Below are 42,272 nucleotides of genomic sequence, written 5' to 3'. Positions count from 1 at the left end.
AGCTCACCACATTGGTGACATTGGAGTTGCCGTCCTTGGAGGATTGGGCACAGCCGTAGAAGCCACCGCCAGCAAAGTCGTTGATAAAGCGGGAGGCGACGTAGCGCATGCTCTCCTGGATGCGTGAGACATTCTCCTCCAACTTAAAGGTCTGTTTACTCGACATGAAGATAGAGATGGCGCCGCTCATCAGCAGCAGGCTGAGCACCAGGGCGATCATCAACTCCACCAGGGTCAGACCCTGACAGAGGCGTCGCATCGGATATTTTTTCAGATAGCTATTCATGCAACACCTCAGGGGATCAGGCTCAACACATATCGGCGCAGCGGGGTGGCATCGTTAGCCAAAGAGGCATCCTTATCATGGTCCCACCAGAGCTTGATCGCATAGACACCATTGGGATTTAGGCCATCACACGCATGCTCAGCGGCCGAGGCGCCATCATCCGGGGTGCTGTCGAGGCAGATTACACCCTGGCCCTGTGGCAGCTGTGAGAGCCGCTCGGTACGCCACTGCCAGATGTCGTACTGCGCCACCTGTGCGGCCGTGCAGGTGCTGGTGATACAATTCGGATCACTACCATCGGCAACCGCCAGATCGTAACTCCCTGCGCTCACACCGGCCGGATTGGCCCGCAGCCGGTCGGCCGCATCCAGCGCCATCAGGGTCGCCAGAGTGCCCTCCATCCCCCCCACATTGCCCTGCAGGGAGCGAAACTGCAGCCCGGCCACCCCGAGCAGACCGATGGAGAGGATCACCATCGTCACCAGCACCTCCATCAGGGTAAACCCCCGCTGCCGCCTGTATGCTTTGCCGTTTCGCTTGAACATACCTCAACTCCCGCTTGTGCAACTCGTCTTCGTTACCGTCATCTGACCGGTAGTGGAGATCGCGAACTGCCGCACTTGGTTGCCCTCACAGTGCGGAAACTCGAAGCTGAAGGTCATCCCACCCGCTGCATTGGTAGTATCCAACTCACCGCTGGCAAGAAACCGGATATAAGCCGGCATATTGGTGAAGGTCGGTGTGACATCGCCAGCTGCGACCTGCCAGACTCGCACCGGATCCTCTGCCCGGTCATTCATATCCCGGACGCCGGCGCCATCGCGATCGGGGAAGACCATCCAGCCATTAGCCCAGGCGCCGCTGCAGCTGCCATTCGCCGCCTGCGGACAGATGGTGACCGCCCCGCCCCGCTTCACTGCCTCACTGCGCGCCAGCTGTATTGCACCGGCAAAGTCGTTGACGTGTGCCGTCACCTGGTTGCTTGCCATCAACGCGTTGTAGGCAGGGATCCCCACCAGCAGCATGATCAGCCCGACCACCAGCGCCGTCATCACCTCGATCAGGGTAAAACCTTGTGTACTTTTCATCTTGTGCATCTGTATAGCAAACCTCACGAACGCCGGGGTAGCTGTTCCGATGAGCTGCCCCATCTGCCCGACAAACGGCACCACGGTGCGCCTGAATGTGATAAAACCCACAATATCATCCACCCCAAACACGCCACTGGGCAGCTGGACGCACACCCGCCGTGGATGGAGAATGAAAAGAGTATCGGTTTTTTCCTCTGACGAAAAACCGCAGCACCATTTTTTTGAAGGCAGTAACCATGAGCGATTGTCTCATCATCGGCGGCGGCATTATCGGCATGCTCACCGCCCACGAGCTCTCCCAGGCCGGCATGCGTATCACCCTAATCGAACGCCGTGAGACCGGCCGGGAATCATCCTGGGCCGGCGGCGGCATCGTCTCCCCTCTCTACCCTTGGCGCTATGCCGATGCGGTCACCGCACTGGCGACCTGGAGCCAGCAACGCTATCCGGCGTTGGCCGCAGCCCTCCACCAGGAGAGCGGCATCGACCCCGAGTACCAACGCAGCGGCCTACTGGTGCTTGAGGTGGAGGACAAGACCCAGGCACTCAGCTGGGGCAAACGCCACGCCATAGCGCTCCACTCCTGTACCGCCGACGAGGCAGTCAGCTACGACACCGGGCTAAAGACCGGCGGCAGGGGCGGCATCTGGATGCCCGAGGTCGCCCAAGTCCGCAATCCGCGGCTGGTCAAGGCCGCCCGACTCGCCATTGATCACAACATCAACATCCTTGAAGAACACGAAATCACCGAGCTGATCAGCCATAATGGCAAGATTCAGGGGGTGCGCGTAGGCACCACCAAGATCGAGAGTGAACGGGTCATCATCTGCGCCGGCGCCTGGAGCCAGAAGCTGCTCGCCGAAACCGCCATCCCACCGGCCATCGAGCCGGTAAAGGGGCAGATGATCCTGCTCAAAACCAACCCCGGCAGGGTCAACCGCATCCTGCTGCACAACCAGCGCTACCTGATCCCACGCCTGGACGGCCGGGTGCTGGTCGGCAGCACCCTGGAACACAAAGGCTTCGACAAGACCACCACAACCGAGACTCAAAAGGAGTTGCGGCAGTTCGCCTGCGATCACTACCCGGCGCTGGCCGATGCCCCGGTCGAACACCATTGGGCTGGACTGCGCCCCGGCTCACCCCAGGGCATCCCCTTCATCGGCCCAGTGCCAGGCATGGAGGGGCTCTACCTCAACGCCGGCCACTACCGCAATGGCGTGGTGCTCGGCCCCGCCTCGGCGCGCCTGATGGCCGACCTGGTGTTGCAACGGGAGCCGATCCTCGACCCCGCCCCCTATGCGCTGGACGCAGCGAGAGAGTAACAGCCGACCTGGACCCTTCAGACCATCCAAGTCTATAATTGCGTCCCTTTTTGGCCGATGTAGCTCAGTCGGTAGAGCAACTGATTCGTAATCAGTAGGTCAGCGGTTCAATTCCGCTCATCGGCTCCATACTTCCCAGCAGGGCCCGGATTCTGGCTGGCCAAAGGCCTCATCCCGGCAACCGCAGCCGCTCCGACAAGCCGGAGGCGCGGCTGAGTCTGCGCCCCACCGCTGCCGCCAGGATCTCCCAGCGCCCCCACAGCTCCACCGTCCCGGAGGCCCGGGTCACCCCGGTGTAAAGCAGCTCGCGGCTCAACACCAGGCTGTCGCTGTCGGGCAGCAGCAGCAGCACCCGCGCAAACTCCGAGCCCTGGGACTTATGCACCGTCAGCGCGAAGGCGGTTTCATGGGGCGGCAGGCGCGCCGGCAACACCCGCCGCAGACTGTTGTCCGGCAGGCGAAACCAGGCGCGCAGCACCCCGCCTGCGGCGGCATCGGGCCAGAGCAGACCGACATCACCATTGAACAGCCCCAGATGGTAGTCGTTTCGGCTAATCATTATCGGCCGTCCCGCATAGTGCTCCTCCTCCCTGCGGATCAGCCCGGCCACCTGCAGCGCCTGCGCCACCTGACGGTTGACCTGCTCCACCCCAGCCGCGCCCTGACGCAGCGCACACAAGATGCGCACCCGATCCAGTGCATCGAGGGCGGCTTCAGGCCCCGCCGCCTGCATCACCGGCGCAAACGCCTGCAGCGCAAACTCGGCCAACGGCCGGTTGCGCTCAGACTCCGCCAGCTCACGCCAGCGCAGCTCTGCCGAGGCGGATGCCAACACTGCCCGCAGCCGCGCAGTGTCGCCGCCATTGATGGCACCGGCCAGCTCACCGATGCCACTCTGCCGATCGAAGCGGTAGCTCTTGCGCAACAGGGCGATGCTGTCGGCCATCGGCTCAGTGCTGCCGGCACCGGGCAGCTGACCGACACCGACCTGTGCCAACGCCTCACGCATTGCCTCAGACAACAACAGCTCGCCGCCGCGGCCGCAGAGATCGGCAAACACACTACCCGCCTCCACTGAGGCAAGCTGATCCTTATCGCCCAGCAGGATTAGCCGCGCCTGGCCTGGCAGCGCGGCCACCACCCGGTTCATCAGCGGCAGATCAATCATCGAGGCCTCATCCACCACCAGCAGATCCAGGTGCAGCGGATTCTCCGCAGTGTAGCGGGGCTGCGCCCGCCCCGGTCGCACTCCGATCAAGCGGTGCAGAGTCAGCGCCTCAGCGGGGATCGCCTCGCGCACCGCCTCGCTCAGATTCAGCCCGGCACGCAGCTTGCGGATCGACTCGGTGAGGCGCGCCGCAGCCTTGCCAGTGGGGGCCGCCAGAGCGATCCGCAGGCCTTTGTCCCTGCGCCTGAGCCTGCTCGATCAGCAGCGCGAGGATCGCGGCAACGGTGTGGGTCTTGCCAGTACCCGGCCCACCGGAGATCACCAACAGCCGCCGCAGCAACGCCATCGCCGCCGCCACCCGCTGCCAGTCGATCTCATCATCGCAGTCGGGAAAAAGGCGCTGCAGCCCGCCACGCAGCAACACCCGATCCACAGCCTCAAGCGGCACTGTCGCCAGCTGCCGCAGCCGGTCGGCCAGATCCGCTTCAAACCGCCAGTAGCGCCCCAGGTAGAGGCGCTGCTCATCCAGGATCAGCGCCTGCGACTGCCCCGGTCCACCCACCAGCGGGCTGTCGGCCAGTTGCTGCAGCCAGTCCGCCAGGGGCGGTGCCGCCACTCCGGAAAAGCCTTCGGTCACGAACAGGCGCTGTTCCGCATGCTTGGCCAGATCAACACAGACATCACCCTCCCCCACCGCATGACTGACCAGCGCGGCGGCGATCGCCACCAGCTCCCGCCCCTGTTGCAGATTCGCCGTGAGGCGCTCGGCAAAGTAGAGATCCAGCTCGCGCAGGCTGCCTGCCGCCAGCGCCTCACGCATGCCTGTGCCACTCATGCCTGCCCCTCCGCACAGAGACGGTCCAACGCCTCGATCAGCGCCAAGGGCGGGCGGTCGTAAAATATGCCGTGGCGGCTGCCGGGGCGGATGCCGCGCACAAACAGGTAGTAGACCCCACCGAAGTGACGCTGGTAGTCGTAGTCAGGCAAACGCTGCCGCAGATAGCGGTGCAGCGCCAGAGTGTAGATCAGATACTGCAGCCGGTAGCGGTGTGCCTGCATCGCCTGCTCCAGCGCCTCGCAGTGGTACTCCTCGGGGCGGTTGCCCAGATGATTCGATTTGTAGTCGGCCAGATAGAAGCGCCCCTGATGCTGAAAAACCAGGTCGATAAAGCCGCGCATCAGCCCTTCGGTCGAGTCGAAGCTCAAACCCTCGCCGCTGCTGCGATAGTCGGCAAACTTGGCCAGCACTTCCTGCAAACCCGGCTGGCTCAAGCTCGCCAGCGGATAGAAAAATTCCATCTCATCCAGGCGATCAGCACGACTAATTTGGCACAGCTGCAAGCCGTTCTGATCCAACTCGGTGGTGAGCAGGTCGCGCAACATACCGCTCAGGGCCTCGCCCCAGTGGCTTTCAAAACCGTGGCTCTGCAGCTGCCGCTGCACAAAAGCCTGCAGCCCCTCCTGGTCGATGGCACCGAAGTCACAGTGTTCGAGCAGGCTGTGGATGAAGGTGCCAGCCCGCGGGCCGCGGGGAAAACGGAAGATATCCTCCAACGGCGCCGTTTGCCGGGCTGTGTCGATGCCGCCATCTGCGGCATCGTGATCGGGCCACTCACTCTCCACCCCGGCGACCAGCGAGGAGAAGCTGGCCAGGCGCCAGCGATGTGGCACCAGCCCCGCGAGTTCGGCGACCCGCAGCCCGACACACTCCTTCCCGGACGACCGGTAGCTAGCTGTCGCCTCATTCGGCAGCGCCTCGATCAGCAACTCCGCGCCCGTCTCCTCCGCCAGGCGTTGGATATCTGCGGCGATCCCCTGCAGCGTCTCCGGCATCGCGACCCGCGGCTCACCGCCATCACTCGTCTGGTGCAGCAGCCAGGCGGGGGCCGACTGCTCGGCACCTTTGATCCGCCCCCAGCTCATCACGCAGAGGTGTTTGGCGCGGGTCAGCGCCACATAGAAGAGCCGCAACCGTTCGGCCAGACGCTCCCGCTCCGCCAAGGCCAGATGAGCCGCCGCATCATCGCTGCCCAAATCAAGACAGAGTCGGCCCGACGCTGGATTGTGGAACAACAGCAGATCGCTCTTTTTTCCGATACCCCAGGGAAAGGGCAGGAACACCACCGGATACTCCAGCCCCTTACTCTTGTGGATGGTGACGATCTGCACCAGCGCCGCATCACTCTCCAGCCGCAGCTCACTCTCATCCGACGGTGAGGTATCGGCACGCTGTTCGGCAAACCAGCGCAACACGCCGTCGATGCCGGGCCGCTCGCGGGAGGCCAGTTGCAGCAGCTCGGCCAGCTGCAGTAGGTTGGTGATGCGCCGTTCACCGCCCGGCTGCGACAGCAGCTGTTGCGGGATCGCTTCGCGATGCAGCAGTGCCTGAAAGCCAACCATAAACCCCTGCTGCACCCAGGCCTGCCGGTAGCGGCGAAAACGCTGCAGCAGCTCCCCCCAGGCCAGTTCGTCCACCGCCAACGCAGCCAGATCGCTCAGGCTGCAACCAAATAATGAAGTCACCAGGGCCGCGCGCAGCTGAGCCTCATCCTCCGGCGCGGCAATGGCGTTCAGCAGCAGTGCCAGTTCCGCCGCCTCCTGCGAGGCGAAGACGCTCTCCCGCCCGATCGCTACGCTGCTCACCCCACAGGCACTCAGCGCCTGTTGCATCTGCAGGCCTTCGGCATGGGTGCGCACCAGCACCGCAATATCCCGGGCCCGCAGTGGTCGTTCTCCGATCAGCGCTACGCCCTGCTGCGCCTGGTTGAGCAATTCAGCAATGCGCCCGGCACTGGCGGCCGCGGCCCGCTCCCGCGCCGGCCCCAGATCAAGCGGCCGCTCCGCCTCCCCTGACATCAGCCAGAACTGTAGTGGCGGCACCGCCTCGCCCGCGAGGCGCAGCGGCGCCTGGTCGGCAGTCGTGCTAGCGTTGACCGGCTGGAACTGAATATCCGGCTCGTAGATGAAAGGAGACTCCAGCCGTTTGTGACCAAACAAGGCATTGACACAGCTCACCAGTGCGCTGGCGGATCGCCAGTTGGTATCCAAAGTGTATTGCGTCCCGGCTGATGCAGTTTCGCGCCGGGCCTGCATATAGGTGAAGATATCGGCGCCACGGAAGCTGTAGATCGCCTGCTTCGGATCGCCGATCATGAACAGGGCGTTGTCCGCCTCGCCTGGGTAGATGCCGGAAAAGATCTGATACTGCAGCGGATCGGTGTCCTGGAACTCATCGATCATCGCCACCGGGAAGCGCCGGCGCACCGCCGCGGCGAAGCGCCCTCCCGACTCGCCCTGCAACGCCTGCTGCATGCGCCGCAGCAGGTCGTCGAAATAGAGCTGACGACGCTCCTCCTTGCGGCGCGCCAGTTCACTCAGCAGATAGGCATGGGCCTCGCGCAGCCAGGCGGCACGGCGCATCCCCAAGGCGGAGCTGTGCGCCGCGATAAAGCCGGCGACAAGATCAAAGAGCGGATGCGCGGGTGGCGTCTCGCCCGCTTTAGTCTTCTCTTCGAGCATGCTTGGGGTGAATCGCTCCAGCTGCTTCTCCGCCAAGCAGGACGGACAACTCCCCGCCTCGATCAGCTCTCCCATCGCCGCCAAGGCCTTCGTCACCACCGATTTGTTGTAAGAGCGCCGATTGAGCGCCTTGCTGGTGGTGAGCAGTTCGCTTATTTCTGCCCCCTGCGCGGCCCATACCGTGCACAGCTCCTGGTAGCGGACCTCAACCTCACGCCAGGCCAGCTTGGCATCCGCCAGCCCCAGCGCCGGGATCAGGCTCAGGCCGGTGTGGGGCAGTGTCCCCTGCAGCGCACTGAGCAAGGCCTCGGGGGTTTTCCATTGCTCACGCAGCCAGACAGTTTGCGGCAGATCCAGCACTGCCAGGCGACTGCGCCAGAAATCACAGATGATCTCATGGCGCAGCGCCCGCTCATCGCTGATCAGCTCCACCTCAAACGGCATACCGCTCTCGAAGGCGTTCTCCTGCAGCACCCGACCACAGAAGCCGTGGATGGTGAAGACCGACGCCTCGTCCATGCGCACCAGGGCATCCTCGAGCCGTTGCTGCGCCTCCTGACGCCCATCGATGCCATCGAGCAGCTCCCGCAGCAGGGGATCGGGGGGCTGCTGCGCCAGACCGCGCAGCTGCTGCAGCGCCTCGCGAAGCCGCGCCCGGATGCGCATGCGCAGCTCTGCGGTGGCCGCCTCGGTAAAGGTCACCACCAGGATCTGCTCCACTTCGAGGCGCGCCTGCAGCAGCAGCCGCAGGAACAGGATGGCGATGGTATAGGTCTTGCCGGTACCGGCACTGGCTTCGATCAGCAGACGCCCTGTGAGGGGGCAGGAGAGGGGATTGAGTGGTTGCATCTTATCGATCCCTGGCTGCCTTGATACTCTCGCTGGCCGCCAGCAGCGGCCCACCCAGACGCGTCGCCAAACCACTGAACGCCTCCTCTGCCAGCGGCTGCATACCACGAAAGGCGGTGGAAACGGCCCAATTGGGGGCGCCACTGTCGTGATCTTTCTCCCAGACCTTGATCGCTCTCTGTAGATCCCCACTCTCCGCGAAGCTGAGAGAGGCGGCGGCAAAGAAGGGCAGAGGCGCGCACTGCCCCTGCCACCACGCCTGCAGCAGATCGGCGAGCAACTGGCCCGGCGCCTCGACCGAGTGCAGGATCAGCGTCTGATCCTCCGCCACATGCAAGCTGAGCGGCGCCTCTGCTGCCGTCTGCTGACGCAGCGCACAAAGGGCCAAATGGTTGACCCAGAGACGCAAGCGGTCCTTTGCCTTGAGTTTGCCGGGCCGGTAGCTGAGCAGACCGGCAGGCGTCACCCCCTCCAACCAGCCGGTCAGATGGAAGCCGTCGAGCTGCAGATCCACTTCCTGCGGCTCCAGCACCTCCTCAGCTCGCCGCCTGACCCGCTCTGCGATCTGCCGGATCTCCTCGCTCAGGCGGCTAAACACTGCCGTTCCCGCCTCCCCATGGGGCAACTCGCCGCGGGCCGCCGCCAGCGGCAGCAGCTCACCGGGCTCTTCTCCCTGCAGTGCCTGCTGCAACATCTCCGCACGCAGCAGATAGGCAGGCAGCCCGTTGAGGTCGAAGGGTTCTGTATCCTCCAGGATCGCCTCCTCCTCCGCCAGCGCCACGCCGAGGCGATGCTGCAGAAACCAGGCCGACGGGTTGATCAGAAACCGGACCAGGTCCTGCAGCTCCAGCTGCCGTGCCGCCGTCTCCGGCTCGGGCAGTTGCGTATCGATAAACGGCTTCTCCACCGCCTGCGCCCGGCTATCGGCAGCCGCCAGCCAGCCAGCATCGTAGCTAAACAGGCGGCTGTCACTGGCATCGAAATAACCACGATTGAAGGGCTGCAACGGGTGTTCGATCAGCAGCTGGGAAAGCAGCTCAGCATCCGTCTCAAGACGGAACGACTGTTCAAGGTAGTCCATCAGTTCGCTCACCACCACCGAGGGGGGGCTGGCGCTGTTGTCGCGCACACTGCGCCCCACATAGCTCAGATAGAGGCAGTCACGGGCGGAGAGCAGCGCCTCGAGGAACAGATAGCGGTCATCCAGACGGCGCGAGCGGTCGCCGGGCCGGGGTGCAGCCGCCATCAGATCAAAACCTGGGGCCACCTCGCGACGCGGGTAGTCGCTGTCGTTCATGCCCAGCAGACAGACCACGCGAAACGGGATGCTGCGCATCGGCACCATGTTGCAGAAGGTCACGCCGCCAACCAGGAAACGCCGCCCCGGCAGCGACTCCGCCAGCGCCTGCTCCAGTTCACAGCGCAACACACCGATCGGGATCGCCTCATCAAAACCGCTCGCCAGACAACGCTCAGTCAGGCTATCCATGGCATGGCGCACCCCCTGCAGCAGCGCCTCCTCCTCACTGTCGGGCAGAAAGAAGTCGGCCAACAGGGCGTTGATGCGCAGCGCCCAGGCCGGCGCATCACAGGGTTGGGAGAGACGCGCCTGCCACTGCCGCAGTCGCTCCAGCAGCGCCGCCAGCCGGCCAAGATCCAACGCATCGCTGCCCTCGATGTCGGGATAGGGGAGCACCCCCTGCGCCAAGCCCGCATCGGGCGGTAGGGCATAGCCATGGAACAGCCGTTCCAGCCCCGCATCCCAGCTGTTGGCAGACTCCGCCGGCAGTCCCAGCTCACCCCGCATCTGCGCGTCGGCACCCCAACGAATACCGCTCTCCCGAACCCAACGGCGAATCCGCTCCACCCCCTCGTCATCGATCGCAAAGCGGCGCGCCAACGCCGGCACCTCCAGCAGCGAGACCACCTGCGAAGCGGCAAAGCGGAAGCTGCTCAGATCCAGCAGGCTCGACAGCGTTTGCAGCAGCGGCGAGCTCTCCTCGGCACTCAGGTCGGCCACCGACCAGGGGATATGCCGCGCCCCCTCCGCCGCGCCAAACACCGCCTGCACATAGGGGGCGTAAGTAGCGATATTCGGCGCCATCACCACCACCTGACGCGGCTCCAGCCCGCTCAGCCGGTCGAACATCTGGCGCAGCCGATCGTGTAGTACCTGCACCTCACGCAACGGGCTGTGACAGGCGTGCAGCTGGATCGATTCATCCATCTGTTCAAGCGGGGTACGCTCGACCAGGTCGGCGCTACGCCGGTCCGCCAACTCCAGGATGTCCTGCTGCAACCGGCCCAGCAGACTCGTTTCAGCGGGCATCTCGAACAGCTCCGTCTCGATCACCTCCAGCTCCAGCAGCTGGTCGATAAAACCCTGCCCCACCTGCCCCATCGAGGCGAGCAAGGGATTGCCCACATCCAGCAAGGCGCTAATATCAGTCTTGCCCGACTGCCGCCAACGCGCACGCCGCCGTGCCAAACCCTTTTCATCGGTGATATCGGCCCAGTATTCACGGCAGGGGTTGAACAGGTAGAGATGCACCTCGGTCTGCTGCGAGAGCGCCTGCAGGGCATGCAGATGCAGTGGCGCCAAGGTGCTGAGGCCAAACAGGCTGACCCGTTCAGGCAGTGGGCCGCGCGGCGCATCCCCCCGCGCCACCATCCTCTGGAAGCGATCAAAGAGTGCCGCGCGATGCTCTCCCTGGGTCTGCGCGACGATGGCGCGCCACAATGCCGCCTGCCAGGGTTCATCCTGCGTGCCTGTTTCTATCGCACTGTTTTCCCAGGCGAGCACCATCTGCGGGCGGTAGACAAGGTACTGGTCGAACAGGTCGGCGATGCGTCCACTCAACTGATAGCGCCGCAGCTCACCACTGTCACCTTCCAAGTAGCGCTGCAACGCCGCAAACGCAGGCTGTTCCAGCAGCCCCGGCAGCAGCCCCATGATGCACCAGTGCAGGCTTTCGCGGTCAAAACCGCTCTCGGCCGGCATCTCGCCGAGCCAGGCCTGATAGATGTTCCAGGTAAAGCTGGCTGGCAGCGGGAACTCAAGATTGGCTGCCACGCCGCTGCGCAGTGCGAGCTGCTGTGACAGCCAGCGCGCCATGCCGGGATTCTGCACCACGATGGTCTCACGGCCGAGAGGGCTGCCGAGCGGCGTGGAGAGCTGCTCAAGGAGATGGTCGAGCAACCGCTCCATGCGGTTGCTGTGATAGCTGAGGATCATTCCGCTGGATCCAGTTCCCGGCCTGCAGCTTGATTAGTGGAAGAGTCCAACCGGATAATAAGAGTCTGCTTGGTAGTTGCAATAGACGAACCGGACATGCGTATATTCAAAGTCATCTTCCTCAATCAGGGCAAGCTCTACGAGATCTATGCGCGCAGCATACACCAGGGCGAGCTGTATGGATTTGTTGAGCTGGAAGACCTGATCTTCGAACGCGGCAACTCGCTGCTGATCGATCCGTCGACAGAGCGCCTGCAGGAGGAGTTCGCAGGCGTCAGCCGCACCCTGGTGCCGATCCATGCGGTGATCCGCATCGACGAGGTGGAGAAGGAGGGGCCGGGCAAGATCACCGAGCTCGACAACACCACCAACATCACTCCCTTCCCCACGCCTTTTATCTCTCCGAGCAAAAACGAGGACGATTGACCGACCGCGTTCTGGGGTTGCGAATCCGCATTGCGGCGCATCGGGCAGTGCCGCGACAATCTTGGCTCCGCAGCCAATCGCGAGTCCCGACATGCGTCCAAGCCCTGTTCTGCCAATCCTGCTCTCACTCCTGATCAGCGCCTGCAACGACGAACCGCTGCAACACAGCGATACCGATGAGCCTGCACCACTGCTGCTAGCCGCTGAGCAAGGCGATCTCGGCACGCTCGACGCGCTGCTGGCGCAATCATCCAGCCTGGACATCCGTGACGCCTGCCGCTGGACCCCGTTGATGAAGGCGGCACTCAATGGCCACACCGAGGCGGTGCGCCGACTGCTACAGAGCGGCGCGGCGGCCGACCTCACCGACAAGGGAGGCTATTCGGCGCTGCTGCTGGCCGCCTCGAACAACCACACCGAGGTAGTCGCACTGCTGCTCGAGGCCGGCGCCTGGATCGACCGTCAGGAGCAAACCAGCGGCTGGAGCGCACTGATCTGGGCCGCCAAGCGGGGTCACGAGGCGACAGTCGAGCTGCTGCTGCAGCACGCTGCCAGAGAGGATCTCAAGGATTTCCAGGGGCGTACGGCGCTCAGCTGGGCCCGCACAGAAGGTCATGAGCGGATCGTCGCGCTGCTCAGTAGTGGCTGACCCAAACAGATGGCAGAGAGACGCAAGGATTGATTTGAATCAGCATCGGGTCGACTGGTGACGCCTATTATGAAGATGTTGATCACGTCAACCGAGGAGAGCAGCATGGCGAAAATCAACAACGACGAGGCCCTGAAACGAGCCCTGGACGCACTGCCGGTGGCATCACAACGGATACTCGCCGCCCGCTTTGTCGGCAATCTACTCCACCTTTCGAAGGACGGCAGGGTCAAACGTGCGGTTGAGGCCGCCGCTACGCCGGAATGTTCCCCCGAAGAGATGGAGGAGGCCTACCGGGCGGTGAAGGCCTACTCAGTGCAGACCTTCACCGCCTGCGGCCGGGATGCGGACTGGGCCAGCCAGGCTGAGCACTTCGTCGCTGCCGCAGCGCTTGCCGCGCTGCTGCCGGAGAAGCAACTCGGCGACAAACACAGTCTGGCATGGAAGGCGGCGATGCAGGCGCGCATGGCGAAAAACTGCGAGATGATCCTCAACGACCAGGGCGAACTGGACAATGAGGCGCAGCGCCAGTATGTCTTGACTGAAGCCTTTCTAGCGGAGTAAAGCGACTTCCTCCCGCCTAGTGATGCTCGCTCAGGGCCATGGCGTCATCCAAGTCGCCGCCAAGAATTGGATCACTGGTGCGGGTCTGCGCCATTCTGATTGCCAGACGCACATCGTTCTCCGAATCAGCGTAAGCCAGCGCATCTTCATGCGTGATCTCACCCTGCTGATAGAGAGCAACCAGATTCTGATCGAAGGTCATCATGCCCTGCTCGGTGGAACGCTTCATTAGCTCTTTCAGCTTGGGAATCTCGCCCTTACGGATCAGCTCCGAGGCATAGGGGGAGTTGAGCAACACCTCTATACAGGCACGCCGTCCCTTACCATCGGCACGCCGAATCAACTGCTGCGCAACAACAGCGCGCAAGTTGAGTGAGAGGTCCATGAAGACCTGCTCACGCTGATCTTCAGGAAAGAAGTGGATGATCCGGTCGAGAGCCTGATTGGCGTTATTGGCGTGCAGGGTACTGAGACAGAGATGGCCGGTCTCAGCAAAGGTCAACGCATGCTGCATAGTCTCGCGACTACGAATCTCACCGATCAGGATCACATCCGGCGCCTGGCGCAAGGTGTTCTTCAGCGCCACATCGTAGGAGTCGGTATCGATACCGACCTCACGCTGGGTGATGATGCAGCCCTCATGGCTGTGGATAAATTCCACCGGATCTTCGATGCTGATGATGTGGCCCGAGGTCTTGCGGTTGCGAAAGCCGATCATCGCCGCCAGTGAGGTCGATTTACCGGTACCAGTGGCACCGACAAAGATCACCAGACCACGTTTGGAGAGAGCTAGATCCTGCAGCACAGTGGGCAGCCTGAGCTCTTCCATGGTCGGGATGCGGGTCTCGATGCGACGCATCACCATACCCACCGCATCCCGCTGCACAAAGGCACTGACGCGGAAGCGACCAATGCCCTTGGCGTTGATCGCAAAGTTGCACTCCCGGGTCGACTCAAACTCTTTCTGCTGGACATCGCTCATGACGCTCATCACGTACTGGCGCGACTGCTGCATCGTCAGTGGTGCCTTGCTCACTTGCAGAATGCGCCCATCCACCTTGATCGAGGGCGCGCGACCCGCGGTGATGAAGAGGTCCGACGCCTTCTTCTGAACCATCATGGTCAACAATATATTAAGATCCACTTTTCCCCTCCGGTTATCTACCGTAGCCTCCTGTTGGCGATGTCGGCTGGATTGAGCGACATCCCTTTGCTGCAGAGTGGTTCCCCACCCGTTATCAAATTCAGAACAGATCCTTGTTCTGCGCCTTGGCCTTGGCATCGAGGCGACTGATCACGCCCTTCTCAACCAGCTCCTTGAGGGCCTGGTCCATGGTCTGCATACCAGCCGCCTGGCCAGTCTGGATCGCCGAGTACATCTGCGCCACCTTATCTTCGCGGATCAGGTTACGAATCGCCGAGGTGCCGACCATGATCTCCCAGGCGGCGGTACGGCCGCCACCGATCTTCTTCAGCAGGGTCTGGGCGATAACTGCGCGCAGCGACTCCGACAGCATCGAGCGCACCATCGCCTTCTCACCGGCGGGAAACACATCGATCACGCGGTCAATAGTCTTGGCGGCAGAACTGGTGTGCAGGGTGCCAAATACCAGATGACCGGTCTCGGCAGCGGTCAACGCTAGGCGGATGGTCTCCAGGTCACGCAGCTCACCGACCAGGATGATATCCGGATCTTCACGCAGCGCCGAGCGCAGCGCCTCGCTGAAGCCGAGGGTGTCACGGTGCACCTCGCGCTGGTTAATCAGGCACTTCTTGCTGGCGTGGACAAACTCAATTGGATCCTCGATGGTGAGGATATGCGCATAGTCGTTGTCGTTTTTGTAGTCGATCATGCCCGCCAGGGTGGTCGACTTACCTGAACCAGTGGGGCCGGTCACCAACACCAGGCCGCGCGGTACATCGACGATATCCTTGAAGATCCCCGGACAGCCCAGATCCTCCAACGTCAGCACCTTCGACGGGATGGTACGAAACACCGCGGAGGCGCCACGCGCCTGGTTGAAGGCGTTGACACGAAAACGCGCCAGACCGGGAATCTCGAACGAGAAATCGGTCTCGAGAAACTCTTCAAAGTCCTTGCGCTGCTTGTCGTTCATAATGTCGTAGACAAGCCCGTGAACCATCTTGTGTTCCAACGCTGGGACGTTGATGCGGCGAATATCGCCGTCGACCCGGATCATTGGCGGCAATCCGGCTGACAGATGCAGATCCGACGCGCTATGTTTGACACTGAAAGCCAGCAATTCAGCTATATCCATTCTCTCTCCTCAAAGCGGCTGCGCAGCAGCGCCGCAAGTCCGTATCACCCGGCAGGAATCCAGGCCCTCTCTCCATCCGTTCTGGCACTACCTACTGGAATGTTTCCAACGCTATCACGAACTATTCCTCTGTTGCACCGCCTAAATTCTGTAAAATCCCCCTATGAACGAAATCGCACAGCGCCTCGATAGGGTAAATCGACGCATCAAGGCAGCAGAAGAGCTGTACAATAGACCACCGGGCAGCACCCGGCTATTGGCAGTGAGCAAGACACGAACCGCTGACGAAATCAGAGAGGCAGTGGCGGCCGGCCAGCGCGCCTTCGGTGAGAGCTATCTGCAGGAAGCGCTGGACAAGCACAGGCAGTTGCAGGATCTCCCCCTCGAATGGCATTTCATCGGCCGGATCCAGGGTAATAAAACAAAACCCATCGCAGAGTGGTTTGATTGGGTTCACAGTCTGGGCAGTCTGAAGCACGCCCGTCGCCTCAACCAGCAGCGCCCGCCGGGGCTTGCGCCGCTGAAGGCATGCATCCAGATCAACACCAGCGGAGAGGCCAGCAAGGGAGGGCACAGCCCGGATGAACTGCTCGAGCTACTGCCGGCTTATATGGAACTGCCACGCATTCAGATAGCCGGACTGATGACCCTGCCGGCCCCAGCCGATAGCCTGGAGGCACAGCGGAAGCCGTTTCGTCAGCTGAGAGAACTGCGTGACCGGCTGCGCTGCAACGACCTACCGCTGGAGACCCTCTCCATCGGGATGTCGGCCGACCTGGAAGCGGCGATTGCCGAAGGCTCAACCATCGTGCGCATCGGCACCGCCATTTTTGGACCCAGACAAACTGTATAGATAGCGCGAGATATGCGAACCTCGCGAACAACCAAAGCCGAAACCACCGCCGCAAGCGGCGGTGTGATTGAGAATATAATGGACAGCAATACAGCACGTTTAACAGACCGCAGCATGAGACCCAACAGCATCACCTTCATTGGCGGCGGCAACATGGCCGCTAGCCTGATCGGCGGCCTGATCGCCGACGGTTTTGACCCCACCCGGATCTTTGTCAGCGACCCCGACAAAGAACAACTCTCACAACTGGCCGCCCGCTACCGGATCCATGCCGCTGCCGACAACCAATCCGCGGTAGAGGCCGCTGAGGTGGTGGTACTGGCGGTCAAGCCCCAGGTGCTGGAGGCGGTTGCACGGGATCTGGCCGAGGCGCTGCAGGCCAGCCGGCCACTGGTTATCTCGATCGCCGCCGGGGTGCGTGAGGCGGCCCTGCTCGACTGGATCGGCGAGGGCATCGCGCTGGTGCGCAGCATGCCCAACACTCCGGCGATGATCCAGGCTGGCGCCACTGGCCTGCATGCCAGCGCCGGCGTCAACGACGCGCAGCGCAATCAGGCGGAGAGCATCCTGCGTGCGGTCGGGCTGACCCGCTGGGTCGAGGATGAGGCACAGATAGATGCGGTTACCGCCCTCTCCGGCAGCGGTCCAGCCTACTTCTTCCTGGTGATGGAGGCGATGGAGGCGGCGGCAGTGGAGCTTGGACTCGACTCCGAGAGCGCCCGCCTGCTGACCCTGCAGACCGCTCTGGGGGCCGCCCGCATGGCAATCGAGAGCCGAGACGCCCCCGCCACCCTGCGGCAAAAAGTCACCTCCCCTGGCGGCACCACCGAGAAGGCACTGGGCATCCTCGAAGAGGGTGGTCTGCGCGACCTGTTCAAAGATGCACTACTCGGTGCCAAGACCCGTTCTGAAGAACTCTCCAAGATCCTAGCCAAGACATGATGGATAGCAACTACCTGACAAGCCCAGTGATCTTCCTGATCCAGACCCTGTTCGGCCTCTACATCCTGGCACTGCTGCTGCGTTTTCTGCTGCAATTGCTGCGCGCCGACTTCTACAACCCGGTGTCACAGTTTCTGGTCAAAATCACCGCTCCACCGTTGCGCATCCTGCGTCGTTTCATCCCCGGCCTGGGCGGCATCGACCTCTCCTCACTGCTGCTGGCGTGGGCCCTGAAATATGCCGAATTGATGCTGGTGGTGGCCTTCAGCGGGCTCAGCACCAACCCCATCGGCCCGCTGCTGTGGGCGATCCCGGAATTGATCGAACTCTTCATCAATATCTTCCTGTTCGCGATACTGATCCAGGTGATCCTCAGCTGGGTCAGTCCGGGCAGCTACAACCCGGCCTCCGCCCTGCTCTACAGTCTCACCGAACCGGTGATGCGCCCGGCACGCAAGCTGCTGCCACCGATCTCCGGCCTCGACCTCTCGCCGATGCTGGTGATGATCGGCCTGGTGCTGCTTAAGATGTTGCTGCTGCCGCCACTGCGCATGATCACCGCCAGCCCCTTCTGATGAGCTGGTACCGCTGGCTGGGTGATGAGTTGGAACTGCAACTGCGGATTCAACCCAAGGCGAGCCGAAACGAGTTTATCGGCCCCCACGGGGACGAATTCAAGCTACGCATCACCGCACCGCCAGTGGATGGCAAGGCAAATGCGCATCTGCTTAAGATGTTGGCAAAGGCCTTTGGCGTATCGAAAAAACAGGTTCTGCTAATCGCCGGCGAGAGCTCCCGCAGCAAGCGGGTCAGGATCAAAAATCCCCAGACCCTACCCATCCCCGTGAAGCGTCCCACAAGTTGAACAACTTTTTCTCCTCAGGAGAAAGAGATTCATAATCTTCTTGTTTATAATGAGACAAACACGGTTTATTGACTGATTTTCAGTCAGGGCGCAAAGGCAATACGATGGACAAGATGCGATTTCAGCAGCAACTTCAGGCCTTCGAGCAGTGGAAGAGCAACATCATCCATACCATCGAAGAGTATGGTCCTTGGCTTGAAGCGAACAACATGTCGACCCCGGAGGTCCAGGCACGCATCCAGAACACCCTGGAGACCCTGAAAAACGACCGTCTCACCATCGCCTTCGTCGCCGAATTCTCCCGCGGCAAGACCGAGCTGATCAACGCCATCTTCTTTGCCGACTATGGCCGCCGCCTGCTGCCCTCCGAGGCCGGGCGCACCACCATGTGCCCCACCGAGATCTTCTATGATTCGGAGCGCAACGAGCCCTATGTACGCCTGTTGCCGATCGAGACCCGACTGCAGGACACTACCCTCTCGCAGCTGCGCAAAGACACCAAGCAGTGGGTCCACTATCCGTTGGAGGTAGGCTCCGCCGAACAGATGGAGGCGGCTCTCAAAGAGGTGATGCAGACCAAACAGGTCACCACTGAAGAGGCAATGCACCTGGGGCTCTACAGCGCCGACCTGCACCCGCATCAGAAGCGCGCCCCCAAGACCATTGAGATCCCCAAGTGGCGTCACGCTCTGATCAGCTTTCCCCATGAGCTACTCAATAAAGGACTAACGATCCTTGACACCCCCGGACTCAACGCACTCGGCACCGAGCCGGAGCTAACCCTTAACATGCTCCCCTCCGCCCAGGGTGTGCTATTCGTACTGGGTGCCGACACTGGCGTCACCCGCAGCGACATGGAGATCTGGCAGCACCACATCAAGGGCTTTCAGAGTGGCCGCCAGCACGGCCTGATGGTGGTACTCAACAAGATCGACACCCTTTGGGACGATCTGCGCGACCAACACGAGGTAGAGGAGGCAATCCATCTGCAGCGTGCTGAGGCGGCAAAACTGCTTGGCCTGAAGGAGCGCGCGGTATTCCCGGTCTCAGCACAGAAGGGGCTGCTGGCAAAGATCAAAAACGATACCGAACTGCTGGAACGCAGCTCACTGCTCGACCTTGAGAGCTACTTAGCCGATGACGTACTCGGTATCAAACAGCAGATCATCCTCGACACCATCGGCTCCGATGTGGGGCAGATGCTCGACAACAGCCGCAGCGTGCTCTCCAGCAAGCTGAACAACGCCAAGCGCCAGCTTGAGGAGTTGGAAGAGCTGAGCGGCAAGAGCGACGACATCATCAATAACCTGATGGAGAAGACCCGTCAGGAACAGTCCCAGTACATGGCCGATGTGGAGAGCTTCCAGCAGAGCCGCCTGCAGCTGAAAGAGCAGATTGAGAAGCTGCGTGCCGCCCTCGATCTGGATACCCTCAACGAAATCATCGCCCGCAGCCGCAAGGAGATGTCCTCCAGCTGGACCACCCACGGCATGAAGTCGGTGATGAAGCAGCTGTTCGAGGAGATCCGCCGCAACATGCACTCAGTGGTGGTGCAGAGCGATCAGACCCGCAAGCTGATCCGCGGCATCTATCGCAAATTCCAGAACGAACACGGCTTTGCGGTGGTGCAGCCGCGCATGTTCTCCATCGTCAAATTCCGCGTCGAACTCGAGCTGCTGCATCAGGAGGTGGAGGTATTCCGCAACAGCCCGATCACTACGATGATGGAGCAGAGCTTTGTGGTCAAACGCTTCTTCAGCGCACTGGTCTACCGTGCTGGAGAGATCTTCTCCCGCGCCAGCAAAGAGATCGATGTCTGGCTCGGCTCCGCCCTCGAGCCCCTGGTGCTGCAGATCCGCGATCACAAGGAGATGATGGAGAAACGTCTCACCAACCTGCAGAAAATCGGCCGCTCCCGTACCACCCTGGAATTCCGAATCGCCGAACTGCAGGAACAGTACACCGATGTAGCCAAGCAGCTCACTGCGTTGCGCAACATGTCCAACCGTATCAACAGCCGTCAGCCACTCAGACCGGGCGAACGCCCCTACCCGAAGCTGGTGAGGAAACGCAAAGCCTCCTGAATTACTGCACAGGGCCCTCTCCCGGCTGCGACAGTTGCGCTATCCTTACCCTGCGGTCGTCGGCCAGAGTCTGGCCCCGGCGACCCTGCAGCGCACAACGGCACCAGGAGAGGAGGAGTATCATCATGAAAACCAAGATCGCGCAGATCGCACTAGCCCTGCTCTATCTCTTTTCCGCCAATCTGCTGGCGGAGAACAGCACCACCATCCCCGGCTACAAGATCCACCACAATGCCCTACCGACCGCGGCACTCGACAGCGAGGTTGCCAAAGCGTACCAGATTCAGCGCAGCAAATACCGGGGCCTGCTAAATGTGAGTGTGATTAAAACCCAGGCCGGAACCACCGGTTCCCCGGCCCACGCCATAGTCCAGGCCTACGCCACCAATATCCTTGGTCAGCGCATCGACATCCCGATGCGGGAGGTCAAGGAGACAGGCGCCATCTACTACCTGGGTGAGTTCCGCATCACTGACCGGGAGACACTCAACTTTTCCATCAAGGTCAAGCCCCAGGGAGAGCCCCGCTTCTACAAGGCCCAGCTGAAACAGCAGTTTTTTATCGACTGAGGGACTCTGCACAGTGCGGCGGGCTCACAACGCCCGCCATACTGTCACCAACCCAAAGCCGATCACCATCAGCCCCGCCGCGCGGCGCACCCGGATATCCTTGGCCCAGCGGGCGATCCCGCTGCCTAGCAGCCCCATCGCAAACAGATTTGGCAGAGTGCCCAGGCCAAACGCAAGCATCAACCCCGCCCCCTCCAGCACACTGCCGGCCGAAACACTCCAGGCCAGGGTGCTATAGACGAGACCACAGGGGATCCAGCCCCAGATTAGCCCCAGCACCCAGGCCTGCCCCGGCGTGTGCACCGGCAGCAGATGGCGAGCGATGGGCTCTATGCGCCGCCACAGCGCGCCACCCAGTGCCTCGATGCGAGCCAGCCCAAGCCACCAGCCTCCCAGATAGAGGCCAAGAAAGAGCATGAAGAGACCGGCCACCCCGAGCAATACCCGCTGCGCCAGATAGACCGGCACCAGCTCCGCCAGCAACATACCCAGCCCGCCCATGATGCCGCCGGCGATCACATAACTGCTGATCCGCCCCAGGTTGTAACCCAGCTGATAGGGTAGGGTATCAACCAGGCTGCCGCGCAGCTTCTCAGGTAGCCCGAAGGTCAGCGCACCGATGATCCCGCCGCACATGCCAATACAGTGCACCCCGCCCGAAAGTCCGACGACAAACGCCGTCAGATAGCTCATCGGCTCAACCATGCTGATTCTCCTCTGCCGGCACATAGCGCATCGCCAACAGGATCAGCAACAACACTGGCACCCCCATCAGGGTGGTAGTAATAAAAAAACTGGCGTAGCCGATCGAATCAACCATCACCCCGGAAAAACCGCCGACAAGCTTAGGCAGTAGCAGCATCACCGAGCTGAACAGCGCATACTGGGTTGCCGAATAGGAGACATTGGTCAAGCTCGACAGGTAGGCGATAAAGGCGGCCGAAGCCAGCCCCCCCGAAAGGTTATCAACCGAGATCACCAGCGTCAGCATCCCCAAATCGTGTCCCAGCCCGGCCAGCCAGACAAACAGCAGATTGGTCGCGGCAGCCAGCAGACCGCCGATCAACAATACCCGCATCACCCCAATACGCACCATCAATAGGCCACCCAAGCCTGCCCCGACCAGGGTCATAATCACCCCGTAGACCTTGGTGATGGTCGCCACTTCCGCCTTGCTGTATCCCATATCCACATAAAAGACGTTGGAGATCACCCCCAGCACCACATCGGAGATCCGGTAGCTGGCGATCAGTGTCAGGATCAACAGGGCATGCCAACGGTAGCGGACGATAAAGTCGACAAATGGGCTGATCGCCGCCGCATAAAACCATTCGCTAAACCGTCGCAGCGGGCGTGGCAGCCAGCCCTGCTGCTCCAGCAGCTCGATCCCCTCCGACTCGCGGCGGCGCGTCTCACCATTCGCATCCACCTCGGGTTCACTGATCAGCAGGGTGGTCACCATCCCCACCAGCATCAACCCCGCCATCGACAGATAGGCGGCACTCCAGGCCGACTGCTGGTAGATCGACGAATCCGCTTCGAACAGCGCTGCAATCGCCAGCGCGCCAGCCCCGGCAACAATCATCGCCAGCCGGTAGCCGAGCATGTAGGTCGCCGCCATGGCACCCTGCAGATCGCGACTGACACTTTCGATGCGGTAGGCATCAATAGCAATATCCTGAGTGGCGGAAGCAAAGGCCACCAGCAACGCCAGGGCGACAAACAGCGTCAGCTCCTCACGCGGGTCGAACAACGCCATGCCGACCAGCCCGGCCAGGATCGTCAGCTGCGCCAACAACATCCAACTGCGCCGTCGCCCCAAGCGAGCGGTCAAACCAGGCAGCGGCAGACGATCCACCAGCGGTGCCCACAGCCACTTCAGGCTGTAGGCGAGCGCCACCCAGCTGATGAAACCGATGGTACTGCGTTCAATACCTGCCTCACGCAACCAGAACGAGAGGGTGCCGAACACCAGCAGCAGCGGCAGGCCGGCAGAGAAACCCAGAAACAGCATCCCCCGAACCCGAGGCTGGGTATAGACCTCCAGCGCCTCCAGCCAGCCGATAAAGAAACTATGGATTGGATTGGGCAAGCGAACCCTCCAGAAACAGATAGAAGACGCAGCCCCAGCCTGGACAACGGCAAAACCCGGCTATTATAAGCAGCTGGCAAAATCATTTCCCCCAGAAACGCAACAGCAGGTTAAAATGCCCCGTCTTTTTAACCAGGATGCCGAAAAATGCAGGATTATCAACGCGAATTTCTCGACTTCGCCCTCGATGTAGGCGTGCTCCGCTTTGGCGAATTCACCCTCAAGTCAGGACGCATCAGCCCCTACTTCTTCAATGCTGGCCTGTTCAACACTGGCGCAGCTCTGGCGCGATTGGGGCGCTACTACGCCCAAACTATCGTCGACTCCGGCATCGAGTTCGATCTACTCTATGGCCCCGCCTACAAAGGCATCCCGCTGGCGGCGGTGACTGCCGCCTCGCTCTATGACCAGCACCAGATCGACATCCCCTACGCCTTCAACCGCAAGGAGGCAAAGGATCACGGCGAGGGCGGCATAGTCGTCGGTCACGCCCTGGAGGGGCGCATCCTGATCATCGACGATGTGATCTCAGCCGGCACCTCGGTACGCGAATCGGTGGAGATCATCCGCGACCTGGGGGCCACCCCGGCCGGAGTGGTAATCGCCCTCGACCGCCAGGAGCGCGGCCAGGGTGAGCGTTCGGCAATTCAGGAGGTGCAGAACGACTACGGCATGCCGGTCAGCTCCATCGTGCAGCTGGAGCAGCTGATCGAGTATCTGCAGGCGAGCCCCGATTCCGCTGAATCACTGCAGCAGATCCGCGACTACCGGGAGCGCTACGGCATCTGAGTGGAGCAGGAGCGGCTCAGCCAATCACCAGCTTCGTCCCCACCGCCAGGGTGACCACCTCAAAGCCTCGCTTGATCCAACGGTTGCCCTTGGTGATGGAGAGATGCGCCCCCAGATAGCCGCCCAGCAGTGACCCTGCCAGCAGCACCGGCAGCCACTCCCACTGGATCTCTCCGAGCAGGCTCAGGGTCAGTGCGCCAGAGCCATTCCAGAACATGCCGACCAGCACCAGGGTATGCGCCACCGCCGTGCGGTAATCCATGCCAAACCAGCGCACCAGCCAGAGGGTCACGAACAGCCCTGTCCCTGAGGTCAAAGAACCGTTGAGAAAGCCAATACAGAATAGTCCCAATCCGCCAAGCAGATATCCCGGCAGGTCACGATGAGCCGGGCAGTACTCCTGGCCCAATGAGCGCTTCAACAGCGAGTAGACTCCCAGCCCAAGGGTCAAGATGCCCAGCGCCACCTCGGCAACCCGGTCCGGGACCCGCAAGATCAGGCTGGCACCAAGGATTACGCCGGGGATACCCGACAACAGCAGAAACAGCGAGAACCACCACTCCAGTCCACCTTCATGCAGGTGGCGTATCGTCGCCCCCACCCCCAAAGCGACCGAAGCGACCTTGTGAGTCGCCAACGCCACACCGAACGGCAACCCCAGAAAAATCAATGCCGGCAACTGCACCAAGCCAGCGCCGCCACCGGAAAACGCCGAAAAGAGATTGGCCAGTAGCGAGATCAGAAAAAGAGTGAACTGTTCCACGGATGGGTGATCTCAGCGAAAATAGGCAATCGATACCATTTGAGGAATGGTGGGAGAAACATTCTAATAGAGTGGGGGAGAAGGGAATTCCAGCCAAAGACAACGATAATAAGGAATTCAAACAGCCAGCCGCTAGGTTCTGTAGACGAAGCGGAGCGAAGTAAAGATTATGGCCAAACTGAACATCTTTTTCAAAACTGGATCTCTGCTAATGGTAGCGCTGGCACTGGCGCTGCCAGCGCAAAGCAGTGCAGGCCGGCTCTACAAGTGGACCGACGAAGAGGGCCGGATCCACTACGCTGACAGCATCCCTCCGGAATACGTCAAACAGGAACATAGCAAGCTGGATGAACGGGGCATCGTCGTCGACCGGATCGATGCCGCCAAGACCAAACAGCAGTTGCAGCTGGAGGCGATCCAACGGCGTCTTCAGCAGGAACAACAGGCGCTGATCGATCAGCAAAAAGCCGCGGATCGGGTGTTGCTGCGCACCTTTCGCAGTGAAGACGACATCATCATGGCCCGCGATGGCCAGCTCAGGGCGGTGGATTTAACGATCCTGATGACCCAGACCAACATCAAACGGATCAAGAACAGCCTGCTGGAGATGCAGCAAAACGCTGCCGCTCTGGAACTGAGCGGTGAAACCCCCTCACCCGATTATCTCGCGCAGATCGATCGCAAACGCCAGGCGCTGAAGGCGGCCTACCAGTCGATTGTCAAACGGGAACAGGACAAAAACCGTATTCGCACCGCGTTTGCCCGCGACCAAGCCCGCTTCCGCGAACTCAAGCACCTAAGTGCAAGTCAGAGCAAAGATGGGGAAGCCGGAACCGACAAGACAGGCGGCACGCAAGAGCGCCCATTGAACAATGTCTTCGAGTGCTCTGGCAACGACAGCTGCAATAGCGCCTGGTCCAGAGCCAAACGCTTTCTGCGCAACCATGCCACCACCCCCGTCAAAATGCTCGCCACCAATATCGTGATGACCGGACCACCGGTGGATGATCACGATATCAGCATCACCATCTCCCGCATCCGCAATCCAGATAAAAGGGGCACTGTGATCTTCATGGATCTGCAGTGCAAAGACTCCCCGGCGGGTAACGCATTCTGTAACAGCAAAAAGATAACTGGGGTCAAGCGAGGCTTTATCGAGGCCCTCTCGGAACACCCTACTTCACCTGACAAACAGTGAGGCAAGCAGCGGGGCCAGGGCCTGTACGATAACGCCTAGCTCTGCATCTGCCGCAAAGCCCCCTCAAGGATGCGCCACTGCGCATCCCACTCCGCCAGCGGGGAGTCGGCAAACCCACTCCGCAGATGCTGGTGCATGCGCCCCTCCACCACCGCCAACAGCAGATTGGCTCCGACCCGCGCATCGATCCCAGCATAGCCCTGATCACGCATCGTCCCTTCGCGCAGGATCTGCCGCAACTGGGTCTCCAGGCGCGCAAAAAACTGCCCAACTCGCATCAGCAGACGTTCCGTTTCCCCCACCAACGCATCGCCCAGCAGCACCCGCGAGATACCGGGATTACGGTCAGCAAAGGCCAGCAGTAGATAGAGTAGCCGCCCGCAACGCACCCGCGCATCCTGTTCCTCTTCCAGGATCTGATTGACCCGCACAAAGATGCTCTCCTCGGCAAAGTCGATCAACCCTTCGAACATCTTCGCCTTGCTGGCAAAGTGGCGATAGAGCGCCGCCTCCGACACCCCCACCGCCCTTGCCAACGAAGCCGTGGTAATCCGCCCGCGGGGGTTACGCTCCAGTTCTGTTGCCAAGGCTTCGAGGATCAGCTGTTTGCGGGAGACCTTGCCACTCATCAGCGCCGCCGGATCAGGGTGCCGACACCCTCGTCGGTAAACAACTCCAGCAACACCGCATGCTGCAGACGACCATCGATGATATGGACTGAGTTGACTCCGCCGGTCACCGCATCCAGCGCGCAGCCGATCTTTGGCAGCATGCCGCCATGGATGGTGCCGTCTGCGATCAGCTCGTTGACCCGCTCGCTGGTGAGGCCGGTCAACAGGCCACCCTCTTGATCAAGCAACCCCTTGGTATTGGTCAGCAGAATCAGCTTCTCCGCCTGCAGCACCTCTGCCACCTTGCCCGCCACCAGATCGGCGTTGATATTGTAGGAGCGACCATCCTCGCCGACACCAATCGGCGCGATCACTGGGATAAAATTGCCATGCAGCAACATCTCCACCACGCTGGTGTCGATGCTCTCCACCTCCCCCACATGGCCGATATCGATGATCTCCGGGGCCTCCAGCTCCGGTCCCTTCCACTCCACCAGCAGCTTGCGAGCACGGATCAGGTCACCATCCTTGCCGGTCAAACCGACCGCCCTGGCACCGGCGCGGTTCAGCAGGTTGACGATATCTTTGTTGACCAGCCCACCCAGCACCATCTCCACCACATCCATGGTCTCGGTGTCGGTAACACGCATGCCCTGGATGAATTCTGAATCCTTGCCGAGGCGCTCCAGCAGGGAGCCGATCTGTGGCCCACCGCCATGCACCACCACCGGGTTGATGCCAACCAGCTTCATCAACACGATATCGCGGGCAAAGCTGCTCTTGAGATCTTCGTCAACCATCGCGTTGCCACCATACTTGATGACGATGGTCTTGCCGCTGAAACGCTGGATGTAGGGCAGCGCGGCGGTCAATACATGGGCAATGTTATGGGCCTGTTCCGGAGTCAAAGACATAGTGTTATTACAAAGGTTCTAAATAGAATTGAAAGGTCGGATGACCGGTTAAAACGGCATCTCCAGCTCGGGTGCGACTTTCTGCATCAGCGTGCGGAAGACATCCTGTACCACCTTCAGCGCCTGGGCATCATCCGCCTCAAAGCGGAACACCAACGACGGGGTAGTGTTGGAGGCCCGTACCAGACCCCAGCCCCGCTCGAACTCGGCACGCAGTCCGTCGATCCAGACCATGCGAGCACCAGGGATCTCCGGCTGCTGCTCCAGGGCATCCATGATCTTGTCTCCCTGCCCCTCTTCAAGCTGCACCTGATACTCCGGTGTCGACTCACCCTCGGGCAGACCGGTGAAGACTTCGGCACTAGACAGCTGCTCAAGCGCCAGGATCTCCAGCAGGCGTGCACCAGCATAGAGCGCATCGTCGAAGCCATACCAGCGTTCCGCAAACATGATGTGTCCGCTGAACTCACCAGCGAGCAGGGCACCAGTCTCCTGCAGCTTCGCCTTCAACAGCGAGTGGCCACTCTTCCACATCAGCGGTCGACCGCCGTTGGAGAGCACCACATTGGCCAGATGCCGGGAGCACTTGACGTCATAGACAATGTCACCGCCTGGCAGGCGGGCCAGCACATCGATGGCGAGATACATCAACACCCGATCGGGCCAGATCAACTTGCCGGAGGAGTCGATCACTCCTAGGCGATCCCCATCCCCATCGAAGGCGAGCCCCACATCGGCCTGGTTTTCGACCACCGCCTGCTTCAGGGCCTCCAGATTCTCGGGCCGACTCGGGTCGGGATGGTGGTTGGGAAAGCTGCCATCCACCTCACAGAACAGCTCCACCACATCACAACCAAGGCGTCTAAACAGCTCTGGCGCCACCATACCCGCCACGCCGTTACCGCAGTCAACCACCACCTTCAGGGAGCGCGCCAGGCGCACATCGTTGATCACCCGTTCGATATAGTCTTCGGTAATCTCGCGTATATTCCGCTGCCCCTGCCCCTTCATCAGGCGGCCATCCGCGATCCGGCGGTAGAGTCCCTGGATCTGCTCGGGGGAGAGACTCTTTTCACCCAGCACCACCTTGATGCCGTTATATTCGATCGGATTGTGGCTGCCGGTGACGATACAGCCACACCCCACATTGAGTTCATGCACCGCATAGTAGAGCAGTGGTGTCGGTAGCATGCCGATGTCAATAACATCGCGCCCGCTCGACAATAGCCCATTGATCAGGGCCTCCTGCAGCGCCTCACTGGAGTTGCGTCCATCCCTGGCCACCACGATCGACTGGAAGCCCTGCTCATAGCCCTCGCTGCCGATCGCCTGGCCGATGGTGTAGGCCACATTCTCGGTCAGGGTTTCGCCGACCAGACCGCGGATGTCGTAAGCACGAAAGATGCTGGCCGGCACCGCTGCGAGTGCATCGGCGTTCTCCAGCGCCTCGGCCTGCCTCGCACGCCTGTCAGCACCCGGCTGATCGGTTTTCGGCACTGCGAAGATATCCTCCTCCACCATAATCCCTTCAGTGGCTGAGGCGCTGCCACGCTTGCGCCGCTCACGGCGCTGCTTGCGCGCATTGGCGAACTCGCGAGCCTGATGTTCAATGATCTCCAAGGTTGACTGCATATCGAGCAGCTTTGCCTGTTGGCGCTTCGGCGACTTGCCCGCCATCAACACCTCGGCCAACTCCAGCAGGCTGTACTGATCCCCCTTCAGCGCCCGCTGCATCTGCAGCGCCAGCAGCCCCATCAGCGCCACTGCCAGTAGTGCCGCTATCCCACCCGGCGCCAGCAGATAGATCTGCTCCAGCAGAGGTGTGCTCACCTGCCCCGACCAATAGGCCACCTCCCAGATGGTTCCGTCGACCTCAAAACGTCCATCCGGCTCGCCAGCCGCCCTGCCGCTCCCACCTGCGGCCAGCACCAGCGGCGCAGCTCTCTGCACCAGTTGGCGCACCTCGACACGACCATTCAGGCGGCTGCGCTCAACCACATCCTGCAACAGGGCCACAGGGAAGGCCGCATGTATCACCCCCAGCGCGGGGCCTTGTTTGCTGTTTCGCACCGCCACCGCTATTGCGATATGCTGCTGCGCCCCGCCAAACTTGTGCACCTGGGCCGGAGGTACTCCTGGCTGCTCCTCCGCAAGTCGGATCAGCTCCAGGGAGGCGTAGCCAAGATGAGGCATCGCGCTGTTTTCTGGTTCGCGCTGACCGGCAGCCAGCAGACGCAATCGCAGCACCCCTGGCAGCAGCCGGTTCAGCTGCTCTGCGTAGCCATCAAGCTCCGCTCGATTATCAGTGCTGAAATAGTCGGCCAGCTGCGGATCCTGCGCTATCCCGAGCAACATCTGCATGCGTGCCTGGGTAGTAACGGCGACGCGCTCCGCCACACCGGAGGCAACCAGCCGCGCCTCGCGCTCAACTGCCGCCGCATCCTTCAGGCTGGCCTGCAGGTAGAGGATCGCGCTCACCAGAAGAAACAGCACCACCACTACCGCAGCCGCTATCGACCAATACCAGCGGATCCCTCTGCCGGTCGGGCTCTGCCTGGTGCCCGTTTTTTCTTTCCGCTTACTTCTCTTACTCATAAGCTCGCTATCTCAAAGCTCCTTCCGATCCTGCAAATGCCTGGGGGCAGGCATTCCAAACCACCACTGCCTAAGGCATTCGCCACACACCCGCAACCTGGAGCGATCTGCTGCATCAACTGTTTTCCTGCTGGGTCCGCGCATGATATCGCTCCGCGATGCGAGCGGCGAGCCGTGCTGCCAATTCACTCTTTAGCATCATCGGCAGCGATTCGCCCCCCCCTTCCCACAGCAGGGTCAGGGCATTCTCATCCCGTTCAAAGCCACCCTCTGCGGCAGCGACACGATTGGCGGCAATCAGATCGATTCTCTTAGCCCTGCGCTTCTCCTCCGCATAGGCCTTCACGTTCTGGGTCTCGGCGGCAAAGCCAACAGTAAAGGGCGGATCTTCAGCAGCCGCGACATCTGCCAGGATATCGGGATTGCGCTCCAGCTCCAGCGTCATGACCGTCTGCTGCTTTTTGATCTTCTGCTGCGCCATCTCGCGGGGGCGATAGTCCGCCACCGCAGCCACTCCGACAAAAATATCGCACCCCGCCAACTGCTCCGACACCGCCAGCTGCATCTCCTGGGCTGTCTCCACATCGATGCGCTGCACCCCCGCAGGGGTTGCCAGTGCGACCGGTCCAGCCACCAGCACCACCTCGGCGCCAAGCCGACGCAACGCCGCCGCCAGGGCAAAACCCATCTTGCCGGAACTGCGGTTACTGATGAAACGCACCGGATCGATCGGCTCACGGGTCGAACCAGCGGTCAGCACCACTTTGACTCCAGCCAGCGTCCCACCTACAAAATGGGCACTGACTTGATCCAGCAGTGCCTCCGGCTCCAGTATGCGTCCCGGCCCGCTCTCACCACACGCCTGCACGCCCTCCGCCGGCCCCCAGATCAGCAGGCCACGAGCAGTGAGCCGCTGTACATTCTCCTGGGTCGCCGGATTGAGCCACATCTGCCGATTCATCGCCGGCGCCAGCGCGATAGGGGCTGTGGTGGCCAGACAGATGGCGCTCAGCAGATCATTCGCCATGCCGACGCTCAGTCGGGCCATGAAATCGGCAGAGACGGGAGCAATCAGGATCAGATCCGCCCAGCGGGCCAGCTCGATATGCCCCATCGCCGCCTCTGCTGCGGGATCAAGCAGTTCAGTATGGACCGGCCGACCGGAGAGTGCCTGGAAGGTAAGTGGGGTGACAAAGGTCTGGGCAGCGGCAGTCATCGCTACCCGCACCTCAGCGCCGGCCTCGATAAGTGCACGCAGCAGCATCGCACTTTTATATGCGGCGATGCCCCCGGTTACGCCCAACAGGATCTTTTGGTTGGCTAGAGCCGACATGAGTCGTTAGACCATCCTGAACAAAAATCGGTTATAGAGGGTACCTTAAGGTGCCAAAACCTCAAAGTGACAGTGTTAACACTCTGAGTGAGTACTAACATCGGCAGAACCCGCCGAAACAGGCTAGATTTAGCTCCAGACAACCAACATAGCAGCATGACAGGGAGGTCATATGCCGATTACCGACTGGCCGTTAGACGAGCGCCCGCGGGAGAAACTGCTCAAACAGGGGGCGTCTAGCCTCACCGACGCCGAACTGCTGGCGATCTTTCTGCGTACCGGGGTGGCCGGCCGCACCGCAGTGGATCTGGCCCGCGACCTGCTCACCGAGTTCCAGGGGCTGCGGCCGCTGCTCACCGCCGACCGCCAGGTCTTCTGTCACGGCAAAGGCCTGGGCAACGCCAAGTACGCCCAGTTGCAGGCAGTGCTCGAGATGGGGCGGCGTTATCTTGGCGAGGATCTGAACCGCGGCAGCCCGCTCACCCGCCCGGAGCAGACCCGCCACTACCTAAGCGCACAACTGCGCCACCATCCGCACGAGGTCTTCGCCTGCCTGTTTCTCGACAACCGCCACCGCGTCATCATCTTCGAGGAGTTGTTTCGCGGCACCATCGATGGCGCCAGTGTCCACCCCCGGGAAGTCGTGAAACGGGCCCTGCATCATAATGCGGCAGCGGTAATCCTGGCTCACAACCATCCCTCCGGGATCGCCGAACCCAGCGATGCGGACCGGCGCATCACCCTGCGTCTGCAACAAGCCCTAGAGCTGGTGGAGATCCGCGTGCTCGACCATTTCGTGATTGGCGATGGTCGACCCTACTCGTTCGCCGAGCAGGGCCTGATCTAAAATCAGCCGCCACGGACCCAGACAGCTTGCGCTCCCTCCCGCTCTCTGCTATAAATACGCGCCTTTCGCCCCAGGGTTAACAGTTTTTAGAGGTTTGGACCATGTCAAAAGTCTGCCAGGTCACCGGCAAGCGCCCGGTCAGCGGGAACAACGTCTCCCACGCTCATAACAAAACCAAACGCCGTTTTCTGCCCAACCTGCACTACCATCGCTTCTGGGTTGAGAGCGAGAACCGCTGGGTTCGTCTGCGCGTCACCTCCAACGGTATGCGCATCATCGACAAAAAAGGCATCGACACAGTGCTGGGCGAGATCCGCGCCCGTGGTGAAAAGGTCTAACAGAGGAAACCATCATGCGTGACAAGATTCGACTGGTATCCAGCGCCGGCACCGGCCACTTCTACACCACCACCAAGAACAAGCGCAACATGCCCGGCAAGATGGAGATCAAAAAGTTTGACCCCACCATCCGCAAGTATGTCATGTACAAGGAAGCGAAGATCAAATAAGCCGCTTCCCTGCGACCCTGCGGCATCCTGAAAGCCCGTCCCTGAGACGGGCTTTCTTTTTCTCGGAGCCCCAACAGAACCCTATAAATGGCGCCAGAAGCGGTAAACATTTTCCCTCACCTGCCGACTTAGCAGGAGACCACCGCACCCCGGGATAATAGGGAAACCAGTACTAATGAAGGATATCTACGTCGGCAGGCAGGCGATCTATGACCGTTCCCTGGAAGTCTATGCCTATGAGCTGCTATTCCGCCAGGGCAATCAGGATGGCAGCAACGTCAACCAGTTGACAAACGGCGACTTTGCCTCCTCAGAAGTACTCCTCAACTGCTTTGTCGAGATCGGCCTGGAACGCATCGTCGGCCCCCACCGCGCCTTCATTAACCTGACCCGCAACCTGCTGCTCGACCACCCGCAACTGGCATTCGACAAAGAACGGGTGGTTATGGAGATACTCGAAGATATCCCGGTGGACGAGCCCCTGGTGACGCGGGTGCGTGAGCTGGCCGAACAGGGCTACACCATCGCCCTCGACGACTACGCCTTCGAGGAAANGTGGGACCCACTGCTGCCCCACGCCCACATTATCAAGGTAGAGATCCCCGCCCTCACCCCCGAGCAGCTGCAGGCCGGCCTGCCAAAGCTGCGCCAACATAAGCTCTTGCTGCTGGCGGAGAAGATCGAGACCGAAGAGGAGTTCCAGCAGTGCCTCGAGTTGGGCTTCGATCTCTTTCAGGGCTACCACTTCTCCCGCCCCAAGGTGGTGGAGGATAAGCGGCTAGAGGAGAACCAGATGGTGATCATGCAGCTGGTCTCCCGGCTCAACGATCCGCAGGTGGAGATCAGAGACCTGGAGCATCTGATCGCCCAGGACGCCAGCCTCAGCTACAAGATCCTACGCTTCATCAACTCCGCCGCCGTCGGCATGCCGCGCCGCGTCGAGTCGATCCACCAGGCTGTGGTCTTCATGGGGCTAACACGGATCCGCGCCTGGGCCAGTCTGCTGGTGCTGTCGCGGGTGGCAAACAAACCCCAAGACTACTTCACCACCGCCCTGGTACGCGCCCACATGTGCCAGCGCCTGCTCAGCAAAAGCGGCTCCAACTGCTCCGCCGAGATGGGATTCAGCGTCGGCCTACTCTCCATCCTCGACCTGCTGATGGANGTCCGCTGGCGGAGATCATTGGCGAACTGGGCCTCTCCGACGAACTGAACACCGCCCTGCTCGATCACGCTGGCCCCGCCGGCCGCGCCCTGGTCTGCACCCTCAATTACGAATCTGGCAATATCCAACCTGACGACCGTTTTGAGCTCGATCTGGGTGAATTGACCGAGATCTTTCTCAACGCCTCCAAGACCGCCTTCGCCGAGGCCCAGGCGCTGGGCGAAGCCTAAACACCCGACTACGTCTGCGACAACAGCAGGTTCCCCACCCCATCGACTCGACAGCGCCAACCGGGGGCGATCCAGCTGGTTGAGACCTGCTCAGTCACCAGCGCCGGACCAACAACCTCACGCCCCGCCAGTAGCTCAGCACGCTCGTAACAGGGCACCTCAGCCTCGACTCCGGCAACCCGTATCGACTCCCACTCAGCCAGCGCAGCAGCCGCAGGCACAGCCTTCAGCGCCACCTGCGGGCTTGGCCCCTGCAACCCAACTCGCAGATTGACCAGCTCCACCGGGGCCTCCATGCGGTGGCCGAAGCGGACCTGATGCCGTGCATGAAACTGCTCCGCCATTTGATCAAGCCCCTCCCAAGGCAAATTGAGCGTATAGGACTGCCCACGGTAACGCAGATCGAGCGAATCGCACCGCTCAACCTGCGCTCTCGCAACTCCCTCCGCCAGCAATGCTTGCAGACCGGACTCAGCCAGCGCATCCAGCTCCCGTCGAATCAAATCCTCGCTCAACTCCTTCAGCAGACCGAGCCGGGTGCGCGCCAGCTGCCGCCCCGGCCGGCTCGCCAACATGCCCAGCGCCGACAGCACTCCAGCCTGCACCGGCACCATCGCCTGAGTCATCCCCAAAGCCTCGGCCAGGGCACAAACATGCAGCCCGCCTGCNCCACCAAACGAGACGAGGGTAAAGCCACGCGGGTCGACCCCGCGCTGCACCGAGATCACCCGCAGCGCCCGCGCCATGTGCTCGTTGGCGATGCGGACAATCCCCTCGGCGGCCTGCTCCGGCGACAAACCCATCGCCTCGGCAAGCCCGCCCACGGCACGCCGCGCCGCAGCCAGATCGAGCCGCATCCGGCCGCCGAGAAAGGCGTCGGCACGCAGCCGCCCCAACACCAGATTGGCGTCGGTGACCGTTGGCCGCTCCCCCCCGGCGCCGTAGCAGGCGGGACCAGGTGCGGCCCCCGCTGACTCCGGCCCCACCTGCAGCATGCCGCCGTCGTCGAGGTAGGCGATGGAACCACCGCCTGCGCCGATGGTATGCATGTCGACCATCGGCACCGCCACCGGCCAAGGACCAATGCGCCCTTCGCGGGTCAGTCGCGGCGCACCGTCGAGCAGCGCCACATCGGTGGAGGTACCGCCCATATCAAACGAAAGCAGCCGCTCATGTCCGGAGGCCGCCGCCACGAAGCGCGCCCCCACCAGACCGCCCGCCGGCCCCGAGAGCAGCATCCGCACCGCCTGATGCGCCGCCTGCTGCGCCGCAATCGCCTCGCCGGAGCTCTGCATCACCGACACCCGAGCCCCCGGCAACCCCGCCTGCAGCCGACCAATGTAGCCCTCCACCAGCGGCCCCACCCAACCATTTAGCCAGGTGGCGATACCGCGCTCATATTCACCTGCCTCCGGCAGCACCGCCGAGGAACGGGAGACAAACACCGCCTCCGGCAACACTGCCTCGATCTCCCGCTCGAAACAGTCATCCAGGTAGGCGTAGAGCAGGTTGATCGCCACCGCGCGGGGTTTGAGTTCAGACACCGCCTCGACCAGAATCTGCAGATCGGCCTCAGTCAGATCTTCGATCAGTGAGCCGTCCGCCGCCAGCCGCCCGCCGGTCTCCAGGCAAAGCCCCTCAGGCACCGGCGGCGCGATCGGCTCCGGCTGCAGGTTGTAGAGTTCGCGCCTCGCCTGACGGCCGATGGTGAGCAGATCCTTCAGCCCCCGATTGCCGATATAGAGGGTGCGCACGCCCTTCCCCTCTAGCGCCGCATTGGTGGCCACGGTGGAGCCGTGCACCACCCGCAGCTGCGCCGGGTCGAGCCCCATCTCGGCGATGCCCTGCAGGATCGCCCGCTCCGGCGCGTCCGGTGTCGACAGCACCTTGTGGATGCGCAACCCGGCAGCATCGAATAGCACGAAGTCGGTAAAAGTACCGCCGGTATCAACACCCAGATATTTCAAGATCATCCCCATCGAAACAGTGAGAGGCAAAGATACCCTCCACCTCCGCAAAGACAAAGCCGCCCCATGCAAAAAGCCGCTTGTGGGTCGGCAGCAAATTCCTTATCTTGCGCCAGATGGAAACCCTGCTGACCACCCACAAGCTGAGCCGCGAGTTTGGCCAAAAACGCGCCCTGCAGAGACTCAACTTGCAGCTGCAACGCGGTGAGGTAGTCGGCCTGCTGGGGCCCAACGGGGCTGGCAAATCCACCGCGATGCGGCTGATCAGCGGCGCTCTGGCGCCCAGCCACGGTCGTGTCACGGTGGCCGGCTTTGACATGCAGCAGCAGCCGATCGAGGCGAAACGCCGGCTCGGCTATCTGCCGGAACGCCCACCGCTGCATCCCGAGCAGCGGGTCGATGAGTATCTCTACGACTGCGCCCGGCTCAGGGGGCTGACGCCTCAGGCAGCCCGCGAGGCTCTCGGCAACAGCAAACGCCGCTGCGGCCTGGAGAGCGTTGGCAGACGCCTGATCCGCAACCTCTCGAAGGGCTACCAGCAGCGGGCCGGCATCGCCCAAGCGATCATCCACGCCCCCGACCTAATCATCTTCGACGAGCCCACCGAGGGGCTCGACCCGGCACAGATCCGCGAGGTGCGCGAGCTGATCCGTGAGCTGGCCGAGCAGAGTGCGGTGCTGCTCTCCAGCCACATCCTCAGCGAGGTGGAGGCCTGCGCCGACCGAGTGACAATCTTGCAGCAGGGACGCGCCATCTACCAGGGTGCAATCGAGCCAGCCCAGACTCCGCTGCTGCGGCTCCAGCTGCAGCAGAACCCGGGGAATGAAGCCCTCACACAGCTGCCGCAGATCGCCTCTGTCGAACGCCTCCACACCGACTACTTCCGGGTGCAACTGTCCCCCAAAGCCACCGCCCCCGAACTGGCAGCGCAGATTGTGCAGCAGGGCTGGGGACTTCGGCAACTCAGTGAGGAACGCCTCAGCCTGGAGCAGATCTACCTCGAGGCGACCAGCGGCAGGACCAGCCAAGGGGCCTCTGAATGAGCTGGCGGCTGGCCTGGATTGAGTGGCGGCGGCTGATGCGCACCCCGTTCGCCTGGATAGTGCTGGCGCTGGCCAGTCTGCTGCTGGGCTGGCAGCTGCTACAGACCCTAGATGCCTTCAGCAGCACCCCGGCGGTCGGGCGTCTGTTTGGCCTGAGCCGCCATCTGGGGCTGGAGCTGTTTGGCCTGACGGCAGTGCTGATCCTGTTTATCACGCCGCTGCTGACGATGCGCCTGTCAGACAGCAGCAACAGCCTGTTGAGCACCGCACCGCTACGTCTCCGGGAGATCCTACTCGGCCAGTACCTCGCCCTGCTGGGGGTCATCGCGCTGGTTGCGCTGTTGCCACTGGGGCTGTCGATACCACTGGCGGTCGGCACCCAACCCGACTGGGGACTGTTGGCCACCGCCAGTCTCGGTCTGTTACTGCTGGGCAGCAGCTTCGCCGCCATCAGCCTCTATGTTTCCAGCCTGAGCCGCACCCCGGGGGCCGCGGCTGCGGGCAGCTACGGCCTGCTGCTGCTGCTCTCCATCATCAGCCAATACGCCTCTGCCGACAGCAGCGGCCTACTCAGCTGGTTTGGCTGGCCACCTCACTTCCTCAACCTGCAACTGGGTTGGGTGCGCAGCAGCGACATCGCCTATTTCCTGCTGTTGAGTCTGTTTTTCCTCGGCCTGGCGCTGCACCGCCTACAGCTGCGCCGGGAGAGCTGAGCATGAACATTGGCAAACAAATCCACCAGCTGATCTTCCCGCTGCTGAGCCTGGCGCTGCTGTTGCTGCTCGCCTGGTTCAGCAACCGCTACCAGTGGCAGTGGGACTGGACCCGTAACGGCAGCCACACCCTTAGCGAGACCAGCATCGCACTGTTGCAGCGCCTCAAGGGCCCACTGCAGGTGACCATCTTCACTCCCCGCGCCTCGACGCTGCAACAGCAGGTGGAGCGTTTCATCGAACGCTACCAACGCTTCAAGCCCGACCTGCAGTTGACATTTGTCGACCCGATCCGCAACCCCGACGCCAGCCGCCGCCAGGGGATCTCCCTCTCCGGTGAGCTGGTCCTGCGCTACCAGGGGCGGGAGGAGCGTCTGCAGCGGCTCAGCGAGCTTCACTTCAGTAATGCCCTGCAGCGCCTCAGCCAGCAACAGCACCACTGGATTGCCGCGCTCACCGGCCACGGCGAACGGGATCTGCACGGCAAGGCCAACCACGACCTGGGGGCGTTTGGCCAATCCCTGCAGCAGAAAGGCTACCAGCTGGTCGCTCTGACCCCTGCCACTGTGCCGCCAGACAACACCGCTCTGCTGCTGATCGCCTCCCCCACCACTGCCCTGCTGGAGGGCGAGCTGGCGTTGATTGAGGCCTACCTGCAGCAAGGCGGTAATCTGCTGCTGCTGACAGACCCATCCAGCCGCGAGAGCCTGCAGCCGCTGCTACAGCAACTCGACATCGAAGCCCTGCCCGGCACTCTGGTAGACGCCAATGTGCGCCGCCTCGGCATCGACAACCCAACAGTGGCACTGGTCTCCGAATATCCAGAGTTTCCCGCCACCGCCGGTTTCGATCTGCTCACGCTGTTTCCGGAGAGCCTGGCGCTGCAGGCGGATCAGACCCGCGATTGGCAGGTCACCGGGCTGCTGCGCACCCTGCCACAGAGCTGGAACGAGACCGGCCCGATCCACGGCGAGGTGGAACGCAATCCTGAACTTGGCGAACAGGCCGGGCCACTCACCATCGGCCTCGCCCTCACCCGCCAGCGGGGCGAGCGCGAACAGCGGGTGGTGGTGATCGGCGACGGCGATTTTCTCTCCAACAGCTATCTGGCCAATGCCGGCAATCTTGATCTGGGACTGGCCCTGGTTGGTTGGCTGGCCGGCGCTGAGCAGCTGATCGGCATCCCACCACGACCGATCCTCGACCGAGAGCTGCAGCTCTCACCGCTGACCAAAGGGATCATCGGGCTGGGCGCACTGTTCGGCCTGCCGTTGCTACTGTTCAGCATCGGTGGGCTACTCGGCTGGCGACGCAACCGGGCCTGAGATGCGCACGCTCAGCCGGGTCAATCTGATCTTACTGCTGCTGGTCGCCCTGCTGGGTGGGGCGGCCTGGTGGCTGCAATCCAGCGACATGCCGCCGCCGCTGACCCGACTTAGCCCAGCCAGGATCCAACAGATCCGACTGATCCGTGCGGGACAGACGATCGAGCTGCAGCGGCACAATGGGGTCTGGTGGTTGGGCGAGGCACGGGCCGATCAGCAACGGGTGGCGCAACTACTGGGCATCGCCACAACCCCTAGTCTGGCGCACTTTCCACTGCCGCAGGGGCGCCTCGCTGCGTTCGGCCTGCAGCCACCTGAAACGATCCTCTGGCTCGACCAGACCGAGCTACGTTTTGGCACCACAGAACCGCTCAGCGGCCAGCGCTATCTGCAGATCGGTGATCAGGTCCATCTGATCGGCGATGGCTTTCGTCACCACCTGAGCGCGCCGGCAGCGGCATTTCTGGAGTAAATATGCCTGAACTGCCAGAAGTAGAGACCACCCGCCGCGGCATCGCGCCACACCTTGAGGGCGCCGCTGTCAGTGGGATTGTCGTGCGCCAGCCGCGGTTGCGCTGGCCTGTGCCAGAAAATCTGAGTCCACTGCTAAATGGCCAGCGGCTCAATTCGGTGGGACGGCGGGGTAAATATCTGCTGCTCAACTTCGCCCCAGGCAGCCTGCTCCTGCACCTCGGCATGTCGGGCAGTCTGCGGGTGCTGCCGAACGGTACGCCGCCCCAGCGCCACGACCACTTCGACCTGGAGTTCGACAACAATTCACTGCTGCGCCTGCGTGATCCACGGCGCTTCGGCGCCGTGCTCTGGCAGCCGACCGGCGAGTGCCATGAACTGCTAGCCAGGCTAGGCCTCGAACCACTGCGTGAGGGTTCGATGGCGACTATCTGCATCAGATCGGCCAATCACGCAGCGTCGCCATCAAGCAGCTGATCATGGAGAGTCGCGTGGTGGTAGGAGTCGGCAACATCTACGCCAATGAGTCGCTGTTCCGCGCCGGCATCCACCCACAACGGGCCGCCAACCGCATCGCCCTGGCACGCTACCAGCGGCTTGCCGCTGCGATCGTCGAGGTACTCAATGCGGCGATCGCACAGGGCGGCACCACCCTGCGTGACTTTCAGCAGGAGGATGGCTCCCCCGGTTACTTCGCCCAGCAGTTGCAGGTCTATGGCCGAACCGGCGAGCCCTGCCCGATCTGTGCTGAGCCGATCCGCCTAAAAACCCTGGGGCAGCGCTCCAGCTTCTACTGCCCGCTCTGCCAGCGCTGAACACCCGACCGGCTTTCTGTAACAAAAAACATTACAAGGCCAGCGATTTTTGAGCACACGTTCAGCAAACATTGAACGCATCTCCGATACCTGGCCTGGACGGCAGTTCTCTAACTACATGACAAGGCTCATTTTTTAACGACTCTCAACTGATTTTCTACATCACTGCACACTGGCTCCAGAGAGAATTAGTCATCACGCACAGGGACGCCGCTTACCCGGCGCCCCTGCTGCAACAACAGCCGATAATCCAACAGGACTCAATCACCCCGTCATGGACGTGCGTGACAGAGCGTGCAACCGATCTCCGTCCCTTTACTAACATGGACTGTGCGACCACCATCATCATCGCTTTGGTAATCCCGATCAGCCGCAGCACGAGAGAGAACAGTGCCATTCAGGTCATTGCCATGGCAGGCCTTACAGGCATTGGGATTGCGGCGATAGAAGTCTTCATGTCCAAGATCCCAACTGCTGCTGTTAACATTGTGCATACCATGGGGGCCATCCAGGGTATTGGGCAGACTGGTGTGGCAGGTGGCGCACTCAGCGATCGTGCCGGTGTGCCCCTGGATCTGAGTGGCGGCCACATTGTCATTGGAGCTGTTCTGAGCATTCGGCCAGATCGCATGGGTCGAGCCGTGGCAGCCCTCGCAGGCAACACCACCATGCCCCAGGCTGTTGCGGTACAGCTCTGCGCTATTTCCGGCAAACCGTAGGTTGTTGACAGACCTGGGGGCCGCTGAATTGTCACTGCTATCCCAGGCTTGGGTGAGACGGATGTCGGCACCCAGATGATCGAGCGCATCACCGGTATGACAGGATTCACAGCGTGGTTCGTCGATCCAGGGGCGGCGCGTAGAACCATCGGGCAGAGGAAAAACACCGCCGATTGCTAGCATGTCACCGTGGCAGTTCTGACAGACGATACCTGCGTTACCCATAGCGCCCCGCAGGCATTTGGTAATCTTGCCCGGATGGCATTGGTAACAGGTTTCCTCCAGGGTGCCATCTGCTGGAAACAGGTCGGCCCCAGTGTCCGGGTCTTTCAAACGCCCATGGTAACCGTGCATGACCTGGGACATCATGTCATGGCCAATCTGGTCTCCGGTTGGCCCCCCATTGCCAGCCAAGTCAAGTGCTGCCGAGTAGTGACAGCGAGCACAAAGTACCGGGCGTTGGTTGTGCAAATCGGTGCCGTGCTTCTTGTCATGCAGTAGCAGAATGTTCTCCTTCGCCGCCTGCAATACGCTGTTGGGATCGGTAATATCGTCAGGAAAGACAAAGGCGATGGAAGAATCCCTTGCTCCAACCTCTCCTACCGCGTGGCAATTCTGGCAATCGGCTTCCGATGCGACCGGCAACACGACATCAACGCTCGCCAGATCCTCCCCAGAGGAAGGGGCTGCAGCATTCACTCGCATTAAGGGATAGGCTTGAGTACCGCCCGAGTCATCAACGGGCAGTATGGGTATACCCTCGGCAGAGAACCAGCTTTTTGCACTATTGAATCCATTGAAAACCTGGGCGTCATTGGCCGAATAGGGGGTCAGGATACCCGGCATTTCTTGCTGAGTGAGTCCCTCATCAGGTTGCGGATTTATGCCAAACAGGTCAAAGACATACGTATTGCCCGTCGCTGGATTGATGTCCCAAAAATTACTCTTAGTAAAACTCCCGCTCGGAGGATTCTGGCTAGTCGTAGTGATCGATCCATTCGCATCCAGTTGTGCCTTATAGGTAACAACAACCTCACTATTATCGAGGAGGCGTGGCGTGGCGCCCCGTTCGATCACTTGACTATGCACCACATTGAAAGGGGGCAGAACAACAAAATTAGAGTAATCCAAGTCGGCACAATGCATACCTAGATCATTAAAGGCGAGCACCCTATGGCTGCCGCTGACAACAGGCACCCCGTTGTCGGTACTAGTACTTTCACCGCCACAGGCAGTCAGTAGAAGGGCGCAGGAGAGGGCCACGCTCAACGTTTTGAGTGGATTCATCAATGGTTTTTCCTGAGTGGTCAAACAACCGGTTTAAATGGGAATGAGAATCTATTCTGCGACATAAAGCCAGATCAAGGAAGGAGGTCGCAAATTCTTAAGCTGACCATCAAACAGATCGCCTGTAGGCCCGACTTTAGCCGGGCAGGTCTGTCTGCAAGCGGTCCTACAGAGCGATGTATG

Annotated in this window: 38 protein-coding genes, 1 tRNA gene and 1 pseudogene; 22 read left to right on the top strand and 18 right to left on the bottom strand. The window is 61.5% G+C overall.

The annotated features are described in order from the left end of the window. The 3 genes from RIFP1SYM_RS04340 to RIFP1SYM_RS04330 form a co-directional block, all read right to left on the bottom strand. The coding region (locus RIFP1SYM_RS04340) for a PilW family protein (protein WP_039959708.1) at positions 1 to 286 on the bottom strand (286 nt) is incomplete at its 3' end. Between the two features lie 8 nt (positions 287 to 294). Further along, complete coding sequence (gene pilV / locus RIFP1SYM_RS04335; RefSeq protein ID WP_005959911.1) at positions 295 to 831, bottom strand: type IV pilus modification protein PilV; 537 nt, start codon at positions 829 to 831, stop codon at positions 295 to 297. 3 nt (positions 832 to 834) lie between these two features. Next, positions 835 to 1,374, bottom strand: coding sequence for a GspH/FimT family pseudopilin (locus RIFP1SYM_RS04330; RefSeq protein ID WP_240991645.1), 540 nt, complete (start codon positions 1,372 to 1,374; stop codon positions 835 to 837). A gap of 239 nt (positions 1,375 to 1,613) precedes the next feature. Here RIFP1SYM_RS04330 and thiO point away from each other — a divergent pair, with 239 nt between their 5' ends. Both thiO and RIFP1SYM_RS04320 read left to right on the top strand, forming a co-directional pair. Next, on the top strand, positions 1,614 to 2,702 hold the full coding sequence (thiO, locus tag RIFP1SYM_RS04325; RefSeq protein WP_006474748.1) for a glycine oxidase ThiO: 1,089 nt from the start codon (positions 1,614 to 1,616) through the stop codon (positions 2,700 to 2,702). A gap of 53 nt (positions 2,703 to 2,755) precedes the next feature. Next, positions 2,756 to 2,831 (top strand) — tRNA-Thr (locus tag RIFP1SYM_RS04320). 40 nt (positions 2,832 to 2,871) lie between these two features. Here the strand turns inward: RIFP1SYM_RS04320 and recD are convergent. From recD to recC, 4 genes are read right to left on the bottom strand one after another with little or no spacing between them, the layout of a single operon-like run. After that, positions 2,872 to 4,086, bottom strand: a complete 1,215-nt coding sequence (recD, locus tag RIFP1SYM_RS04315) for an exodeoxyribonuclease V subunit alpha (RefSeq protein WP_138921833.1) — start codon at positions 4,084 to 4,086, stop codon at positions 2,872 to 2,874. Beyond that, positions 3,980 to 4,705, bottom strand: a complete 726-nt coding sequence (locus tag RIFP1SYM_RS18560) for an AAA family ATPase (RefSeq protein WP_005959907.1) — start codon at positions 4,703 to 4,705, stop codon at positions 3,980 to 3,982. The genes recD and RIFP1SYM_RS18560 overlap by 107 nt, the downstream gene beginning before the upstream one ends. Continuing rightward, entirely contained in the window at positions 4,702 to 8,238 is a 3,537-nt protein-coding gene (gene recB, locus RIFP1SYM_RS04305) for an exodeoxyribonuclease V subunit beta (protein ID WP_006474746.1), read from the bottom strand. Before recB ends, RIFP1SYM_RS18560 begins: the two co-directional genes overlap by 4 nt. A 1-nt stretch (position 8,239) precedes the next feature. Then, positions 8,240 to 11,473 (bottom strand): exodeoxyribonuclease V subunit gamma, encoded by a 3,234-nt coding sequence (recC, locus tag RIFP1SYM_RS16840; protein ID WP_005959905.1) that lies wholly within the window; start codon positions 11,471 to 11,473, stop codon positions 8,240 to 8,242. Positions 11,474 to 11,569: 96 nt separating this feature from the next. Between recC and RIFP1SYM_RS04295 the strand changes: the two genes are divergently transcribed. From RIFP1SYM_RS04295 to RIFP1SYM_RS04285, 3 genes are all read left to right on the top strand, one after another. Then, positions 11,570 to 11,899, top strand: coding sequence for a DUF1820 family protein (locus tag RIFP1SYM_RS04295; protein WP_006474743.1), 330 nt, complete (start codon positions 11,570 to 11,572; stop codon positions 11,897 to 11,899). Between the two features lie 91 nt (positions 11,900 to 11,990). Beyond that, positions 11,991 to 12,548: an ankyrin repeat domain-containing protein gene (locus RIFP1SYM_RS04290; RefSeq protein WP_006474742.1), complete on the top strand. Its 558-nt coding sequence runs from the start codon at positions 11,991 to 11,993 to the stop codon at positions 12,546 to 12,548. Between the two features lie 105 nt (positions 12,549 to 12,653). Further along, on the top strand, positions 12,654 to 13,112 hold the full coding sequence (locus RIFP1SYM_RS04285) for a hypothetical protein (RefSeq protein ID WP_006474741.1): 459 nt from the start codon (positions 12,654 to 12,656) through the stop codon (positions 13,110 to 13,112). Positions 13,113 to 13,128: 16 nt separating this feature from the next. Here the strand turns inward: RIFP1SYM_RS04285 and RIFP1SYM_RS04280 are convergent, their stop codons facing one another. After that, positions 13,129 to 14,256 carry a PilT/PilU family type 4a pilus ATPase gene (locus RIFP1SYM_RS04280; RefSeq protein ID WP_006474740.1) on the bottom strand — a complete coding sequence of 376 codons (1,128 nt, stop codon included), beginning with the start codon at positions 14,254 to 14,256 and terminating at the stop codon, positions 13,129 to 13,131. Positions 14,257 to 14,356: 100 nt separating this feature from the next. Continuing rightward, positions 14,357 to 15,391, bottom strand: coding sequence for a type IV pilus twitching motility protein PilT (locus RIFP1SYM_RS04275; protein ID WP_005959900.1), 1,035 nt, complete (start codon positions 15,389 to 15,391; stop codon positions 14,357 to 14,359). 163 nt (positions 15,392 to 15,554) lie between these two features. On the opposite strand from RIFP1SYM_RS04275, the gene RIFP1SYM_RS04270 reads away from it, so the two are divergent. From RIFP1SYM_RS04270 to RIFP1SYM_RS04245, 6 genes are all read left to right on the top strand, one after another. Further along, complete coding sequence (locus tag RIFP1SYM_RS04270; RefSeq protein WP_005959899.1) at positions 15,555 to 16,244, top strand: YggS family pyridoxal phosphate-dependent enzyme; 690 nt, start codon at positions 15,555 to 15,557, stop codon at positions 16,242 to 16,244. A gap of 114 nt (positions 16,245 to 16,358) precedes the next feature. Next, complete coding sequence (gene proC, locus RIFP1SYM_RS04265; protein WP_039959707.1) at positions 16,359 to 17,186, top strand: pyrroline-5-carboxylate reductase; 828 nt, start codon at positions 16,359 to 16,361, stop codon at positions 17,184 to 17,186. Further along, positions 17,186 to 17,761, top strand: a complete 576-nt coding sequence (locus RIFP1SYM_RS04260; protein ID WP_240991652.1) for a YggT family protein — start codon at positions 17,186 to 17,188, stop codon at positions 17,759 to 17,761. The genes proC and RIFP1SYM_RS04260 overlap by 1 nt, the downstream gene beginning before the upstream one ends. Continuing rightward, on the top strand, positions 17,761 to 18,051 hold the full coding sequence (locus RIFP1SYM_RS04255; protein WP_005959896.1) for a DUF167 family protein: 291 nt from the start codon (positions 17,761 to 17,763) through the stop codon (positions 18,049 to 18,051). Before RIFP1SYM_RS04260 ends, RIFP1SYM_RS04255 begins: the two co-directional genes overlap by 1 nt. A 104-nt stretch (positions 18,052 to 18,155) precedes the next feature. After that, positions 18,156 to 20,135 carry a dynamin family protein gene (locus RIFP1SYM_RS04250; RefSeq protein ID WP_006474738.1) on the top strand — a complete coding sequence of 660 codons (1,980 nt, stop codon included), beginning with the start codon at positions 18,156 to 18,158 and terminating at the stop codon, positions 20,133 to 20,135. Between the two features lie 125 nt (positions 20,136 to 20,260). Next, the gene (locus RIFP1SYM_RS04245; protein ID WP_005959894.1) at positions 20,261 to 20,704 is read left to right on the top strand and encodes a DUF4426 domain-containing protein; all 444 of its coding nucleotides are present in this window, start codon (positions 20,261 to 20,263) and stop codon (positions 20,702 to 20,704) included. A gap of 24 nt (positions 20,705 to 20,728) precedes the next feature. Here RIFP1SYM_RS04245 and RIFP1SYM_RS04240 read toward each other — a convergent pair whose 3' ends face one another. Together RIFP1SYM_RS04240 and RIFP1SYM_RS04235 are read right to left on the bottom strand one after the other, a co-directional pair. Beyond that, the gene (locus RIFP1SYM_RS04240; RefSeq protein ID WP_006474737.1) at positions 20,729 to 21,409 is read right to left on the bottom strand and encodes a sulfite exporter TauE/SafE family protein; all 681 of its coding nucleotides are present in this window, start codon (positions 21,407 to 21,409) and stop codon (positions 20,729 to 20,731) included. Continuing rightward, a complete protein-coding gene (locus RIFP1SYM_RS04235) occupies positions 21,402 to 22,796 on the bottom strand; it encodes an AmpG family muropeptide MFS transporter (protein ID WP_005959892.1) in 1,395 nt (464 codons plus the stop codon). Before RIFP1SYM_RS04235 ends, RIFP1SYM_RS04240 begins: the two co-directional genes overlap by 8 nt. Positions 22,797 to 22,943: 147 nt before the next feature. Between RIFP1SYM_RS04235 and pyrE the strand changes: the two genes are divergently transcribed. Next, a complete protein-coding gene (gene pyrE, locus RIFP1SYM_RS04230; protein WP_005959891.1) occupies positions 22,944 to 23,585 on the top strand; it encodes an orotate phosphoribosyltransferase in 642 nt (213 codons plus the stop codon). A gap of 16 nt (positions 23,586 to 23,601) precedes the next feature. On the opposite strand, the gene RIFP1SYM_RS04225 is transcribed toward pyrE, so the two are convergent. Next, positions 23,602 to 24,348 carry a sulfite exporter TauE/SafE family protein gene (locus tag RIFP1SYM_RS04225; protein ID WP_005959890.1) on the bottom strand — a complete coding sequence of 249 codons (747 nt, stop codon included), beginning with the start codon at positions 24,346 to 24,348 and terminating at the stop codon, positions 23,602 to 23,604. Positions 24,349 to 24,559: 211 nt separating this feature from the next. Here RIFP1SYM_RS04225 and RIFP1SYM_RS04220 point away from each other — a divergent pair, with 211 nt between their 5' ends. Further along, entirely contained in the window at positions 24,560 to 25,546 is a 987-nt protein-coding gene (locus RIFP1SYM_RS04220) for a DUF4124 domain-containing protein (protein WP_240991643.1), read from the top strand. A 35-nt stretch (positions 25,547 to 25,581) separates the two neighbouring features. On the opposite strand, the gene slmA is transcribed toward RIFP1SYM_RS04220, so the two are convergent. The 4 genes from slmA to coaBC all read right to left on the bottom strand — a co-directional run bounded on the left by slmA (position 25,582) and on the right by coaBC (position 30,999). Next, positions 25,582 to 26,175, bottom strand: a complete 594-nt coding sequence (slmA, locus tag RIFP1SYM_RS04215) for a nucleoid occlusion factor SlmA (RefSeq protein ID WP_005959888.1) — start codon at positions 26,173 to 26,175, stop codon at positions 25,582 to 25,584. Further along, positions 26,175 to 27,071, bottom strand: a complete 897-nt coding sequence (argB, locus tag RIFP1SYM_RS04210) for an acetylglutamate kinase (RefSeq protein WP_005959887.1) — start codon at positions 27,069 to 27,071, stop codon at positions 26,175 to 26,177. The genes slmA and argB overlap by 1 nt, the downstream gene beginning before the upstream one ends. Positions 27,072 to 27,119: 48 nt before the next feature. Beyond that, positions 27,120 to 29,666 carry a phosphomannomutase/phosphoglucomutase gene (locus tag RIFP1SYM_RS04205; RefSeq protein ID WP_005959886.1) on the bottom strand — a complete coding sequence of 849 codons (2,547 nt, stop codon included), beginning with the start codon at positions 29,664 to 29,666 and terminating at the stop codon, positions 27,120 to 27,122. A gap of 115 nt (positions 29,667 to 29,781) precedes the next feature. Next, on the bottom strand, positions 29,782 to 30,999 hold the full coding sequence (gene coaBC / locus RIFP1SYM_RS04200) for a bifunctional phosphopantothenoylcysteine decarboxylase/phosphopantothenate--cysteine ligase CoaBC (protein ID WP_005959885.1): 1,218 nt from the start codon (positions 30,997 to 30,999) through the stop codon (positions 29,782 to 29,784). A 172-nt stretch (positions 31,000 to 31,171) separates the two neighbouring features. Between coaBC and radC the strand changes: the two genes are divergently transcribed. From radC to RIFP1SYM_RS04180, 4 genes are all read left to right on the top strand, one after another. After that, a complete protein-coding gene (gene radC, locus RIFP1SYM_RS04195) occupies positions 31,172 to 31,846 on the top strand; it encodes a RadC family protein (RefSeq protein ID WP_005959884.1) in 675 nt (224 codons plus the stop codon). A gap of 101 nt (positions 31,847 to 31,947) precedes the next feature. Beyond that, a complete protein-coding gene (rpmB, locus tag RIFP1SYM_RS04190) occupies positions 31,948 to 32,184 on the top strand; it encodes a 50S ribosomal protein L28 (protein ID WP_005959883.1) in 237 nt (78 codons plus the stop codon). A 14-nt stretch (positions 32,185 to 32,198) separates the two neighbouring features. Continuing rightward, positions 32,199 to 32,354 (top strand): 50S ribosomal protein L33, encoded by a 156-nt coding sequence (gene rpmG / locus RIFP1SYM_RS04185; RefSeq protein ID WP_005959882.1) that lies wholly within the window; start codon positions 32,199 to 32,201, stop codon positions 32,352 to 32,354. 175 nt (positions 32,355 to 32,529) lie between these two features. Then, positions 32,530 to 33,567, top strand: coding sequence for an EAL and HDOD domain-containing protein (locus tag RIFP1SYM_RS04180; protein WP_005959881.1), 1,038 nt, complete (start codon positions 32,530 to 32,532; stop codon positions 33,565 to 33,567). Between the two features lie 190 nt (positions 33,568 to 33,757). Here the strand turns inward: RIFP1SYM_RS04180 and RIFP1SYM_RS04175 are convergent, their stop codons facing one another. Beyond that, positions 33,758 to 35,728: a hydantoinase/oxoprolinase family protein gene (locus RIFP1SYM_RS04175; RefSeq protein ID WP_476756435.1), complete on the bottom strand. Its 1,971-nt coding sequence runs from the start codon at positions 35,726 to 35,728 to the stop codon at positions 33,758 to 33,760. A gap of 104 nt (positions 35,729 to 35,832) precedes the next feature. Here RIFP1SYM_RS04175 and RIFP1SYM_RS04170 point away from each other — a divergent pair, with 104 nt between their 5' ends. The 5 genes and pseudogenes from RIFP1SYM_RS04170 to mutM all read left to right on the top strand — a co-directional run bounded on the left by RIFP1SYM_RS04170 (position 35,833) and on the right by mutM (position 40,083). Continuing rightward, positions 35,833 to 36,759 carry an ABC transporter ATP-binding protein gene (locus tag RIFP1SYM_RS04170; RefSeq protein ID WP_039959709.1) on the top strand — a complete coding sequence of 309 codons (927 nt, stop codon included), beginning with the start codon at positions 35,833 to 35,835 and terminating at the stop codon, positions 36,757 to 36,759. Beyond that, complete coding sequence (locus tag RIFP1SYM_RS04165) at positions 36,756 to 37,472, top strand: ABC transporter permease (protein WP_005959878.1); 717 nt, start codon at positions 36,756 to 36,758, stop codon at positions 37,470 to 37,472. Before RIFP1SYM_RS04170 ends, RIFP1SYM_RS04165 begins: the two co-directional genes overlap by 4 nt. A 2-nt stretch (positions 37,473 to 37,474) precedes the next feature. Then, positions 37,475 to 38,797, top strand: coding sequence for a GldG family protein (locus tag RIFP1SYM_RS04160; RefSeq protein ID WP_005959877.1), 1,323 nt, complete (start codon positions 37,475 to 37,477; stop codon positions 38,795 to 38,797). A 1-nt stretch (position 38,798) separates the two neighbouring features. Further along, entirely contained in the window at positions 38,799 to 39,269 is a 471-nt protein-coding gene (locus RIFP1SYM_RS04155) for a hypothetical protein (RefSeq protein WP_006474469.1), read from the top strand. 2 nt (positions 39,270 to 39,271) lie between these two features. Further along, positions 39,272 to 40,083, top strand: a pseudogene (mutM, locus tag RIFP1SYM_RS04150) (bifunctional DNA-formamidopyrimidine glycosylase/DNA-(apurinic or apyrimidinic site) lyase). Between the two features lie 272 nt (positions 40,084 to 40,355). Here the strand turns inward: mutM and RIFP1SYM_RS04145 are convergent. Next, positions 40,356 to 42,113: a hypothetical protein gene (locus RIFP1SYM_RS04145; RefSeq protein ID WP_005959873.1), complete on the bottom strand. Its 1,758-nt coding sequence runs from the start codon at positions 42,111 to 42,113 to the stop codon at positions 40,356 to 40,358. Positions 42,114 to 42,272 lie beyond the last annotated feature (159 nt).

It is taken from the genome of endosymbiont of Riftia pachyptila (vent Ph05), assembly GCF_000224455.1.
GTDB lineage: Bacteria > Pseudomonadota > Gammaproteobacteria > Chromatiales > Chromatiaceae > Endoriftia > Endoriftia persephonae.
This window is presented reverse-complemented; position numbering and strand designations above follow the sequence as displayed.

Bases quoted from the DNA above. Each gene is read 5' to 3' on its own strand.
- pilV (WP_005959911.1), bottom strand. From the start codon at position 831: ATGTTCAAGCGAAACGGCAAAGCATACAGGCGGCAGCGGGGGTTTACC.
- RIFP1SYM_RS04330 (WP_240991645.1), bottom strand. From the start codon at position 1,374: ATGAAAAGTACACAAGGTTTTACCCTGATCGAGGTGATGACGGCGCTG.
- thiO (WP_006474748.1), top strand. From the start codon at position 1,614: ATGAGCGATTGTCTCATCATCGGCGGCGGCATTATCGGCATGCTCACC.
- RIFP1SYM_RS18560 (WP_005959907.1), bottom strand. From the start codon at position 4,705: ATGAGTGGCACAGGCATGCGTGAGGCGCTGGCGGCAGGCAGCCTGCGC.
- recB (WP_006474746.1), bottom strand. From the start codon at position 8,238: ATGCAACCACTCAATCCCCTCTCCTGCCCCCTCACAGGGCGTCTGCTG.
- recC (WP_005959905.1), bottom strand. From the start codon at position 11,473: ATGATCCTCAGCTATCACAGCAACCGCATGGAGCGGTTGCTCGACCAT.
- RIFP1SYM_RS04295 (WP_006474743.1), top strand. From the start codon at position 11,570: ATGCGTATATTCAAAGTCATCTTCCTCAATCAGGGCAAGCTCTACGAG.
- RIFP1SYM_RS04290 (WP_006474742.1), top strand. From the start codon at position 11,991: ATGCGTCCAAGCCCTGTTCTGCCAATCCTGCTCTCACTCCTGATCAGC.
- RIFP1SYM_RS04285 (WP_006474741.1), top strand. From the start codon at position 12,654: ATGGCGAAAATCAACAACGACGAGGCCCTGAAACGAGCCCTGGACGCA.
- RIFP1SYM_RS04275 (WP_005959900.1), bottom strand. From the start codon at position 15,391: ATGGATATAGCTGAATTGCTGGCTTTCAGTGTCAAACATAGCGCGTCG.
- RIFP1SYM_RS04270 (WP_005959899.1), top strand. From the start codon at position 15,555: ATGAACGAAATCGCACAGCGCCTCGATAGGGTAAATCGACGCATCAAG.
- proC (WP_039959707.1), top strand. From the start codon at position 16,359: ATGAGACCCAACAGCATCACCTTCATTGGCGGCGGCAACATGGCCGCT.
- RIFP1SYM_RS04260 (WP_240991652.1), top strand. From the start codon at position 17,186: ATGGATAGCAACTACCTGACAAGCCCAGTGATCTTCCTGATCCAGACC.
- RIFP1SYM_RS04255 (WP_005959896.1), top strand. From the start codon at position 17,761: ATGAGCTGGTACCGCTGGCTGGGTGATGAGTTGGAACTGCAACTGCGG.
- RIFP1SYM_RS04250 (WP_006474738.1), top strand. From the start codon at position 18,156: ATGGACAAGATGCGATTTCAGCAGCAACTTCAGGCCTTCGAGCAGTGG.
- RIFP1SYM_RS04245 (WP_005959894.1), top strand. From the start codon at position 20,261: ATGAAAACCAAGATCGCGCAGATCGCACTAGCCCTGCTCTATCTCTTT.
- RIFP1SYM_RS04240 (WP_006474737.1), bottom strand. From the start codon at position 21,409: ATGGTTGAGCCGATGAGCTATCTGACGGCGTTTGTCGTCGGACTTTCG.
- pyrE (WP_005959891.1), top strand. From the start codon at position 22,944: ATGCAGGATTATCAACGCGAATTTCTCGACTTCGCCCTCGATGTAGGC.
- RIFP1SYM_RS04220 (WP_240991643.1), top strand. From the start codon at position 24,560: ATGGTAGCGCTGGCACTGGCGCTGCCAGCGCAAAGCAGTGCAGGCCGG.
- slmA (WP_005959888.1), bottom strand. From the start codon at position 26,175: ATGAGTGGCAAGGTCTCCCGCAAACAGCTGATCCTCGAAGCCTTGGCA.
- argB (WP_005959887.1), bottom strand. From the start codon at position 27,071: ATGTCTTTGACTCCGGAACAGGCCCATAACATTGCCCATGTATTGACC.
- RIFP1SYM_RS04205 (WP_005959886.1), bottom strand. From the start codon at position 29,666: ATGAGTAAGAGAAGTAAGCGGAAAGAAAAAACGGGCACCAGGCAGAGC.
- coaBC (WP_005959885.1), bottom strand. From the start codon at position 30,999: ATGTCGGCTCTAGCCAACCAAAAGATCCTGTTGGGCGTAACCGGGGGC.
- radC (WP_005959884.1), top strand. From the start codon at position 31,172: ATGCCGATTACCGACTGGCCGTTAGACGAGCGCCCGCGGGAGAAACTG.
- rpmB (WP_005959883.1), top strand. From the start codon at position 31,948: ATGTCAAAAGTCTGCCAGGTCACCGGCAAGCGCCCGGTCAGCGGGAAC.
- rpmG (WP_005959882.1), top strand. From the start codon at position 32,199: ATGCGTGACAAGATTCGACTGGTATCCAGCGCCGGCACCGGCCACTTC.
- RIFP1SYM_RS04170 (WP_039959709.1), top strand. From the start codon at position 35,833: ATGGAAACCCTGCTGACCACCCACAAGCTGAGCCGCGAGTTTGGCCAA.
- RIFP1SYM_RS04165 (WP_005959878.1), top strand. From the start codon at position 36,756: ATGAGCTGGCGGCTGGCCTGGATTGAGTGGCGGCGGCTGATGCGCACC.
- RIFP1SYM_RS04160 (WP_005959877.1), top strand. From the start codon at position 37,475: ATGAACATTGGCAAACAAATCCACCAGCTGATCTTCCCGCTGCTGAGC.
- RIFP1SYM_RS04155 (WP_006474469.1), top strand. From the start codon at position 38,799: ATGCGCACGCTCAGCCGGGTCAATCTGATCTTACTGCTGCTGGTCGCC.